Origin of the sequence: Burkholderia sp. 4M9327F10 (assembly GCF_005503145.1) — a bacterium.
Classification (GTDB): Bacteria; Pseudomonadota; Gammaproteobacteria; order Burkholderiales; family Burkholderiaceae; genus Paraburkholderia.
Window position 1 is genome coordinate 1 of sequence record NZ_SCNV01000035.1, and the last position, 57671, is coordinate 57671.

The following is a 57671-nucleotide window of genomic DNA, read 5'->3' on the forward strand; positions in this document are numbered from 1 at the left end:
AAGAAGGAGAGAAAGAAGACCCAGACACCCACCGAATAACCCGCAAAGCTGGTCCAACGGGTGGGTCAGAATTCAATGCAAATCGTGGGTCAGGATTCCGCGCAAATCAACAACGGGAATCTCAAGTTCTTCGCAAAGGTCATTCAATCGCGACCATTGGTCGTTGATAAGGGCCTTCAACGGGCTGATATAGAGCACCGACCCGGTACACGGCTCGTCGCGCAGTAGATTCGACAGAATGGGAAGGAACGCAGCTTCCGTTTTCCCGGCCGCTGTCGCTGCTGCGATGATGATGTCACGGTCTGCATTGATGAGCGCGGGCACGGCGCGCTCCTGCGCGTCGCGTAGCTCGGTCCACCCCTCCCTCCAGACCCAACGTCGAATCTTTTCGTGGAGCAGGTCGAAGCTTCGGGAGTCAGCCGAGGCGGAAGCTGGCGAGTTCATCGTCCCCCTCGGTCGCAACGTCAGCCACGCCTCCCGTATCCTTCTCGACTTCGAGCGTCCCAATCAACTGCCGCCAGTCCGCCGACGGATTTTGTTCCATAACCGCTAACAGGTTAATGAACGCCGTTATCGTCGTGCGCGGTGTTCTGAAATAGGTGTCACCGAGCCGCATGGCGCAATGCGCCATGAAGGCCGGAATCGCCGCCTGCGGCAAAATCGCCTTGGTCGCGTCGCCGAACGCGTGGACGATGCGAATCTTATCCAGGAGGACATAAAAGTCCTCAGGCGTGAGGCTGGCCAGCCGCATCACCGGACCGGTGTAGTCGACAAATCCATTCGTGGCGAACGTGTTTTCGGCAAGCCGCGACTGAAGGGCGGTGTAGCTATAGAGCCCCCGCTTCGTATCGAGCAGAAACTCGGGGGTACCCCCAAGAACGAACCCCAATCCTTCTGCAGACCCCTGGAGTGAATCGTTGAGAATCCGCAGAATCTGCTCGTAATTGGAATTTCGCGCCTGGACATTCGCGAGCTTGTACAGGTTAACCAACTCGTCGAGGCACACCATCATGCCGCCGTACCCGGCGAGTTTGACAAACCGAGCCATGAGCTTGAGTTGGTCGTACACCGATGCGTCATCGATGATGGTGCGAACTCCCAGTGCGGTCCGGGCATCGGTCTTGGTGGAGAACTCGCCGCGCAGCCATCGAATGGCATCGCCCTTGAGCTGCTCGTTTCCCTCCTCGAAACCGCGGCAGTATGCCGCAATAACGTCGGCGAAGTCGTATCCATTGACCATCTCGGTCAACTGATTGAGCTGCGAGCGAATCACCTCCTCGCTCGTTCGCCCGGAGGCCTTGGCTTCGGTTTTGGCCTGCCCAATGAACTTCTCTACGATACCCGCGAGCGCACCACCGTCAGGCTTCGTACGAGTCGACATGTTCTTCGCCAGTTCGGCGTACAGTGAACGTGCCTGACCACCGGAGGCATGCAATCTTCGATCAGGGTTCAGGTCCGCATGGACCGTGACCAGCTTCTTCTCGAGTGCGATGGCTCTAACGAGATTCAGGAAGAAGGTCTTCCCCGCGCCATATTCGCCGACCACCACCCGGAAGCTCGAACCACCGTCCGCGACACGACCGATATCCTGAATCAATGCTTCCAGCTCTTTTGCGCGGCCAACCTGGATTAGATGTTGCCCGATGCGGGGAACGACGCCGGCGCGAAGGGACTGAAGAACCGCATCGCGGTCCTTCGGGCGAATTGTTGTCATGAGGCTAGCCTTTGTGCAAATTCCTGATTGATTTCGACTGGGTCATCGCCGTCAGTCAGCGGTTCGTCCCAGTGGTCGAGCGAGGCTTCGTTTACCTGTTCAATTGCGCCGTCGAGCATCAGTTCCAGGTCCAATGCCGCGTCAGAGAGCTCCGAGCGAGTCCATGACGGACGTGACAGCAAAAGACGCAAGAATGTCGAGTGCGCCTCGTCCAGTCCTAGCAGGCCTGCAGAACCCGTCTCCCGCTCCGCGGTTTCCTGGACCGGTTCTGCAACCGGGACTTCTTCTGCAAACACGTCAGCCAGTAAGGCGGAGACTTTAGCCGTCTCCTTCTGCAGCGCCTCGATTCTCGTGGTATCAAGCACAAAGACCGGTTTTGCTGAGCTGTTCGGCGTCTTCTCGGCTCCGGTTGAAACCCGCGTCGGGTTGGGAGAGCCAACAACAGCATTGCCATGCAGGTCGCCGTAGAGCTGCTGAGGGTCGAGACCAAGCATTTGATAGAGTCTCTCCAGCATTTTTACTTCGGCCGGCGACACAAAGCCATCTGCATTCGCTGTCTGCACGAGCAGCGTCGCGACGGAAACCTTCACCTCCGCAGAAAGCGGTTCAAGCCGCTTCTTCAGGCTCGCGGGGGTGGGCGGCTGTGCAATCTGCACGGCGGCGCGAGCTTTGAGCCTGTCCTGCTGTCGGGGGGTTAATTGCCGCCACGACTCAATCTGGCGATGAATCAACGCAACTTCCTGCTCAGACGCGTTGCCGTCAGCCATCGCAATCGATGCCGCCACGTCCACCATTAGCGCGAACGTTAAGTAACTGTCGTCAACGAAATTGGTTGAGGTGCTTGGAGGCGTCGCATACAACCCGACATACTCGTCGCTCTTCGGCGTCCGCCCCGAAATTCGCGCATCCGGTTCGATAGCTACGCCGGCCTCTCCCAGAACGCGCACGAAAGCGGTTAGCTTGTCGCGCGTGATGTTCCCAGACGCCTTGAATTTTTCGAACAAGCTTCCAAAAGTCATCACGACGGTCCCGCCGGCGACAGTTGAAGCAAGTGACTCAAGCTCCAGACGAGCACTCTCTGGCCACAATTCGACCGGCAACGTGAGCGCACTTTCCAGCGAGCCTTTCGCATCCGGATTCCGGCCCAGAAATCTGCTATATGCATTGAGCGAGTCGGAGCACTCGTTGACCAGTTGCTGGAGCTTGTTCCTCGGTCCCGTCACGGCAGCAATATCAGGCAGCGACGTAATGTAATCGGGGTACTCGATGCCCTGCAGTGCAGGGAAAGCGGTTTGCGCGGACACCTTCAGCTTTGTCTTGTTCGCTGTCAGCTTCATGCCATCGCGGAATTGCTCTCGATATTTCCGACGGAACAATTGGCGAAATTCGTCCTCGCAGCGAGTCACGGGGGTTCGCTTATATACGCCACCGTCGCCAAGCGCCCAGGCAAGCGCCCAATCTGAAGGCACCGGCTTCTTATCGACCGCAGCCTGACCAAACGCCACGCGTATGCTCAGTGGTACCTCGAACGCGCTGCTGATTGTCCCCGGCACCTGGTCGTACTGGCGTTGAGGGTGGGTTAGATGGACGAAAATGAACTCAAGCAGGCCATCGATGTGAACGGTCCGCAAAACGTTCGAATAAATCGACTTCAGACGCTTCAGTTCACTTGCGATGGCTTCAAATTCGCCTTTTTGCACCTTTCCTTGAATCCCATCGAAAAGGACGCGCCTCTCGAGACCGTAAAGGTAAAAAAGGGCAAAGCTTCGATGCAATCGCAGGTCAGAGCGGTCGGAAGCCAGCCACTGAAGGTATGCGCCACGTTGCTCGGCCGAAAAGGACTGATAGCTTAGCCAGTAGTCCTCCGACCCGGCGGAGAGGTCGCTAGCTGTCGTAGCGACATTTGCCTTCGGATTCACGACGCACGCATCCAAGCTGGTCGCCTCCACGCGCTTGGGTACACCCAGGTAGAACATACCCCCTGTAATCGCTACGCCGCTAATCTCCACCTTTTCGCCGGGGCCCACCCATCGAACGCCGACTGCGGTGTCAAGCGCGGGCCGCGCAATTCGATAGGACGAAGAGGGTGAATCTGCTGACAGGGTGACTGTCAGGAATTCGTCGTCGGACTGGGCGCGACGGCCAATATTGGTGGGCGGCATCGAGGAGCTTGAGCTAGGGCCGTGTGGTGCAGCAGGAGGCGGATGGTTGCTGCTGGTAGCAGGTCCTTGTTCCTTCTTCTTGCCGAAGATAGCCACAAGCACACAGCCGAGCACAAAGACGAGGAACACGGTCCACCCGCCCTTCGGGGCAAATATGATGGCCATGACGATGGCCACAACCAGCGTGCCCGCGCCGGAACCCGATTTTTTCGCCTTCCGGCCCATGGTCTCAATCTCTCGCGTCTTTTGATTATGCGGGTTGACTCATTCCGTCATTGCCGCCATTTTCGGGAAGTATATTACGACCGAAAGAAAGTGACCTCGGAACGGAGCCGGTTCAGATTACCGCTTTCCTCGCTCTTCCGTGACTAAGCCGATACCGCGCAGATACCCAAAATCGCTTCCGAACACCCAACCTGCAGTTGCTCCCATGAACACAAGTCTGCGCGTAGTGGACGAAGTCTGATTTGGTGAAGCGAGGGGCGTTCGGCCGGCAGTTCGTTGGATTGGGAAACCGGACGCCGACTCGCCCATTGGTACTTCCCCACAAATGGCATCGCTATAGTGGCAACGGAAACATCAACTGCCACCGACAACGGATTCAGCCGCAAGTTTGCGCTCACTCACATCACGCGACTATGCGCCAACCTTCTCGACTTCATCCTTGCCGACGCGGCAGCATTATTCGACCGTATCGCCGCGCGGCCCATCCACATCATCCCAGTGGCACACTACTGTCGGGTCCAGCCAGTCTGCCGCACGACGAATCCAGTCCGCGTCAATCACACCGTTGCTCGAAGACAGTTTTTCGGTTTGGAACTTGTCGGCAAGGTTCCTCAACCGATTTGCCCGCTCAAGTTTAGCCGCCCACTCTTCGACTTGCTTGAGACGCCCCAGCGCCAGCGTTCGTAATTCGGTCTGGAGCCGCTCCTCCGCGGCCTTGGCTTCAGCAATGACTTGGCGCTTCGCGTCAATTTCGGCTTTCACGCGCCGGCGTATTGAGAGCTCACGAAGTCGGCCGACAAATGCCACGATTTTGGTTTCAACGGACGCGCTCCGACTGTCGCCAATTTTCGCCAACTCATAGCTGCTATTTGGCTCGGTCACCGCAATATCGAACTCACCCGTTGAATGATATTCGTACTGCTGGGTGTGGAAGTTGAATCCAACTTCTTCGTTCTTCTGTCGTTGTTCGCGCGTCAGAGGCATTGGCTCCCGCTGGCTGCGCTCGCGGACATTGAACGACAGGTTGAGGTCAAGTATGGAGACGAATACGGGGCCGTCGGCCTTAGCGCTGGCGGAAAGAGCGTAGCCGGCAGCCAACAGCGATTCGAGCACGAGATTGAGAAGCAGCACCGCACGGAAGCTGTTCGCCTGTGACGCGGCAACACACACGAGCCCAGGTCCGTCGCAGAGCTGCCAGCCCCTTGCATCGCTGACCTTGCCCTCGAGCCTCTTCGCGACTCGCTTGGCTAGCGGCAAACAGTCCTCCAGGGATGTCCGCAGGCGTAGGTTTGGTATCGCAGGGCGATGCGGCAAGTCCTCCTCAAGACTTTCCCGATATCGGGCATCAAACTCGTCGTCTAACGGCGTAACGTACCTAGAACGGCGATAAGTCGTTGGTCCCTTCGTCACGCCAAGGGGCGGCCTCTTCGCGGCCCGGCCTGCCGCCAATTTCGCCCAATAGCCCACCGGGGGAAGCGGCACTTCGAGGTCCAGGCATATTTTCCGAAGTCCGACGTCGGAAATCGCATAGCGTTTCGCCACCTTGGTAACCGGCTCGGTCCACACTTGCTCGTAAAGCTCCTCGCGATGAAAGTCAGTGTATTCCCAACCCATCTTCGTACCCCCGAAGAAAGAAGTCGAACCAAAGCAATCGTCTACGCGAGCGAAGAAATGCAGCGCAGACGGGGCATACCTGTTACATCAGAGTGGCAAAACCAGACTGGCACGGCCGTCGCTTGCAGTCTGGGGATAGCGAGCGCCGAGACCGTGCCGTTTCAGTTTCCGGACAGAACGTACGGTAGCCGGCGCCAAACTTCCAGACGGGGTTGCCGCCATCGGTATCGGTGACCTGTTGGCGACGCGCCGGCCGGCAATGCTGAAGAACCAACGAGCCACTCGCGAGTTAGTTTTTCCAGAACGGCATATCGACCGTAAATGTGAAAATGTCAGGCCAGACGGCGTAGCGTTTGTCGCGACAGCCGTGCGGCAATGATGCCGCCTATTGCACCGCCGAGATGGCTCTGCCACGACACTCCCGGGTAAATTGGCAGCAGGCCGTGGCGGCGCTGAATTGAGAGCGCTCGGGCACTGCGGTGCGTTTTTGTTGCGCGCGCGGCCGCCAAGTGGGAGGTGGCGCGGGGGACCGGACCGGTGCCCGGGCACGGAGCTGACCGGGGTGAAGAGAGGCGGAGCCGGCGGGAGAGCCCGGGGCCGAAGCCCCGGTACGCCCGCTCGATAGATTCATTCCGTGACAGTTTTTTCGGAATTTCCCGTCGAAATCGGGCGATTTTGGGTCACAGGATTAGAAGCGTTTACGCTGCAAAATCAAACGCTTGCAGACGAATAACAGCTTCTTCTGGGGAGGTTGCGCTGTTGTGTAACGACTTCTAATCCATATTGCCACACACCGAGCGCCGATCGCCCTATGCGGCTCCACCGTCAACGACTTCGCCAGTTTTCGACAGTTCTCCACGTTGTTCCGTCCCTTTCTTATATGTCAGGCAGAGCTGCACGTGACTGACTTCATTCTCTCGGACCAGCCCCTGTAGAAAGAGAAGCTGACTTACAGACTGTCAGATCCTCCCGACCGTCTATATTTTTCTTCGACCGACTATATTTCTTCCGATCACCTGATAACGTCCCTTACTTCCACCTCCTCACAATTTACTTGACACCTAAAATATCGAGGACTAAATTACATTCCAGAATCTCACTGGAGCACCAGCATGCGCATCGTCTGTATTGGAGGAGGCCCGGCCGGCCTGTACTTTGGGCTGTTGATGAAGGGTCGCAACCCGGCGCATGAGGTCACGGTGATCGAACGCAACCGCCCATACGACACATTCGGCTGGGGCGTCGTGTTCTCGGACCAGACGCTCGGCAACCTGCGCGCAGCCGACGCGCCCAGCGCGGACGCGATTCTCGACGCCTTCAACCACTGGGACGACATCGAGATCAATTTCCGCGGCGAGCGGGTCCGCTCGTCGGGCCACGGCTTCTGCGGCATCGGGCGCAAGCGTCTCCTGAACATCCTGCAGGCGCGCTGCGAAGAACTCGGCGTCAAACTGGTCTTCGAAACCCAGGTGACGGACGACACCGCCTACGAAGCCGACCTGATCATTGCCTGTGACGGCGCCAACAGCGCGATTCGGCAGAAGTACGCGGCGACCTACCAGCCAGATATCGACATGCGCGATTGCCGCTTCGTCTGGCTCGGTACGAAAAAACTCTTCGAAGCCTTCACGTTCGCGTTCGAAGAAACCGAATGGGGCTGGTTCCAGGCCCACGCGTACCGCTTCGACGATCAGACTTCCACCTTCATCGTCGAAACCCCGGAGCGTGTCTGGCGCGCCGCCGGCCTTGACGAAATGAGCAAGGAAGACAGCATCGCCTTCTGCGAAAAACTGTTCGCCAAATATCTTGACGGCAACCCGTTGCTCTCGAACGCCGCCCATCTGCGCGGCTCGTCGCAGTGGATTCGCTTCCCGCGCGTAGTCAACCGCGAGTGGGTGCACTGGCGCTCCAACACCAACGGTGCAGCGCCCACGCCGGTCGTGCTGATGGGCGACGCCGCCCACACCGCGCACTTCTCGATCGGCTCCGGCACCAAGCTTGCGTTGGAAGATTCGATTGAACTCGCCAACAGCATCGGCGCTCACCCGGGAGATCTGCCCGCCGCGCTCAAGCACTACACCGAAGTGCGTAGTGTCGACGTGCTGCGCATCCAGAACGCAGCCCGCAACTCGACGGAGTGGTTCGAGCACGTCGACCGTTACACCTCGTTCGAGCCGGAACAGTTCGCCTACTCGCTGCTGACGCGTTCGCAGCGTATCTCACACGAGAACCTGCGTGAGCGCGATGCTCAGTACCTGTCCGCGTTCGAGGACTGGCTCGCAGCGCGTTCCGGTATTGAGCGCACACCGGCGAAGCATTCCGTCCCGCCAATGTTCACGCCGTTCAAGCTGCGTGGCGTCACGCTCAAGAACCGCGTGGTCGTATCGCCAATGGCGCAGTACTCGGCCGTCGACGGCGTCGCGGGTGACTACCACCTCATGCATCTCGGCGCTCGCGCCATGGGCGGAGCCGCGCTGGTGATGACCGAGATGACCTGTGTGTCGCCGCAGGCCCGTATCACCCCTGCTTGCCCCGGCATGTACGCACCGGAGCATCTCGTCGCATGGAAGCGCATCGTCGATTTCGTGCACACGCAATCGGACGCGAAGATCGGCATGCAGCTCGGCCACGCAGGCGCGAAAGCGTCCACGCGCGTGAGCTGGGATGGCATCGACCAGCCGCTGCCCGAAGGTAACTGGCCGCTCGTCTCGGCTTCACCGCAGCAGTATCTGCGCGGTGTCAGCCAATGGTCGCGCGAAGCCAGCCACGATGAGCTGCGTGAAATTGAAGCGCAATTCGTCCGCTCAACTGAGATGGCCGCGCAGGCGGGCTTCGACTGGCTCGAACTGCACTGTGCACACGGCTATTTTCTGTCGAGCTTCCTCTCGCCGTTGACGAATCTGCGCAGCGACGAATACGGCGGCTCATTGCAAAACCGCCTGCGCTATCCACTGCAAATCTTCGCCGCTATCCGCAAGGTATGGCCCGTAGACAAACCGATTTCCGTGCGCATTTCAGCACATGACTGGGTAGACGGCGGCACCACGCCTGACGACGCGGTGGAAATCGCCCGCGCCTTCAAAGCAGCGGGAGCCGACATGATCGACGTTTCGTCGGGTCAAGTCAGCAAGGACGAGAAGCCGGTTTACGGCCGCATGTTCCAGACGCCATTCGCCGATCGAATCCGCAATGAGGCTGGTATCGCAACCATTGCAGTCGGTGCGATTTCAGAAGCCGATCACGTCAACAGCATCATCGCCGCCGGGCGCGCCGATCTTTGCGCAGTGGCACGGCCGCATCTGGCCAATCCTTCGTGGACGCTCAACGAGGCAGCCAAGATCGGTTACTTCGACATGATGTGGCCCAAGCAATATACCGCGGCGAAATCCCAACTCGAGCGCAATCTCGAACGCGAGCGTGCGCAGGCCGCCGCGAATGCAGGACTCTCGCCGCAAGAACGCGCACAACGCGCAGAAGGAACGGTGTGAATACAACGAACTCCGAGCTAAGCGGCAAACACGCAGTCGTCACGGGTGGCGGCAGCGGCATTGGTGCGGCCACTGCGGCGGCGCTGGTACGCGCCGGCGCCCGTGTCACGCTGATGGGCCGCGATGCCGGCCGTCTCGCTGCACAGCGCGACGCGTTAAGCGCGCTCAACACGGCGGGCGAGCTCGCCTGCATTGCCGTGGACGTCGCGCAGGAGAATGCTGTCATCGCGGCCTTTGAGCAAGCCGGTCCTGTCGATATCCTGATCAACAATGCGGGCCAGGCGCAGGCCGCACCGTTCACGCAGACCGGCACAGCGCTCTGGCAGCGCATGCTCGACGTCAACCTGACTGGCGTATTCCTCTGCACACGCGCCGTACTGCCGGGGATGCTCGAGCGCGGCTATGGCCGCATCGTCAACGTCGCCAGCACTGCAGGACAGATCGGTTACGCCTACGTCGCCGCGTATTGCGCCGCCAAGCATGGCGTGATCGGCCTCACCCGTTCCCTCGCGCTTGAAGTAGCCACCAAAGGCATCACCGTCAACGCAGTCTGTCCCGGGTATACGGAAACCGAACTGCTGCGGGCCTCGCTAGACCAGATCACCAGCAAGACCTCGCGCAGCGAGCAGGAAGCACGCAGCATCCTGCTGCGTCATAACCCGCAACAGCGCTTTGTCGCACCCGAAGAAGTTGCCAATGCGGCCCTCTGGCTGTGTATGCCGGGTTCCGCCGCGATTACCGGCCAATCCATTTCAGTCTCTGGGGGAGAAGTCACATGACCCGAGCTAGCAGCGTTAAAAAGCCGTCCGCCGCCGAAGCGAAACCGCCGCGCAAAGGCGTGGCGAAGCCTGCCGAGAACGTGGTCGATCTGGAAATGAGCACCGGTGCAGATAGTCATATGGGTCTGCGTCTATGGCTACGCATGCTGACCACGACCAACCTCGTGCAAGCCGAATTGCGCAAGCGCCTGCGCAACGAGTTCGACACCACGCTGCCGCGCTTCGACCTGATGGCGCAGCTCGAACGTCATCCCGAAGGACTGAAGATGACCGAACTCTCGCGCCGTCTGATGGTGACGGGCGGCAACGTCACCGGCATTACCGATCAGCTTGAAAAAGAAGGCCTGGTTGTGCGCGATGCCGATCCCAACGATCGCCGCTCGATCAGCGTTCGCCTGACACCCGAAGGCCGCGCGCTGTTCGACCGCATGGCGGTGGCACATGAACAATGGGTCGTCGAAATGTTCGGCGGCCTTAGCCTTGACGAAAAGTCGCGCACGCACCAGCGTCTGGGCAAACTGAAGAAACACCTGCTCGACAATCTCAAGGTCTGGGCAAACTGAAGAAACACCTGCTCGACAATCTCAAGGATTGAGCGGCACCGAACTGGAGGAGACATTCATGACATCATCCCACGTCGACGCCCTGCTGGCCGGCAATCGCGTCACGCTGGCGGGTTACGAGGCCAGACACTTCGGCTGGTCGGTTAGCGCCAAAGTGGCGACGATCACACTGAACCGCCCTGAACGCAAGAACCCGCTCACCTTCGAATCGTATGCTGAGCTACGTGACCTGTTTCGCCAGCTTGCATACGCCACCGACGTCAAGGCGGTGGTAATCCACGGTGCCGGCGGCAACTTCTGTTCGGGCGGCGACGTGCATGACATCATCGCACCGCTGATCGATTTGCCCATGCCCGAGCTATTGCTGTTCACGCGCATGACCGGCGATCTCGTCAAGGCGATGCGGCATTGCCCGCAACCGGTGATCGCCGCCGTCGACGGTGTCTGCGCAGGCGCTGGCGCAATTCTCGCAATGGCCTCGGACTTGCGTCTCGGCACCGCGCGCAGCAAGCTCGCGTTCCTGTTCTCGCGCGTCGGCCTCGCGGGCTGCGATATGGGCGCGTGCTCGATCCTGCCGCGCATCATCGGTCAGGGACGCGCGTCGGAGCTGCTGTTCACGGGCCGCTCGGCAAGCGGCGACGAAGGTTACGCCTGGGGTTTCTACAACCGCCTGTGCGAACCGGACGCGTTGCTCGACGAGGCTACCAAGCTTGCTGCCGAACTCGTCACCGGTCCGACTTTCGCGCACGGCATCACCAAGAAGATGCTGCACCAGGAGTGGAGCATGAGCATCGACGAAGCGATCGAATCCGAAGCGCAAGCGCAGGCCATCTGCATGAACACGCATGATTTCGAGCGGGCCTATCGCGCGTTTGCTGCGAAGACGCGTCCGGTTTTCGAAGGAGACTGACTTGAGCGCTTCCGGCAATCTGGATCTTCACAGCGCGCTAGCGTGGCCGTTCTTCGAAGACCGGCATCGCGAGCTCGCGGCTGGCGTTGAAGCATGGTGTCGCGCTCATCTCGCTGACGCGGAGCACGGCGGCGACGTCGATGCGGCCTGTCGCCACCTGGTGCGCGAACTCGGTGCAGCGGGATGGTTGAAGTATGGCGTGGGCGGTACCGCCTATGGTGGTCACGGCGACACCATCGATACACGTGCGGTCTGTCTGCTGCGCGAAACACTCGCGAAGCATTCAGGCCTCGCCGACTTCGCGCTGGCGATGCAGGGGCTTGGCTCAGGCGCAATTTCGCTCGGCGGAACGCACGAACAGAAGCAACGCTACTTGCCGCGAGTTGCAAACGGCACCGCCATTGCAGCGTTCGCGCTCTCCGAACCGGACGCAGGCTCGGACGTCGCCGCCATGGCGCTGTCGGCACGCCTCGACGGCGACGACTATGTACTCGACGGCGACAAGACGTGGATTTCCAACGGCGGCATCGCGGATTTCTACGTGGTGTTCGCTCGAACCGGCGAAGCGCCGGGCGCACGCGGTATCAGCGCCTTTATTGTCGACGCCGATACGCCGGGCCTGGAGATCGCGGAGCGCATCGACGTGATCGCGCCGCATCCGCTCGCCCGCCTGCACTTCGCGGGTGCCCGCGTGCCGCGCAGCCAGATGCTGGGAGAACCGGGCGAAGGTTTCAAGCTGGCCATGCGCACGCTCGACATCTTCCGCACCTCGGTGGCCGCCGCCTCGCTCGGCTTTGCGCGCCATGCCATGGCCGAAGGCCTGGCACGCGCCGCCTCGCGCAAGATGTTCGGTCAGACGCTCGGCGACTTTCAGCTCACGCAAGCCAAGCTCGCGCAAATGGCGCTCACCATCGATAGCAGTGCCCTGCTCGTCTACCGCGCGGCCTGGTTGCGCGATCAAGGCGAAAACGTCACGCGTGAAGCGGCCATGGCGAAATGGCACGCGAGCGAAGGCGCGCAGCAAGTAATCGATGCGGCCGTGCAACTATGGGGCGGAATGGGAGTGCAAAGCGGCACTGCCGTCGAAATGCTATATCGCGAGATTCGTGCGTTGCGCATCTACGAAGGCGCCACCGAAGTGCAGCAACTGATCGTGGGCCGTGATGTGTTGAAGGCCCACGCCGTCGTCCACCCGGATAGCAAGAGCACGCCATGAGCACCACGTTCGAGATGCCAGTGCGCATTCGCTTTGCGCATTGCGATCCGGCGGGCATCGTGTTTTTTCCGCAATACCTGGTGCTGACCAATGCTTTGGTAGAAGACTGGTTCACCGAGTGTCTGGGTATCGACTATGCCCATATGATCGGCCAGCGCCGCATCGGCTTGCCGATCGTCAAGCTGGATTGCGAGTTTTCGCGGCCGAGCCGGATGGGCGAGACCGTCACGCTCACGCTGAGCGTCAACTCGATCGGCCGGCGCTCGATCCGCATCGGCATTGTCGGCCATTGCCATGACGAGGTGCGCTTCAAGGCGCATCAGGTGCTGGTGACGACTTCGCTCGAAACCGGTCAGTCCATCGATATTCCCGACGACATCGCGAGCGCCCTCGCGAGATTTGTCCCACCCGTACTCACCGACGAGCCACGCCCATGAAAAAACCTCTTCTCCCTGCCGGCTGGGTCAAACCGCGCGGCTATGCAAACGGTGTTGCAGCCGTCGGCACTCAGGTGTTCATTGCCGGCCAGATCGGCTGGGACGCCGAGGCGCGCTTTCAGTCGAACGAATTCGCCGCTCAGGCGATTCAGGCCTTGCGCAACGTGGTCGCCGTGCTCAATGAAGCCGGCGGCAAGCCGGAGCATCTGGTGCGCATGACCTGGTATGTCACCGACAAGCGGGAATACCTCATGGCGCTCAAAGACATCGGGCGCGCATTTCGTGAGCTGATCGGCGACTACGACATCGCGATGAGCGCGGTGCAGGTCGTCGCACTGATCGAAGATGAAGCCAAAGTCGAAATCGAAGCCACCGCAGTGATCCCCCACGAAGCCCGCTAAACGTTCGGCTTTGCATGAGATCGGAGAAACGTCATGGAACCGTCAGCTCACGTCGACACCTTCGCTCGCGACCATCTGCCGCCGCAAGATCAGTGGCCGGTGTTTTTGCTCGATAATCCCGACGTCGCCTATCCCGCACGCTTTAACTGCGCGACCGAACTGCTGGACCGAACCATCGAGGCCGGACACGGTGAGCGGCCGGCAATCTGGTCCGATGTGAACGGCACAGCCCAGGCGACCACGTACCATGAACTGCTGGCGCTGGTAAATCGCAGCGCGCATGTGCTGGTCGACGAGATGGGTCTGCAACCCGGCAATCGCGTACTGCTACGCGGGCCGAATACCTTGCAGATGGCCGTCGCAGCACTCGCCGCGCTAAAGGCGGGTCTCGTGCTGGTGCCTACTATGCCGCTCCTGCGCGCCAAAGAACTCAAGCAGATTATCGACAAGGCGCATATCAGCGCTGCCCTGTGCGATACGCGCCTGACTGAGGAACTTGAGCGCTGCCGCGATCCGCAAGGCGAATTCTTCTGTCCGGGCCTGGAACAGATCCGCCTGTTTCATGATGATGCTGCGGACTCCCTCGAAACACTCGCAGCAAGCAAACCGGATCAGTTCACCGCCTGCGATACCGCAAGCGACGACGTATGCCTGATCGCCTTCACCAGCGGCACGACCGGTTTGCCCAAGGGATGCATGCATTTTCATCGCGACGTGCTGATGATGTGCGACCTGTTTCCGCGTCATGTACTCAAGCCCACCGCGAGCGACATTTTCTGCGGTACGCCACCGCTTGCCTTCACGTTCGGACTGGGCGGCCTGCTGTGCTTCCCGTTGCGGGCCGGCGCCTCTACTGTGTTGATGGAACGGCTCACGCCTGAAACGCTGCTACAGATCGTCGAGCGCTTCCACGCTACCGTCATGTTCACCGCACCAACCTTCTATCGCCAGATGGCGCCGCTCGTGCCGCGCTTCGACATCTCCAGCCTGAAGAAAACCGTTTCCGCCGGCGAGGCGCTGCCCGATTCGACGCGGCATCTGTGGCGCGAGGCGAGCGGCATCGAGATGACCGACGGCATCGGCGGGACCGAGTTGATCCATATTTTCATCTCGGCGGCGGGCGATCAGATCCGGCCGCACGCTATCGGCCGCGCCGTTCCTGGCTATACCGTGCGGGCCGTGGACGATGCCATGCAACCGGTGGCGCCAGGCGTGATCGGCAAGCTTGCCGTGCGCGGTCCGACAGGTTGCCGCTATCTGGCCGACGAGCGGCAGACGAAATTCGTGCGCGACGGCTGGAACCTGCCCGGCGACTCCGTGTATCTGGACGAGGACGGTTACGTGTTCTATCAGGCGCGCGCCGACGACATGATCGTCTCCGCGGGTTACAACATCTCCGGGCCAGAAGTAGAAAGCGTGCTGCTACAGCATGATGCAGTGGCGGAGTGTGGCGTGATCGGCGTACCCGACGAGACCCGTGGCCAGATCGTCAAGGCGTTTGTGGTTCTCAACCCCGGCTTCAAGCCCGATGACACGATGGTCGCGCAACTGCAGGACTACGTGAAAAACAATGTTGCGCCGTATAAGTATCCGCGGCTGATCGCTTTCGTCGACGCACTGCCGCGGACTGAGACAGGCAAGTTAAAGCGGTTTGCGTTGCGGACGCTTTAGAGCGATAGCCATACGCGTCATTGATCCGCCCTTAAACCGGGCGTCTCTGCGGGACTGCGCATTTCATTGGCGAGCAGTTCCAGTTTGAGCGGTGCATCGGCGGAAAGCTTTTTCTTCGCAATCACGCGACGCCAGGCCCCGTTCGAATCCGGTTCACGGTAAAACGCGACGACAGCCACATACTCGGTGTCGGGTTGCATCGGCTGCGACACACTTGCCGAAGCGCCAGGGTTCACGACGGTTGCAATGCTCGCCTGCAGATCCTGTGCGAGAACGGTTTTGTCGTTCTTCAGCAGATCGTCATACGACGCGCCGTCGAAAAGCTTGCGATCCTTGAGTTGGTAGATACGCACCGCAACCGATGTCGACCGCTGCGCCTCGTCGGGATTGACGGACGCGCGAGCAGTCAGGTCGACGTTGAGCACCTTGACCTGCTTAAAGAACACCGCGTGATACGCACTCGAAGTTGAGTCCGAGACAGTCTGCCAGGCGCCGCACGCGCAAAGCAGCAAACTCGATGCAAGGAAAGTCGTGGTTAGACGGATTGGCATAGAAATAAGACTCCAGAATCAGGCAGACGGCGCGAGGAACGGGTTCGGTCCCGGCGCGGGGAAAACTTCGTACGAGCCTAGCGGAATCGTAATGAGGCGCTCGTCGTCCGAGGGCAGCACCGTAGTCCACGCCAGCCGTGGCGCCGGCCCGGCCGCCGCCGGCAACGTCGAGCCGATCCTTGGTGCAGGCACCAGCTTCGACGACACTTCCATGCGCAGAAACACGTCCGCCTTCGTACCGACATACAAACGGATAAACGCCATCAGCTCCCGGTGCAACCATGCGCCTGGCAACAGGTCGTTAGCCTGTCCGGCATTCGCCGGCCGCAGCGTTACGCGCGCTGCGCGACTGCGATACTCGAGGCGATCGCCTAGCACATAGCCCCCACCGAGTCCGCGGTGCGTGCCCTCGCCTGGCGCACGGCGCGCGCTACCGGCCGAAGTCAGCGGTCGCGGTTTGCCCGCGCGCTTTAGCGTCGGGTAGAACTCATCGACCCGCACCTCGACACCCGGCACAGCCAGCGCAACCACACCCGCAAGACCTTCAGGCGTACGCGTGCGCTGGATCAGCAAACCCAGCAGAGCCAGTACGCGAGAATCCGGCAACCCCGCCCGCGCCGGTTTATCACCCCAGCCGAAACCCGCGAGGCTAAGCAGCTTGCGGGAATGCGAGTCCGTACCGCCCGGCCGGAAACCGATCGGATAGCGATACTTCTTCCATATGCGGTACAGCAGCGTCACGATGCGGTGATTGAACTGGTCGAGAAAAGCTTCGACCGCTTCATGCCCCTCCTCGCGCAGCACAATATCGTCGACCGTGTGGGAAGGCATCGCGGCATCTACACCGTACAGGCCCATGAACGTGGTCCGCACGGTTGGCGCAGCGTCGAGTCGGCTTTCATCAAATTCGACACCTACCACTTCACCCGCTGGAAATCCGATGCGCGGCCGCGGGCGGAATCGCACCGGCTCATGCTCGAGCGTGTCACGCTCGCCGAAGCCCGGACGATCCGGTACGCGCACTTCCAGCAACTGGCATAGCTGCATGAAGCCCATTGTCGGCGCGCGTGCAAGCAGCGAGGCGACGAGTGGTTCAAGATTCGGAAAATCGCGCGGGTTCATAGCGGGGAACGCAGCGCCTTGCTGCGTGGCCATTCGGTACGGGCTTGCGACGGCAGGCTCACGATCGCCAGCTTCGTGAACAGGTTGATTTCCGCATACAGAGCGAAGAACCGATGCAGCAGTTCACCAAACAGCATCACGTCGCCTTCACCGGCGAACGCGTGAGCGTCAATGGTCACTTCGATCAGCACACCACGCTCGACGGAGCCGCCGGACACCTCTTCAAGCAATTCCTCCGATATGTGCAGGATGCCCGCGAGGCGGCGGCGATTCAATTCGTCGTCGCTCCAGTCGTAGAGCGCCAGCGCTCCGCGCAGCACTTCAGCGTCCATCATCGACAGGAAGTTCGGCGCAAGATGCGACAGCACCCGCCACTGGAACCGGTCGCCCGTCGGCGGATAAAGCGGCAGGGTCGGCGCTACCAGATTGCGCACGCCCGCAACGTTCGGTGTGCTCTCGCCCAGCTCGTTGATGCTCGCCTCGCGTAGACCCTTTCGCGGCAGCAGACCATTGGTGCCCGTCACACGCAACGACAGGCTTTCTTCCGGCAGATCGTCCATGGTCTCCCAAGCGTGGCCGCCCAGGATGACCCACGTGTCATGCAGCCCAGTGACGCCGGGACGCACCCGGGTATGGAAATACCGTTCCGGTGCTTCGTGCCGTAGCATGCCGCCGCGGTGCCGGAAGGTGGCAAACGGCACGTACTCGTAGCGCTCCGCGCTGTCGTGATCGAACGATTCGATCGCATCCACGGAATAGGTTTCGACATGTTCGCCCTGGTGGCCCGCCGGAACGACACGGTATTCCGTCTCGTGGTGGTCGACCTGGATCGGCTCTGCGTCAAGTGTGAACAGGTTGATTACCGGTGTGCAGTAGAGCCGGACATTCTCAGCGGTGAAACGCTGGTCAGACGGATAGCTCTGCTTCAGCAGAACTTCAAGCTCGAAGCTCGTTGTACTCGCAGGCAGCTTCGCAACATCCAGCCCGCACAGATCGACGAAGAGGAATTTCTCGCGAAACGTGAAGTATTCGAGCAGCAGTTGATACCTGTACAAGGCCGTCACGAGCGGCCAGACCCTCAAGTCGATCGAGATCAAGTGGTTCAAGATCGACGATGCGGGCAAGGAAAAGGAATACTTCAACACGAAGCTCGACAACGTGAAGGTTGTGGCCGTCAATCCGAAGATGCACGACATCAAGAATCCGGACTACGAAAAGCACAACCACCTCGAAGACGTCGAACTGCGCTACGAGAAGATCACCTGGTCGTACAAGGACGGCAACATCATCCACGCCGATAGCTGGAACGAGCGTTCGTAAAAACAGGCTCTCCGAAAACCGGTGCCGACCCGACTGATCCCCGTCACGGGTTGTGTACCGGTTCTTTTCGCCAGTCGACCTTGTCGGCTGGCGCTTTTTATTGCCTCTCAGAACCGGGTACTCACATGACGATGCGCGACTCCACACACCTGCTTCGCAAGCTCAATCCGCATTGCGCGAGTGCGCTTGAAGCCGCAGCGAATCTGTGTCAGGCGCGCCTCGCCGGCGAAATCACCGTCGAACACTGGTTGCTGAAGCTCATCGAAGCAGGCGACGGCGACATTCCCGCGATCCTGCGGCGCTACGAGATCGATATCGACGGTGTATGGGATGCGTTGCTCGCTGCGATCGACCGCTCGCCCCGCGATCTGCGCGGCAAGCCATCTCTTTCCCGGTCGCTGGCAAGCGTGCTGGAAAGCGCCTGGATGTATGCGTCGGTGGGCGAAGCGCCGCAACCGATCCGCTCGGCCAACCTGCTGCAGGCGATTGTCGATGCGCCGCATACCTTGCGTGCGACGGATGCCTGGCCACTGCTGTCGTTCGGCACGACGCAGATCCAGCGGCTGATGCCCGAACTCGACCGGCATTCGGCAGAAGGCATCCCAAAGGCAGAGACACCCGCTACGAATGATGCGCAGGCGGCAACCGGCGGCTCCGAATCAACGCTAGCGCCGCCCGCCGCGGATAGCGCTAACTCCCGGCGCCCGGCGCCACCGCAGGCGGTCAGCCGCCCGACGTACGGTGAAGCGCTCGCTCGCTTTGCCATCGACCTGACCGCGAAAGCAAAACGCGGCGAGATCGACCCGGTGTTCGGCCGCGATCGCGAGATCCAGCAAACCATCGACGTCCTTGCACGGCGCCGCAAGAACAACCCGATCCTCGTCGGCGAACCCGGCGTCGGCAAGACCGCGCTCGTCGAAGGGCTCGCACTGCGCGTCGCAGAAGGCAGCGTACCGAATGTGATCCGCGACGTGCGCATCCTCACGCTCGACCTCGGCCTGCTGCAGGCCGGGGCCGGCGTGAAAGGGGAATTCGAACAACGTCTGAAGAGCGTCATTGACGAGGTGCAGGCTTCGCCCGTGCCAATCCTGCTGTTTATCGATGAAGCGCACACGCTGATTGGCGCGGGCAACGCGGCCGGCGGCGCCGACGCTGCGAATCTGCTGAAGCCCGCTCTGGCACGCGGCGAGCTGCGCACCATTGCCGCGACAACCTGGTCCGAGTACAAGGAATACTTCGAGCGTGACGCAGCGCTCGAGCGGCGCTTTCAGCTCATCAAGGTGGACGAGCCGGATGATGCCGCTGCATGCCTGATGCTGCGAGGTCTGGCAAGCCGCTATGCGAAATACCACAACGTGCACATTCGCGACGCCGCGATCATCGCGGCCGTCAAACTCTCACGCCGTTACATCCCGGCACGGCAACTGCCCGACAAGGCAGTCGATCTGATCGACACCGCCGCGGCGCGCGTGCGCATGGGACTCGAATCGCCACCGTCCGAACTGCAACGCGCGCAGGCGAGTGTCGCCGCGCTCGAGCTGGAACTGGCTACGCTCGATGCAGACCGGAAGGCCGGCATAGCGGATCCGGCATCACGTCACGAAGCCTTGAGCAGCGCGCTGTCCGACGCGTGCGCCGAACTCGACAGTTTGCGGCTGAAGTACGATCGTGAGCTCGAACTCGTCAATACGTTGCTGGCACAACGCGAAACGTGCAGGGACGAGCGGCGCGAGCAGGATGAGCGCGCCGGCGCCGCGCTCGATGCTGCCCAGCGAGCGCTCGCAGACGCACAAGGCAAGACGCCACTGATCTTCGCTGACGTCGATGCACAGGCAATCGCGCGCGTGGTTGCGGAATGGACTGGCGTGCCGGTCGGCAATCTGATCGACGACGAACTCAAGAGCCTGCTCGCGATCGAGCAGAACCTCGGTACCCGTGTTGTCGCTCAGGACGACGCGCTCGCCGCACTCGCCGAAAGCTTGCGTACCGCGAAAGCCGGACTCAAGAACGAACATGCGCCGCTCGGGGTGTTCCTGCTTGCCGGTCCGTCAGGCGTCGGCAAGACCGAAACCGCACTGGCACTCGCCGATTTGCTGTTCGGTGGCGAAGCCGCACTGACCACCATCAATATGTCCGAGTACCAGGAATCGCACACGCTCTCGCAGCTCAAGGGATCGCCGCCGGGCTACGTCGGTTACGGCCGCGGCGGGGTGCTGACAGAGGCGGTTCGCCAACGGCCGTATAGCGTCGTGCTGCTCGATGAAGTGGAGAAAGCGCACCGCGACGTGCTCGACATCTTCTATCAGGTATTCGACCGCGGCACGATGCGCGATGGCGAAGGTCGCGAGATCGATTTCCGCAACTGTGTGATCCTGATGACGTCCAATCTCGGCAGTACGCAGATCGACGAAGCCACGAGTGAGAACCCGTCCATCTCACAAGGCGAACTGCTTGAGGCGATTCATCCCCAACTCGTCGCACACTTCCAGCCAGCCCTTCTTGCGCGTTTTCAGACGCTCGTGTACCGGCCGCTCGATGCTGACGCGCTAGCGTCGATCGTACGGCTGAAGGTCGCGAAGATCGCCGAACGTTTGCATCGCCAGTACGATATTGCGCTCACCTGTGACGATGCATTGACCGGTTCGCTGGCGCAACTTTGCCTCGCTCGCGAATCCGGTGCACGCAACGTGGATGCGTTTCTCAACCAGAATATCCTGCCGGCCGTGTCACGCGAACTTCTTGCACGTATGGCAGATGGTTCGCTTCCTGCTGAGGTCCGCTTGTCGACGTCCGATAACGCTAGTCTGGTGATTGACTTTGTCGATCGCCGCGACGCATCTTCTTCGGGCGGTGCTTCCACTGACGTTCCAGTTGCCGCCGATCTGAGCGCCTGAGAGAGTAAGCCATGCCACCTGGTCCCTCCCTGTACGATATGCTGCTGGGCCACATTGGCGGCGAGCCGCTCGACGCCTACGACGACAAGACGCTCGAGATGATGAGCGTCCAGCAGAACATCCGTCGCATCCTCAATACGCGAGCCGGTGCCCTCAAGCACCTGCCCGACTACGGATTGCCAGACCTCACGAACATTTACAAGGCACTGCCGGCTTCAGCGCATCTGCTCAAGCAGCAGATGGAAACCACGTTGCTGGCGTATGAGCCGCGTATCCGGGCAATCGATGTCGACTACATCGACAACGCCGACCCCGGGGTGCTGGTGAGCTACGAAATGACCTGTCACCTGAAGAAGGCGGGACTCGTGCGGTTCGGAACGTACTTTGAGCCGCCGGGCCGCATGCGTGTGGAGCGTCGAGTTCAGGGAGAGCGGGAATCGGGTCGGCAATAAAGTCCGGCATTTGCCTGTCCATGTCGCGCGGCCGGCGCCCCGATCCCCTACTCGATCAAACTCACCTCAAGCATCCGCTGATCGATCCGGCCGTGATCGTCGATCGCCCGCACCGTATAACTCCCCGCGGTACGTGGTTGCCAGTACAACGCCGCACCAGGATCGCTGCGGCCCACATAGGCGTCGTTGACGAACCAGTACAGCGCGTGCGCGTCGGCATCGGTGTTCGCGTTAAAGGCAATCCGCTCCTGGCCGAGCTGCTTCAGGCGCATCGTATAGACGCTGCCGCGCACCGGTGACGTGATCTGCGGCGGGTCGCCATTGGGCGCACCGGCATCGCGGCACGCCGGGTTCTGCGGCGGCTTGCGGCGCGGAATACCCGCTTGCGCGAACACCTGCTGCAGATCGGAAGGCCAGAACTCGTACACCTCCTCATGCGTGTTCTTGCCCGCATAGGGCGGACAGGCCAGCAGGCCCGTCGCATCGTCGATCACCACGGGCCGGTGCACATTGCTCACGCGAATCGGCGATTTGCCTGGGATGAACCAGGTCCAGCCACGTTGCGGGCACCACTGGTTAGGCAAGTCGCCGCTAGCCAGACAGATCTGCACACGCTTGAGATTCGCCGGTTTGGGCCGGTACGGTTCGGCCAGTTGCGCACGTTCGGCTTCCAGCCCATCGACGATCTGAAAGAACAGTGGCGCCGCGGCATCCACACCGACGAATGCCGGATTACCGGTGCTGTCGAAATTGCCCACCCAGACCACCAGCACGTAAGGGCCGAACACGCCCGCGGTCCACGCATCGCGAAACGCCCATGACGTACCCGTCTTCCAGTACACCGGCAGATGCGACGGCTGTGCGCCGGTGGTCTCGTCCGGCCGCAGATGCTGGCGCAACATGTCCATCACCATGAAGCTGGCCTCGTCGCTAAGCATGCGCGTGCCAGCTACCTGAGGATCGCTCGCGCGCAGGCGCAGCGGTCTCAGTTCGCCGCGATTGGCGAGCATTGCGTAGAGGCCGGCCAGTTCCTGCATGGTGACTTCGCCGCCGCCGAGCACCAGCGCAAGTCCGTAGTGCTGTTCACTCGCCATGTGCCCGATGCCCGCTTGCTGCAGGAACTGATACAGATCGGGTTCATGCAGTTGCGAGGCTACCCACACCGCCGGAATATTGCGGCTGCGGTTCAGCGCATCGGTGGCAGTGATCGGCCCGAGGAAGTGGCCGTCGAAATTCTCCGGCGTGTAGGGGCCGAACGAGGTGGGCACGTCGCGCAGCACGGTCTGTGGATGCAGCACGCCCTGATCGAATCCCAGCGCGTAGATGAACGGTTTGAGTGCCGAGCCCGGAGAGCGCCGTGCCAACGTTCCGTTAACCTGACCTTGTATCGAGCGGTTGAAATAGTCCGCCGAGCCGACCAGTGCCTTGATGCCCATATCGCGCGTATCGACCAGCATGGCCGACGCGTTGCGAATCCCGATCGCATTGTTACGCGCAACATAGCGGGCAATCTGCCGCTCGAGAATATGCTGCAGGTCCAGATCGAGTGTGGTCCGTATGCGCGATTCGCGGTCGTCGCTGTCCATTCGCCGCGCCGCCAGAACCTGCTCCACCGCATGCGGCGCTTCGAACGGCAGGCGCGACAACGGCCGGATATTCAGGGGCAGCGCAAACAACGGCTTGAGTGCGGCATCCTGGGGATGAGTCGTCAGCCAGCGTGCGTAAAGACGATTGCGTGAAGTCGCGAGCTGCCGGTTGATCACCGTATCGGCGCCGGCGGCCCCCTGTGTGGGCACGCTCGGCAAACGGCGCGCCGGATCCTGCGGAATCACCGCGAGCGTCAACGCCTCCGGCAAGCTCAGCTCACCCACCGACTTGTTGAAATACGCAATACTGGCCGCACCGGCTCCTTCGACGTTGCGGCCGTACGGCGCGTCGTTCAGATAGGCCTCGAGAATCTGCTCTTTCGAGTAAAACAGCTCAAGCTGAATCGCGCGGCCCACCTGCTTGAGCTTGCCCCACGGCGTGCGCGTATTGAGCTGCCACAGCGAGCGCGCCAACTGCATGGTGATAGTCGAGCCGCCCTGGCGGTTACCGTGCCGCACATAGGTGACCCACGCACCACGCGCCAGACCGTAGGGATTGAAGCCGGGATGCCAGCGATACCAACGGTCCTCGTGCAGCAACACGGCGTCCACCAGTTGCGGCGACATGTCCTTGAGCGGCACCCACAAGCGGAAACGGTCGTCGCTCGCGAGCGTCAGACGCAGCAGCCGGCCGCGATCGTCATAGACCGCCGTGGAGGAAGGCTTCCAGCTTTGCAGCGACGGATGCGGCCACAGGCGGCAACCCACCAGCACGCCCACGACGAGCAGCGCGCCAACCAGCCAGTTCTGCCAGCGCTGAAGCCAGCCGCCGCACGCTTGCAGCAAGGAACGAAATAAAGACACGATGGGGAAATTCGCAGAAAACAGGAACGGAGCCGCCTGCCGGGCCACACGTCATGCGCTTTCGCGCTGGACGTGTGGCCGCGAGATTCAGGGCGTGCGCACCACCGTGAGCATGGCGCCGCCCGGCGAGCGAGCCTGAATCCGGCGATCGTACATCGACTCGCCGAACGCCGGCGGGACGAGGAACTTGCCGGCATTGCTGGCCTTGATGCGATACACGAACTCCTTGACGTCCTTCGTCGCAGTTCCGTAGATCACGACGCGATCTTCGCGGATATCGGCGTACTCGGGCTGCCAGGTCGAACTCGCGAGGCCGATCGGCGAGTGCCACGGTGCGGGTTGCGCATCGCTTGCGTCGCTATCGCCGCTCTGGTTGGCCTGGTCGCCTTGATCCCCCTGGCCGCTCTGGCCATTATTGCTATCGTCGGACTGGCTCGGAGCCGGCGGCGGTTCGATCACCGGCTCGAAGCCGCCTGGCAGCAGATCGACAATTGCTACGTTGTCCACGCCATCGTCGCTGGTGGCGCGAATTTTCACGTGGACCTCGATCTCCTCGCCGAGCGTGATCTTGTCGAGCGGTTTGCCGTCGGTGTCGGTGTAGTCGCGCACGATCTCGAGACCATTCTTGATCGCCTTGTCCGGCACGCCGCGGTCGTAACCCGTCTGGCTGGTCACGCGCCACGCCGGCAGGCTGCTGCCGTTGACGAAGCGCAGCCGCGTCGCCGCCGCACTCCAGCTACCCGACTGCAACAGGTTGCCCTGCAGCGTCGAAATCACCTTGGTGCTGCCGTCCGCGTGCACTTCGTCGATTGCCAGCTTGTCCACGCCAACCGAGTTCGTGGTCGCGTAAGCGTCGAGCGCGAGCACGGTCATGGCCGACGACAACGTGTTGAACTCGTTACGCGCCAGCGGTCCCGCAATGTTCTCCATCACCTGTGGCGACAGCGCCTTGGCCCGCTCGGGGAAGTACTTCGACAACAGGTAGAGCACGCTCGCATCGCGGGTCAGCGGATCGGTGTAGTAGCCGTAATCGAAGCTCGCGGCGTCCTGCTTGCCTTCAAGTTCGCGCTGCGGCCCGGCGATCAGCGCGTTGGCCTCCTTGTCCTGCTTGAGCAGTTCATAGGAAGCGGCCAGCCATGCCGCCGCGAGGTCGTTCTTCCAGTCGTTCGGGAACGCCTCCTGCAAACGCTTTTGCACCGCGGCGAGATCGTTGGTCGTCACATTTCCCTGGCGCGTCAGCAAATACACCGCATAGGCGCGCTGACGCAGCAGATCGAGCGTATCGATGCTGTCGTCGCTTGCGAGCTGGTGCAGATACTGGTTGCCTGCGTCGAGCATGTCGTTCGGCACCGCTACGCCCCGGTCGCGCGCTTCCAGCAGGAAATGCATCGCGTATGCCGAGACGAACGGCTCCGCATCCGGCGTCGCGGACCACAGACCAAAGCCACCCTGGCTGTTCTGCCGCGAGCGCAGCACGTCGAGCATTTGCGCCAACGCCTGGTCATTGGTCTGCTGCGGATCGCCATTGGCGGGCTGCAGGACATGCGTGAGCGCCGGCACCGACGGCCACTTCGAGGCCACAAGGCGTGGCATGGCCGAACTGACGATCTGCTCGCTGCAGTAGTTCTGCACGTTGACAAGCCAGGACGTCAAGCCCTGCGACAGCACCACCGGCACCGTCGAAATGCTCGCATCGCGAGAAGCGTACGCGTCGTACATCTTGCGCAAGCCCGACAGATCCGTGTTGCTGTTCGCACCGACGCGGGCGATGTCAACCTGGGCGCGATACGCCGACGCGGGTCGCACGGAGAGGTCGAGGCTCTGCGTCGCCGACTTGCCGCCATAGCGGGCACTGAAGCTCAGATTGCCCGAGCCTAGCGTTTCGGTTGCCTTGACGCGGAAGATCGCCACGCCCTCGTGCATCGGCGCGAGATTCAGACTCTGCGATGCATTGCCGAGCACCTGAAGCTGCGGACCGGTCTTCAGCGCCACCGTCACCGGCACGGGCTTGTCGCCGAGACCCGTGAGGTTGTTGGCAACGCCCACGCTAACCTCGGCCTCGTCGCCGGGGGCAAGCGTGGTGGGCACGTTCGGCGACAACACGAAGTCGCCGCGCACCGTGGTAGCCGCTTCGACGGTACCCACCAGATCCGGCGACACCGAAACCGCCATCACCCGCAGCTTGCCGTTGAAGTAGTCGGGCACGGTATAGCTCACGTCCTTCTCGCCATCCACGTCGACAATGCCGGACCAGTACACCACCGGCTTGTCGCGTTTGCGCTTGAACGGATTGAGCTGGCTGCCGATCGCGTCATCCGCATCGCCGCCGGGCGCCGCCATGGCCATCAGCTTCTCGAAGTCCGGCAGGATCAGATCGAGAATCTGCGAGGTGCCCACTTCGAGCATGCGCTTACGGAAGAAGAACTTCAGCGGATCGCCCAGCTTGTAGCGGCCAACCTGCAGGATGCCTTCGTCCACGGCGAACACCACGGCCTTGGTCGGGTGCCCCGCATGCAGTTTGAACGTGACCGTCTGCCCCGGCTTGACGAGCGCCGGTGCGTCGAGCGTCAACGGATTGCGGCGCGCGTCCATGTTCACCGAGAACGGCACGACGCCGTAGCTCAGCGGGCTCATGAAAATCTCGTCCGACGACGGATCGCGGATGTACTGCACGTTGATATAGCCGTTGCCCTCAAAGCCCGGCGGCACGGTGATGTGCTGCACGGAACTGGTGGTGTCGGCATGGAACCAGGCATGTGCGTAGACCTTGTCGCGCTCGATCGTGATCAGGCCGCTGCCCGCATAAGGCGCGCGAATCGCGATCTCCACCGGCTCGCCCTGGGCGTAATCGTGCTTGCTCAGGTTGATCTGCAACTCCGCATTGCGGTCCAGCGAGCGCGACACATTGGCGTCTCCCGCCACCGAATACTCGACCCGGTTCACTTCGGTTCGATCGGCACTCCGAATGATGAGCGCGTAGTTACCCGGCTTGTCGGTCGGCAGCGTGTAGTCCAGACCGGCCGCCGGGATGGTCAGCGGATTCTCGCTGACCGGCACTTCCTTCAGGCGCGAGTCGTACTTGTAGACACCCGAATCCTGCTTGGTCAGCACCGAGACATAGCGCCGCTCCACCAGTTGCGCCTTCAGGTCCTTCAGATCGATCGACTTGGCCTGCGGATTGATGGCAACGAGGCGCACGGTCCGCGGACTGCCGCGCTTCACGTAGTCCAGATCGTCCACCGACTTGTAGCCCACCAGCCAGTCGTCACTAGAAACCAGCGTCTGCGCATTCGCCGCCACGCTGCGGCCGCCCTCGGCCTCATACGCCTTGGTCAGGAAATAGAGCTGATAGGTCGCATCGGCGTATTTCTTGAGGTCGAGGTCGAACTCGGCATGCCCCTTGTCGTCGGTCTTGCCGTCCTGCAGATTGGTCGTGTAACCCTCCTTCGCGCGCCGCACGTCGAAGAAGTGATAGTCCTGCCAACTGCGGAATTCCGGCCATACCGGGCGCAGCGTCAAGGATGCCTCCACGCGCCGGTCGGCCGCGGGCGTGCCGAACAGATTCTGCGCGTCGACCAGGCCCTTCAGTTGATCGGGCTTGACCCAACCCTCGGCCACCTGCTGCGAAAGCCTGGCCTCCACCTTCATGCGGTCCGGCAAGAACTCCTTCACCTGCACGGTGGTCGAGCCGATCGGCGCATCCGTCTTGCCGTTCTTGACGATATAGAGGTTCACCGTCCACGTGCCGGTAGGCGCCGTTTCCGAAGGCGTGTACGAGAGCTCGCTAAAGCCGGAGTCGTCGACGGCAATCGGCATGCGTTTGGCCGTCATGCCGCGCGGATCGACGATTTCCGCCTGCAGCGGCACGCCGGAGGGGCTATGCGCCCAGCTCGCCGCCCGCACGATCAGGCCGATATGGAACAGATCGCCCGGCCGGTAGATGCCGCGATCCGAGAACAGATACGCGGACAACTGGCCTTCACGGGTCGGGTTGCGCTCGCCGCCCACGTCGAAGCGCGAGAAGTCGAGCTGGCGATCCTGGCCGCCCACCGGCAGGAACGAAAGATCCTCGTCCTTCTTCACGACGTACAGCATCGGCTTCTTCTCGTGGTCCAGTCCCTTGAAGGTCGGGAAGTGCACCACGCCGTCGGCCGTCGTATCCTGGGTGTAAAGCGTCTGCCCGTTCAACGCCAGCACCGACACGGTTGCGCCGCCAACCGGCTGGCCGGTATGGATCGACTGCACGAACACGTCCTGGCTGCCATCGAGCGCACGCTTGACCAGCATGCCCAGGTCCGTGACCACGATCATGCGCGTGTCGGTCGGCGACTGGTCGTCGCTGCTGCTGTCGCTGTTGTCACCACTGTTGTCATCGCCGTTGCTGTCGCCCGAGTTGTCGCTAGCGCGGGCGTCGCCGCCCGACCCCTGATCCTTCGCCTGCGCGGCCTTATCGGCCTTTTTCTTCTCCGCGACCGGATCGTAGGCCGACAGATGCAACAGGAACACGCCGCGCTTGCCGTCCTTCAGATATTGACCGAGATCCACGCCCTCGTAATGCGCCTGGCCGGGCCCCGCCTTCGGAAACACGCGCTTCTGCTCGAAGCGCTCAACGATGTGATCTTCGCTGAAGTTATAACCGAGCTCAGGCTGCGTATAGCTGCCCTGATTGAAGCTCACCAGATGCTGCAACTGGTCCGGCAACACGCGCCCGATTTCCAGTTGCATGCCGGGCAGGTTGCGCGACACGACCGAGATCCGCTTGCTGCCGCTCAACGACAGCAGCGAGCCGTCCGCCATGAAGTGCAGCAGCTTCGGATAGTCGGGTACGGTGAAAGTCTGAACCGAGGGCTTGCCGAGCATGTAGCCGCCAAACGACTTCAATCCAGGGGCAATCCGCACATAGACGCGTTGGCCCGGCTCCGCATGGAATTTGAAGCTTTGCAGTTCGGCGAATTCGTTTTCGGTAGGCACCAGTTCGAGCGCGAGCGGTTGCGATTTCTTCAGCACACCCTCGCTCACGTCGGCACTGTCCCACTCATACGGCGGATCATCGTCTTTCTGATCGACGCCTTCCTTGCGCTTGGGCAGCACCCAGGCCTTGATCAGGCCGTTCAGGTCGCTGCCGCGCACCGCGCCGCTGATTTCGGTGACGAGCACCTGTTCGGGTTCATAGCGGTCGTTATCGACCAGCGTCGGACTCACGCTCTTCACTTCGAGGCTATACAGACCCGGCACCCGCACCACCGATGTCAACGGGTCCTTGGTGCCCGCGCCGCCGCGCGAGCTGCGCACGCCGCTATCGAGCGTCAGTTGCACGGCCCCGTCGTCGCGCGGCAAATCGAGCGGCTGCGAGTGGACCCACGCGTTCAGCTTGGGGGCGTCGTAGGTGACCGTGAATTTGAGCGGTGTATTGAACTTGCCGTCGCTGCCTGCCAGCGCCAGCGAGATGCGTTTTTCGAATTGCGCCGTATCGACCGGGTAGTTGAAGCTCACCGGCATGATGGTTTTCTTCGCCGTCGCGTTCTGCGGGTCCTGATAGAACTCGGCATTGCCGGCCTTGGCGGTAAACGGCGCGAGGTCGAAGGCCAGATGATCGTCTGCCATCAGCACGTGCGGGGCGAAGGTTTGCTTGATATCGAAGTCCACCTCGACATGCGCGCCCACCGGCCAGTCGGCGGCGGGCACGAAGCGCAGCGTGTGATCGTCCGCCCAGCTCCACTCGCCTTTGAGCGCCGGCTTCATGGTGATGCCTTTGGTGACCGTCTTGCCGACCAGCTCGATGGGCGCGGCCGAGCGCGAGAAGTCCACTTCCAGCGGATGAATCGTGATCTTCGGACTGCCGTCCGCCTGCACATAGTCCGTGACGGCGGGCACCTTGGCCTGGAAGGTGATGCGTTCCGGCTCAACGGGCTTCGGGCGATTTACATACCAGTGCCAGCCGCCCCACGCTGCCGCGGCCAGCACGGCGGCGCCGAGCACACCGCCGGCAAAGTGCCGGGGGCGGCGGCGGATCGCCGCGCCCAACGCCGGCGCCCATGCCGGGGCCGACCATGAGACGCTGCCGAAGACCGGCCGCAAGACCATCACGATGAGGCGCAACAGGCCGCGCAGCAAACGCAGCGGCAGGACGAATAGAAATCGCAGAATATCCATGCTTCCCCTTCCCAGGATAAGCATGCGAGCTCTTATCCCCGTTTCTTTTTTGCTCTTGCTATTACGGTTGAATTTCTACTCGTGTGGCCGGTGCGCGGCGCGGCGACACCCCGCACCGCTCAAACCGCTTATTCGCCCAGTTTCTCGTCCACGCAACCGGTGCTCGTGCATTCGCGTTCACGCTCGCGCAGGAAAGCAATGCGCTGCTGCGTCAGGTCCGTTGCGCACTGGAGATTAACGAAATAACCCTCGTCTTTTTCAAGGCTGCACTTGGCGTCGCGCTGGCTAAGCCACGCCAGTTGCCCATGCTTGAGCGTGGCCTGCTCCGCCGGTTGCAGCGCCTGCTTGACGCGATCGTATTGCTGGTTCAGATCGCGGTCGGCCTGAGCGAACTGGGTGCTCGAGCAATAGACCTGGTCAAATGCATTGCGGGGCTTGCCGCAGCCGGCCGCATAAGCCGTCATTGAAAAAGCAGCCAGCAGTAAAGGTAGGGCGATTTTTTTCATGCTCAATGCATCCTTTTAATTGAGGAGAAACTTTTTACTGTTACTTGGCCAGTTCCACGGGCAGCGGATAATCCACGCCCGACGCAAGTTCAAACCCGCTCAGCCGAGCGCACTCGATCACTGACGAGTGCGAGTCAGGCATACCGGGTTGTGTCAATTCAGGAGCGTCCGCCGAGCGCTTGTCTCGCGCCGATAACGGTAGTCATCGCGCTGTGCTGCGGCAGCCATGCGCGCATGTGAATGCATGCGCGAGCACGAAAGGTAAACGCTTTTCCGCTTTCTGTGAACCCACCACGAGTAGTTAACGAGTGAGTAATGGATTTATGCAACCGTTTTACAATTTATGGCAAATTTCAAAACATCTTATTTGCTGAAGCGCGGCACGTATGATAGAACCATTGTCGCTAATGATTGTGACGATTGCCGAGTCCGGCCTGACCGAATGCGCCCGCACTACCTCCCGTCCAGCACTTCGCCGTTTTCATCCGAACTGCGCCGCGAAGTTGCCGCTTACCTCGCAAGCGAACTGGATCATCGCTTCGGCAACGCGCTGACCTGGCTCAAGGCGGGCAGCCTGCTGGCACTCGCCTGTGTGTTGTTCGTGACGTGCTTGCGTGCCGGCAACGCCGCCGCGTTTCTCGCCTCTTACATCGGCATGTTCCTGGCGGCCGTGATGCTTTCGGTCAATTCAATGCATGATGCATCGCATGGCGCGCTATCACGCTTCAGATGGCTGAACACACTGGTCATGCGAGCGGTCACGCTGCCGCTCGGCATCGAGCCGGCTTACTGGCAAGCGCGCCATGTGTTCTATCACCACGCTTATCCGAACATCGAGCATCACGATCTCGACACCGAGGCCAATATCTTTCTGCGGCAAACGCCGTTTCAGGCGTGGTATCCGCATTTCCGCTTCCAGCATTATTATTGGCCGGCCATTGCCGCCCTCTCGCTGCCCTATATCAACTGGATCTACGACTGGTCGGATCGCCTCGGCAAAACACCGCTCGCGCAAGACCGGCTGCTACCCGGCTTGCGCGGCTGGGTCGTGTTCATCGCCTCGAAGCTGATTCACTTCGGCGTGTTCCTGTTGCTGCCGCTCGCACTACAGGGTCACACCGTCGGCTACGGTACGGTGTTCGCCGCCTATGTGGCGGGCCAAACCCTTGCTTCATGCATCCTCTTGATGCTGATCCTCGGCACGCATTGGGCAGAGACGCAGTTCTACCTGCTGCCCGGCAGCGGCCGCCTGCCGCACACCCGCGACGAGCACGCTTTCCTGACCTGCTGCGACTGGGTCACACGGCCGGCTTTTATCGGCGCGTGGCTCGGCGGCCTCAATCACCACCTGACTCATCATCTGTTCCCTGGCTACGGCCACCGGCACTATGCTGCCATTGCGCGCATCGTGGAAAGACTTGCGCAGCAACATGGGTTGCCTTATCGGGCCATCGGATACGCTGAACTGCTTGCGAGCCAGCAGCGCTTCCTCAGACAGATGGGACAGCCGCCCGGAAATCCTTGAATGAGTTCAACATGACCACCCTCGTCACGGGTGCAACCAGCGGACTAGGCCGCAACGCGGCCGCCTTTCTGGCACAGCGAGGTGACTCGGTGCGCGCCACCGGCCGCAATCGTGCGGAAGGCGAGGCGTTGCGCGCGCAAGGCATGGAGTTTGCCCCGCTCGATCTCGCCAGCGCCCGCGTCGCTGCCCTCCAGCCCCTGCTGCAAGACGTCGACACGGTCTGGCACTGCGCGGCGCTCTCGTCGCCATGGGGCGCGTGGCGCGATTTTCATGCGGCCAATGTGCAGGCCACTTCGCACCTCGTGCAGGCGGCGGTTGCCAACGGCGTGCGCCGCTTCGTGCATATCTCGACACCTTCGCTCTATTTCGACTTCACGCACCGCCTCGATATCGACGAAAGCTTTCGCCCGGCGCGCTACGTCAACCACTATGCGAGCACCAAGGCCCAGGCCGAGGACGTGATTCGCGAAGCCGCCGGTACACATCCGAACACCACCTTCGTCATGCTGCGGCCACGTGCCATTTTCGGTCCACACGACCGCGTGCTGCTGCCGCGCATGCTGCGGCTGTTGCGCGAGCGCGGCGGCCAATTGCCGCTGCCGCGTGGCGGCGCCGCGAAGCTCGACCTGACCTATGCAGGCAACGTGGTGCACGCCATGCATCTGGCCACCACCTCCGCACAGGTCCGCTCAGGCGACGTCTTCAACATCACCAACGGCCAGCCGACTTCCCTGCGCGAGGTGCTCGACGCCTTGCTGGCGCGGCTCGGCATCGCCTACCGCATCAAGAACGTGCCCTATCCGGTCCTGGACCTCGCCGCCCGCGCAATGCAGGGCTGGGCCTCGGTCAGTGGACGCGAACCGCTCCTGACGCGCTACAGCGTTGGCGCATTGAACTACGACATGACGCTCAGCACGCGCGCAGCGCAAGCGACGCTCGGCTACCAGCCGCTCTGGACGCTCGAGCAAAGCATCGAACAGACGGCCAACTGGATCAAGGCACATGGCGACAATTACGGTTTTTGAAGCCGGCTATTGCACGCACATGGCGTGCATGGCGCTAAAAGGCGCGGGCTTCGCAACCTGCCAGTTTCCTTCACGCGCGTATCTGATCGAAACGGCGCGCGGACGGTGGCTATGGGATACCGGTTACGCGCAGCACTTCTATGACCACACGAAAAGCGGCCTGTTTTCGCTGTACCGGCGCGTCACACCCGTTTATTTCGAGTCGAAAGAAGCGGTGGCCAGTCAGTTGAAAGCGCACGGCATGCAGCCGCGCGACCTGACCGCGGTGATTCTGTCGCACTTCCACGGCGACCATGTTGCGGGTTTGCGCGATCTGCAAGGCGTGCCGACCTACCTGTCAGGCGCCGGCTGGAGCGCGACCCGCGTGTTGCGTGGCATCGGAGCACTGCGCAAGGGCTTCGTGCCGGGGCTGATTCCGCCCGACTTCGAGTCATCCACCGTGTTTATCGAAAGCTTCGAGCGGGTTTCGCTGCCGGCTGAGCTTGCCCCGTTTCGCGAGGGCTTCGGGCTGCCGGGCGCGAATTCGGAAGTAATCCTGATTGAGCTGCCCGGGCACGCCGCCGGCCACCTCGGCGCCTTCGTCAATACGGCCGAGGGCTGGGTACTGCTCGCGTCGGATGCGGCATGGTCGCCGAAGAGCTATCAGCAGCTGGTTGGGCCTTCGGTAATCGCTCACGCCATCATGGACAGTCCCGCTGAGTATCATCAAACCCTGCGAGACCTGAATGCGCTGCACAAAGGCGGCCGCGCGAAGATCTGCCTTACGCACGAAGGAGCATTGTAATGCGGCTGCCGGAAACGCTCTGGTCGTATTGGCAAACGCGACGCCTGCGCTTCGCAAGCCGCACGGCGCTCGAACAGTATCAACAGCGCCGCCTGAGCCATTTCATCGAGCAGCACCTGGTGCGCAGCCCGTGGTTCTCGCAGTATCTCCCGCAGCCGCTGCAAGCATGGCCGCTGATGAACAAGGCGGTGATGATGGAGCACTTCGACCGCATCAACACCGCTGGGCTAAAACTCGACGACGTGCTCGCCTGCGCGATGCAGGCGGAACAGTCGCGCGATTTCAAGGCTACCGTGAACGGCTATAGCGTGGGCTTGTCGACTGGCACCTCGGGATCGCGCGGCGTGTTCGTCGTGAGTCCGCAAGAGCAGGCCAAGTGGGCCGGCGTATTGCTCGCCAAGCTTCTGCCGCGCGGACTCTTTCATGGCGAACGGGTAGCGCTGTTTCTGCGCGCCAATAACAATCTGTATGCATCGGTGCGCAATCCGTGGCTTTCGTTTGAATTCTTCGATCTGTTCGAACCGTTCGAGTCGCATTTCGAACGGTTGAACCGCTATGACCCGACCATTGTGGTCGGGCCGGCCCAGGTGTTGCGAAGTCTCGCGCTTGCCACAGCCGCACGACACCTGACGATCAAGCCCAACAAGGTCATCTCAGGCGCCGAAGTGCTCGATCCGCTCGACAAGGCGCTGATCGGCGCCTCACTCGGAACCGTCGGTGAGGTCTATCAGGCTACCGAAGGCTTTCTGGCGGCCACGTGTGCCCATGGCACACTGCATCTGAACGAAGCGCATATTCACGTCGAGCCGCAATGGCTCGACGACACGCGCTTTGTCCCGGTGATTACGGACTTCACGCGCGTCACGCAGCCGATTGTGCGTTACCGGCTGGACGACATTCTGGTGCGGCGCTCGACGCCCTGCCCGTGCAACAGCCGTGAGATGGCGCTGGAGCGCATCGAAGGACGCTGCGACGACCTGCTGCGCCTGCCGGGTGCAGGCGGTACGGAAGTGGAAGTATTCGCTGATGGCCTGTCGCGCGCGCTTGCGCAAACCCTGCCGCGCTCCGCCGATTACCGGCTGGTACAAACCGGCCCCGCGTCGCTCGCGCTCTACGTCGATGCAGCGGGTGCGCCGCTCACGCAGTACCAGGCTGACCTGAACGTCTATCTGGAGCGCGTGGGCGTCGCGGCAGCTCGTCTGCAGTGGGAATTGCACGCGTGCCTGCCCGCAACCGATTACAGCGCCAAACGCCGGCGCATTACCCGACGCTACGAGACACGCCGATGACCTTGCTTGCTCGCCTGCGGTTCATGGTGCTGGGCTGGGGCTCGGTCGGCGTGGCCTACACGACTGGCCGCCTGGTCTCCGGCGCCCCGAGCATACTTCCCGAGACCGCGCTCGACCGCCTGATTCCGTTCGACCCGGCAGGAATCTGGCTGTACCTGTCGTTCTTCCTGCTCGTTCCGCTCGCCTTTCTGACCACCGAGCCGAAGCGCGTGCGCAATCTGGCCCGTTCGATGCAACTGTGCGCACTGGTATCCGCAATCGTCTTCGTGCTGTGGCCGACCACGCTGGTCTATCCGCGGATTCCGGCCGGCGCAGCAGGCGCGTCTGTGCTGAATGGCCTGATTGCTTCGGACTCTGCGCAAAACTGTTTTCCCTCATTGCATGGCGCGCTGACCTTGTTGTGTGTCGCGGCACTTTGCAGTCGCCGCAAACCCATGCGCAGTGTGCTTGCCGTTCTGTGGGGGCTGGGCATCGGCTGGTCGGTAATCCAGACACGCCGTCACCTCGCGATCGATCTCGGCGCCGGAGTCTTGCTCGGTTGCGCGAGCGGCTGCCTCGTTGCGTATGTACGTCGGCGGCGCGGATCGTCCATGGCTGTCACGTCTACCCACGCCAACGCCAACGCCGCGTTCGAGAGCCCCCTGGAAAGCGAATCATGAATGCAATGGCCGTTCCGTTCCTCATCACGCTGGCCTGCGTGCTGGTGGAGTTGTGGTACTCGCATGCAAAGCGCGGTGTGGCCATTCCGTGGCGCGACGTGATCCTGAATCTGAACTCCGGGCATATCCTGATGTGGTTCTTCAGGGGCGTCGAAGTCGCCGTGTTTGCGTGGATTCTCACGCACTTCAGCCTGCACTGGCTCGATCGCTGGCATCCCGCTGCCGTGTGGCTCTTTGCGATCCTCGCGTGGGACCTTGGGTTCTACTGGATGCATCGGCTGCATCACTCGTTCGCGGTGCTGTGGGCTGTTCACGTCGTGCATCATGAAGGCGAGCACTTCAATCTCTCGCTAGGCATCCGTAACTCGTGGTACTCGTCGCTCACCACGTTGCCGTTTACTTCGATTCCGCTGGCGCTGATAGGCGTGCCGCTCGAGATCTTCATCGCCGTGTCGACGCTGCACTACACGGTGCAGTTCTATAACCACAACGGCATCGTGGGCCGCTCCGGATGGCTGGACCGGTTCCTGGTGACGCCCGCCAATCATCGCGTGCATCACGGGCACAACCGCGAGTATCGCGACCGCAATTTCGGCGGCACCTTCCTGATCTGGGACAAGCTGTTCGGCACGTTTCAGCGTGAACTGCCAGGTGTGCCGATCGAGTACGGCGTCGCCACGCCCACTGCTTCGACCAATCCGTTCTGGGCGAACACGGTGCCGGTGCTGCGCTACGCCGGCCTGCGCCTGCCGCGCCTCACCGGTGGGCGGCGCCTGGCCGTGTCCGACGCCGTCATCGCGACCGGCGGCCTGTTGCTCTTCGGTATCGTCACCTACTATGTGCATCGCAACGGTACGTGGCCCGGATTCGGGCAACCAGTGTTCTTCGCGCTGATCTTCGCCGGCACGCTCGCGCTGGGCGGCATGTCGGATGGGCGCCGCTGGGGTGTCGTGGGCTGGCTCGCAATCGCGGCGCTGTCGTTGGGTGTCATGCCGCTGTGCTTCGGTCTGCGCGATCCGCTCGGCTTGAGCTTGCTCGCGGCCTTCCTCGTCCATAGTGTCGTGGTCGCAATCGTCACGCTGCGTCTTCAGGAGAAAGCAACTCCGTATGTCCAAACCTGAGATCCGCCGCCGCGACCTCGATTTCCCGATGAGCGACGATATCCCCGTCCACTGGCTGGACGGCGAATGCCATATCACGCGCTACTACGACTCCCTGTCGATCATGTTTCCGGAAGGGGAGCGCGCCTTCATCGAAAGCGTCTGCCTGTTTCGCGACGGCATCGCACCCGGCACGCCGTTAGCTCGGGAAGTGGCCGGGTTCATCGGCCAGGAGGCGATCCACCGGCGTGAGCATCAACGCTATAACGCTCGCCTTGCAGCGCAGGGCGCGCCGATCGACGCGCTCGAGCACAAGGTTGCCCGCCAGCAGGAAATTGCGCGCCGCTATCTTCCGGGTCGCGTACGGCTGGCCATCACGATCTGTCTTGAACACTTCACCGCGATGCTGGCAGACCAGATGCTGCGACACCCGGCCACCCTGAAGGGCGCAGATCCGCGCATGAGCCGCATCTGGCTCTGGCACGCCGTGGAAGAAACCGAGCACAAGGGTGTCGCCTTCGATGTTTTCACATCGGCGATCCGCAATCCGGTTGCGCGCTACGCGTTGCGCTGCGCGGCTATGCTGTGGGTCACCGCCATCTTTACGATGCTCGCATGGAGTCTGACGATAAGCCTCGTCAAACACGACCGGCGTCTCACCGACTGGCGCGGCTGGGGGAGACTGCTGCGTTATCACTTCGGCTCGCCTGGGCCGCTCAGGCGCATCGCGCCGCACTGGCTCGCGTGGTTCGCGCCTGGCTTTCACCCCTGGCAACACGATAATCGCGAACTCGTGCGCGCGGCTTACCGGAATGAAGACGTACCGTGGAGCAACAGCCGCGAGGGAGTGTAGAGGCGCGAGGCGGCGGGTGTGGGAGCCTTCTCGGCGCTTCAGTCGAACTTCGTCAATCCGCCGATCAAGCCGCGCCTCGACGCTCGTCGAGAAACACGTCAATCTGCCTCGCATCCGGAGCCGTCGCCGGACCGTGGCGCGTTACGGCCAACGCCGCTGCTGCGTTGGCACGCGTAGCCGCTGTACGTGCGTCTGCGCCGCTCGCCAGCAAGGCGAGAAATACACCGGTATGAGCATCGCCGGCGCCATTGGTGTCGACTGCATCCACCGCGAAACCGGGCACATGATCGCGCTGTCTCGATGCGCGTATCTCGCAGCCGTGTGCGCCGTCGCGCACCACCGTCAAGGCATCGTCCGGCAAGCGGGCCGCGATGGCTTCAAACGCTGCGTCGAGGTCGTCTGTCGTGGCAAAACGCAATGCCTCCAGCCGGTTGCTCGTCCAGATCGACACGCGGACCAACACACGCTCCAGCAGCGCGCCGTCAATCGCATCGACGAGCGGGCCGGGATCGAATGCGACCCTCGTCCCGGCGGGCAACTGTTCCAGCCACGCAACCAGCACTTCAGCCTTGTCCGCGAGCATCAGGCTATACCCGCTTACATAGACGATATCGTGTTGTGTCACCTGCAAGCCATCCAGCACGCTGCGTTCAAGCACACCTTCCGCACCGATATGCGAGACGAAGGTGCGCTCAGCACGTGCGTCGACAAGCGCCACACATAAGCCCGTGTCCTCGCCCGCCACTTGCGGAGCGGCGATCTCCACGCCCTCTTTCACCAGCGCCTCGCGGGCCATCGTGCCGAAACGCCCGCTTCCATGACCGCCGGCATACACCACGCGCATATGGCTGCGACGCGCCGCTGCCATCACATTGAAGCCGCCGCCGACTTCGAAACATGCATTGGCCGCGAGCACGTCGCCCCCCGGCGCAGGCAGTGCGTCGATCTGCATGACGAGATCGACGATCACCTGGCCGGTATGAATCAATCGGCATACCTTCGCGGGAGCTGCCTGAATCATGCTGTCTTCCAGTTTTTTGCCGAATGGCGTGCGCCGCCCAGGCTTGCATAGACGCCTGCTGCGATCACGAAAGTGACAATCCAGCCAAGGCCATTGCGGCCGAGCCACGAGTTGGCGAATACGCCATGAATGGCGCCGGTCGACAGGAAGCAGAACCCGAGCACGATGGCGAGCGCCCATGCACTCAAGGCACGCCACTCGACGCCGCCTTTGTACCAGTATGCGCTACGCGGCGAGACATCCAGCAGATCAGTTGCCAGGTATTCCTGACGATGGATCAGGTCGACCACAAAAATCCCGACCCACGCCGTAATCGGCACAGCCAGCAACGAGATAAAGCCGATAAACGGACCATAAAAGCTGCCGGCGATCAGCATAAAGTAGATCGAGCCGCTGAAGATCACCACCACGTCCACCACCACCGCCTGAACCCGTTTGACTTTGAGGCCGAGCGTCAGCGTCGTGAGGCCCGCCGAATAGACTGAGAGGTAGTTGGAAAGCAGCAAGCCGCCGAACGCCGTGATCAGATAAGGGATCGCCATCCAGGTCGGCAACATGTCGCGGATCGCGGCAATCGGATCGGAGGTCGATGCGAGCTGATCGTTGCCGACCGCCAGCAACGCGCCAAGCGTGACCAGCAGAATCAGCGGAATGCCTGCGCCGAATGCGGCCGAGGCCACCAGAGCCGGACCCTTGACCGACGGCGCCTGATAGCGCGACATGTCCGCGCCCGCATTTGCCCAGCCAATCCCGGTGCCGGCCGCAATCGTGCCGATGCCGATGATGACCGCGCTGAGCGGCGCCGGTGCGACATGGAATACGCTGTGCCAATCGATGCGCGTGGCGAGAAAACCGGCCACCACCAAGTTGAGCACCCCGAACACATAGGTGGACCACTTCTGGATCACCAGCAGCGTGGCATGGCCGAAGCCCGAGACGATGAGCGTCAGCACGACGAACACGGCAATGAACACGAGTGTGAGTACCGGCGCCTGGGTGGCCTGCGCAGGCGTGCCGAACAGAATGGTTGCGAGCGAGAGGAGCACGTAGGCAGCCGTGGTGGTGTTGACCGTCTCCCAGCCGAGCCGCGACAGCAGCGAGACGATGGTCGGGCCAATGTTGCCGCGCACCCCGAAAATGGCCCGCGACAGGGTGAGACTCGGAGCGTGACCGCGCCGTCCGGCAATCGAGATCACACCGACAATCGCGAACGATCCCGCCGCGCCGATAATCGCGACCAGCGCCGCTTGCCAGATCGCCAGATGCTGGAAGGCGACGAGGGTTGCGCCGAGCGGCAGGCCGAGAATGCTGATGTTGGCCGCGAACCAGACCCAGAAGAGCTGGCGCGGATGTCCACTGCATTCACCAAGCGGTACCGGTTCGATACCGCGCGTCTCGACTTGGCGAGCGCTGTTTGACGGGCGTGACGAAGCCATCTGAGTCGAATCTCCAGATTGAAGGAAACTGCCGAAACGGACCTGCGCGTCAGTCGGTGCGGGCGCGCAGTCCAAGCAAACGGTCGGCCAGCGGATCGAGATCGAGCGCATTCACGCGCCGAATCGTCGCCACCGGCTCGGCTGGCAGCGCGTCGTAGCCCGAGCACGCGCCCAGAATCGCACCGAGCATCGCCGCGATTGTGTCGGTATCGCCGCCCAGGCTCGCGGCCGCGCCCAATGCGGCCTCGATCGAGCCGCCACGGCGCTCGGCGTCGACCGCGAGCGCAAAGGTAGCGACCACCGATTCCTGCGACGCAACCGAAGTGCCGATCACGTCGTAAATCACATCCGCGACATCCTGCTCCGCGCAGCCGCGGATCAACTCACGCGCATGGCGCAGACGCGGGGCAATCTTTCCGCCGGCCACCCAGAAGCCGCGGCTCGCCGCCTGCTCCGCCATCTCGATCCCCGCTTCGAGCGCCACCGCCAGGCTCGCGCCATTCACGCCCGCCGACACCGCCGCCGCAACCGCCGCCGCGCTGGCAATACCGAGCGTGGTGTGATGCGTGACGATGCACGACTGCACCACCGCGTCGATAAAGCGCTCGCGCTGCCTGAGATCGAACGCAATGCCGACCGGCGTCACGCGCATCGCCGCGCCGTTGGTGGTGCCGAAGCGCCCGGTACGCAACGGATCTTCTCCAGCAGCAATACGTTCGATCGCCTGTTTGGTGGACGGTCCAAGCAGGTCGAGCGAGCCACGCGCTTTCATCGACGCTTCCCACTCCATCAACGCGTGCGCGAACGCCCTGGGTTCGATCGTGCCGTTACCCTCGACCAGAAGCTCGGCCACCAGCACCGCCTGCTCGGTGTCGTCGGTAATCGAGCCGGCCGGCAAACCGGGGGCGATGGGCTGATCGGCAAACGCACTCTCCAGCTTGCCGATCCGTCCAAACTGTTCGGCAATCCGCTCGCGGCTTAGCGATTGCGTCGGCATGCCGTAGGCATCACCGAGGGCAAGGCCATAAAACGCGCCACGCGCACGGTCCGTCCACTCGGGGTGGGTCAAATGCAAAGACGAAGACATCAGAATTCCAGGTGTAGTGCAAAAAACGCCGGATCCAGCAGGCTCACGACGTACTCGATGATGCGGTCCTCGCGGTCGCGCGTGAGCCGTCGCGAACGCAGAAACGATGTGCCGGCGCGGCGCTTGAGCAGGCGCGCATCGGCCGCTTCGAGGCCAATCACTTCGGCCCACTGCTCGCCGTGATGCGGCACCATGCCGTGCTCGATCAGCGTGCGGTTCAACGAACCGCCTGCCAGCCCTTGCAGCGGCAACGCAGCAAGCTCTTCGCTGAACGGCAGACGGCTGCGCTCCAGCGAGATGCATTGCGCCTCGGCGCCGATCACGCGCATGCGGTCGATCGCCACAAAGGTCGAGCGCTTGAGCTTCAGTTGCTGTGCAAGCATCTCGTCTTCGACCAGCGCAATCTGCAGCACGCGGGTCTGGGCGCCGCCCTCCGCTTTTTCAATGGCGGTGGTCCAGCCAAGCGTGCCATCGAGCGTCTGGCCGTTGAATGTCACAAACGACCCGATGCCACCCTTGCGCGTAATCAGCCCGCCGTTGGTCAGCAGGTCGAGTCCCTTGCGCACCGTGTTGCGGCTCACCGCGAAGCGCTCGACCAGTTCGTGCTCGCTTTCAAGCTGTTGCCCGAACGGCAGGCGTCCGCTCAGAATTTCCTGCTCGATCGTGGCGGCTACCATATGCGCCTTCGAGCGCCCGACTTCCGCGCTCTTTACTGCCCGTTTCACCATCTTGCGGCTCCTGTGCCTGGGAAGACCCGGCCATCGCGGCGACCGGACCTTTACTCGAAAAGCACAAGTATGCACATGTTTTCCTTAAAAGCGCTGCACGATGCCCAGCTGAAATCCGCGCGCATCCGCGCCGGGGTAGGCGAGCGGCAGCCCGGCATTGGCCGAGCCCGCCAGCCGGTATTCCGCCTGGCCGCGGTTTTGCAGGAACGAGAGCGCGCTGTAGATGGTCGTGCGCTTGGACAATGTATAGGTGTAAAGCGCGGCTACCTGGCTCGCGTTGTTGCCCTGTCCGGTTTCGTCGTGCAGATAGGTGTAGCCGAACGCGAGGGCGCTCGACGCCGTGAACTGATACAGCGCCGATGCGCCGTACACGTTCACATCCAGATCGATATCGGCCCACTTCGAACCGCTCCATCCCGCGTAAAGCGTCGCCTTGCCGATCTGATACGAGAGCCCCGCCTCCTCGGTCCGGTCCGTCGCGCTGCCGTCCGCGCTCTTCACGGCTTGCACGGCGAACACGGCGGCGACCGGTCCGCGCGAATACGTGACATCGGCCTGGTAGCTCGAGCCCGGCGAGCGGAACCCGCCCGCATCGCCAAGACCCGCGTAGAGACTGAACTGCAGGCCGGCCAGCGTCGGCGATGTATAGGAGACCGTATTGCTCGTGCGCACCGTATAGGTCATCAGATTACTGAAGCCCGATGCCTGAGTCGAAGCGCCGAACGCGTCGAGGCCACCCTGATCGTTGAACAGCGGCGAGTTCTGGCGGCCGGCGCGCAGTTCGCCCCAGCCGCCGGATACGCCAACCCAGGCAGCGCGATTGAACAGGCTGCCCGGCGAGGCAAACGTGCCGTCGTTGGGGTTGAAACCGTTCTGCAGATCGAAGTTGATATGGTTGCCGCCGCCGATGTCCTCGGTGCCGCGCAGGCCGAAACGGCTCGCCCATTGTCCCGACGAGCCGAGCGCGCCGGTGTAGCCGCTGCCCGTGTTCACCACCTGGACGAATTCGTCCAGGATGCCGTACAGGGTGACGCCCGAATCCGCGTGCGCGGCAGGTGCGAGGCAAATCAGCATTACAGCGGCCGGCAGGCGAATGTTCATGATGGGCGATGTCGGGTGGGCAGATCGCGGGTACGACTGCCTGTTCCTTTTTGCATGCCTTAAAAAGTACATGTAGGAACATGTACGAAATCTAAGCCGCCGAATCCCGATGGTCAAGCAGGACCGAATAAGGGGAAACCCGTGCAGCGATGCGCGCGGCGCCAACGCAGCTATGATGTGTCACTCCATCGCTCCGGATCCCCTATGCTGACTGTCCATCACCTGAACAACTCTCGCTCGCAGCGCGTTCTGTGGTTGCTTGAAGAACTCGGCGTGCCCTATGAGATCAAGCGCTATGAGCGTGACGCGAAAACCATGCTCGCGCCGCCGGAGCTACGCGCCATCCATCCGCTCGGCAAAGCGCCGGTCATCACGGACGACGGCCTGACCATCGCGGAATCGGGCGCCATCATCGAATATCTGGTGGACCGCTACGGCCAGGGGCGCCTCGCGCCGGCAGCCGGGACGCCCGAGCGGCTGCGCTATACGTACTGGCTGCACTATGCGGAAGGCTCGGTCATGCCGCCGCTGCTGCTCAAGCTGGTGGCCCTGCGCATCGGCAGCGCGCCGATGCCGTTCTTCGCCAGACCGATCGCCCGCAAGATCGCTTCGACGCTCGAAGCGAGCTTCGTCGATCCGCAGATCAAGCTGCATCTCGGCTATGTCAACGACGCGTTGACGCCCACCGGCTGGTTCGTCGGCAACGAGTTCAGCGCCGCGGACGTGCAGATGAGCTTCCCGCTCGAAGCCGCCGCCGCGCGCGGTGGCGCCAACGCCAATATCGCGGCCATCCAAGGCTTTCTCGAGCGCATCCATGCAAGGCCCGCGTATCAGCGTGCGTTAGAGCGCGGCGGCAAGTATGAGCTGCTGAGCTAAGCTTGTCCGACCGCGGGCGCAGTGCTCGTTCGCTGCGCCCCAGCGCTCCCATTGCGCTCGAACGTTGAGATCGGCCCAAGCGCTGCGAGCCGCAAACGCTCAACACCGTCGGCAAGCGCGAGCACCGTCTGTTGTCCATCGCGCTCGCGAATACTGAGCGTCTGGTCGCGTTCATCGCGCGGTCCGACGGCGACGAAGACCGGCACCTGCTTTTCGCGGGCATCGAAGATTTTCTTCTCCAGCCGTTCGGGACGATCATCGAGAACGGCCCGCACGCCCGCCTCTTCAAGCGCTTGCAAGACCTGCACCGCATACGCCGCGCTGGCGTCGTTGATCGTGGCCACCACGACCTGTTCCGGTGCGAGCCACACGGGCAACCAGCCTTCGTGATGCTCCAGCAGCAGTGCAATGAAGCGCTCCAGGCTACCTAGCACCGCATGGTGAATCATCACGGGCCGTTCCCGTTCGTTGCGCTCATTGACGTACTGCGCGTCGAGCCGTTCCGGCAGAACGAAGTCGAGCTGAACCGTGCCGCATTGCCAGCTCCGCTCGCGGCTGTCGATCAGATGGAACTCCAGTTTGGGACCGTAGAATGCGCCCTCGCCTTCGCGCACCTCGAACGCGAGCCCGGCTGCAAGCGCCGCTTTGGCCAGCGCCGCTTCAGCGCGATCCCATACTTCGTCGCCGCCGGCGCGCAGCGCGGGGCGCGTCGCCAGGGCCACCGAGAATGCAGGAAATCCGAGGTCGGCGTAGACAGTGCGCAGCAGGTCGCAAAAGCGTCCGACTTCGCTTTCTATCTGCGTTTGCATGCAGAACACGTGGGCGTCGTCCTGAACGAAGGCACGCGTGCGTTTGAGTCCTTCAAGCGAGCCGGACGGCTCATCGCGATGGCAGGCGCCAAACTCGCTATAGCGCACCGGCAACTCGCGATACGAACGCACACGCTGATTGAACACCTGAACGTGGCAAGGGCAACTCATTGGCTTGAGACAAAGCGCGCGCCCTTCGGCAGCACCTTCAGCATCGCTCTCGCCCAGTCCTTCGGAGAACGAAAACATATTGGCGCCGAACTTCTCCCAATGCCCGCTGCGCTCCCATAAAGAACGAGCCAGCAGTTGCGGCGTGCGGATCTCGCGAAAGCCCGCGCGTCGCATTCGCTGGCGAATGTAGTCCTCCAGCACGCGGTACAGCTCCCAACCTCGTGGATGCCAGAAAACCATGCCGGGGCCTTCCTCCTGCTGGTGGAAGAGGTCCAGTTTGTTACCCAGTACGCGGTGATCGATGTCGTTCATAGTACGCTCTGTTTGATTTGAACCATCGACGGAGGGCTATAAACGCCAAGGGCCCCGTCCGTCTCCGGCGGGGCCCTTGGGGGTTTGCTGCAGCTTGCTTCTCTCTAGCGCGCGCAACCTCCAGACGACCCGCCCATATGGGTGGTCGTCGTGGTGGTGACAGCCGCGAAGGAGAACGAATAGAGATCCATGGATCGACAATAAACGATCTGATAGCGCTACGTCAATCGCCGACCGCGGGAACGTGCGGCGCTCCGTTCACCGCGGGCGCCACTTCGAACGCCTCGCCGGTGGCGAAGAAGGTCCCGCCTGCTACGTAATGGCAGGTCCGCAGATCCGGATCGTCGCCGAAGTGCCAGCGGTTCTTCGAATAGACGCGGCTATCGGCGTAGGCCGCCACCACCTCGCCGATGATCAGGTCGTGGCGCTGGCTGTCATCGGGAATCACCTTGCATTCGAGCCACGTGATGCAGCCGGCCAGCATGGGCACGTCGATGCGCTCACCCGGAAACGTCTCCAGACCGAACGCGGCGAACTTGTCGAGCTCGGCGCCCGGCGTCGTGCCGACCGCGAGCGTTTCGCGGGCAAAGCCGCGGCTTGGCAACTGCAGACCGAACACGCCGCTCGCCTCGATCAGTTGCCGCGTCAGCGTGCGGCTATCGACCACCACCACGACCTTGGGCGGATTGAAATCGAGCGGCATCGCCCACGACGCCGCCATGACATTCGTGCGCCCCGCATGGGCGCTGGTGATAACGGTGACCGGACCGTGATTCAGTAACTGGGTCGCCCGCGACAATTCCACTGCTTCTCTGGTGCCTTTCATACGTCCCTTCATGGTCCAAGCTGTCTGTCGATCCGCGCGGCGTGCCGGCGCCATCCGACGCGCGCCAGATGGCATTCTAGCCAGGCTGCGGCGCTCGCGTGCCCACGCAAGCGCGGACGACCGGTGACTGGTCCAGGGAGCGCGGCAGCACCGCTCGCGGACCCCACCGGGCACGCCACAACGTTTCGACACGCATCGAAACATGCGGCCCACGCGAACGCCTATGATGGCAACATCGCAGCATCCAGCTTGCATGGGATCGATCATGTGCCCTCATCCGAATATCGCGTCCACCGCCTTCCTGATCGCCGACCCGGCGCGCGCCAGCATGCTGATGGCGCTGGTCGACAGGCATGCACTGCCCGCCGGCGAGCTTGCCTACGCGGCCGGCGTCACCGCGCAGACCGCCAGCACGCATCTGGCGAAGCTGCTGGCCGGCGGCCTGGTCGAAGTCGAGGCACAGGGACGGCACCGCTATTACCGGCTAGGCGGGTCGCACGTGGCCCTGCTGCTGGAAAATCTCGCCTCGGTCACGCCGTTGAGCCGTCCACGCGTGAAGCCGTTGAGCGCGGACGCGCAGAAGCTGCGCTTCGCGAGGTGCTGTTACGACCATCTGGCGGGACAACTCGGCGTGGCGGTGACGCAGGCGCTGGAGCGCCGCGGCGTGATTGTGGCAGCGGCGGACAAGCAGTTCGAGGTCACGCCGGCTGGAATGGAATGGTTCGGCCGCATGGGGTTGAACGTGCCGGAGTTGCAGCCCACCCGGCGTGGCCTCGCACGCCAATGCCTCGACTGGTCGGAGCGCCAGCATCATCTGGCGGGGCCATTAGGTGTGCAGTGGATGAGCCTGCTGTGCACGAACGGCTGGCTGCGGCGGGTCAAAACAACGCGCGCCGTGCAGGTGACGCCGCAAGGCTGGGTGTGGCTGAAGGAGCAACTGGGCATAGAAGGCAGACTGGGAGAACTCGCCCACGACGCATGAGCCTCTTACTCATGGACGGTGGTGGCGTTGCTGCACGCCTCGCGAGCGCGCGCCCTCATTGCAGGCCGGCCCGCGTTAGCTCTTTTCGCCGTGCGCAACATCCAACGGTTTGTGCTGCTCCTCGCCCAGCCCGGGGAAAAACGCATTCCACGCCGCGCGGACCCCTTGCGCAGCGGTCGCCTCAGCGCTGAAGGTGTCGACTTCGCCTGAGCGGGACGGATCGGCGGACAGTCCTCGCCAATGCGTGAATACGAGCAGGGGCTTCTCGCTCCACTCATCGGCGCCAAACTTTGCAAACGCCGTATCGCCGCTCACTAGCTGAACCTCGTACCAGCCATCGCGGACGGGCGTATAACGGTCCAGCGGAAACCACACAGTCGGTCGAATATCCATTATGTCCTCTCCGAACCAAAGATCGTCACACGCAGACATCAGGCATTCTTCATGCCCGGTGTTGTGTGCAAGCGCGGCAAGTGGAGCGTGAAACCCGTTGAATACCAAGGCGCTGTGGCTGCGCAGCGAGGCGGCTATGCGTCATGACAGATCCGCCAATCACGGAGCACCACCGGTCCTGGCGAGCGTAAAACTTACACAGCACGCGGCGATTGATTCGTTCGCACGCTAATTCATTGGAGGAAAGTGGGCCACAAAGCAATCGGATTGCTGATGCGGCACGTGGTGAAAGCATGAGCCGGATTTAAAGCCGCGCCGGAAAGCCAAGTTTCCCACCGGCTACCTCGTCGTTTGTCCAGAGCTTCCACTCCTGACCATCAGTTGTTATTCGACATTAGCGCAAAAATCATTGACAATTGCCGAGGCCAAATACCCTCAAATTCTTTGGCTGACATCCTGCTTTAAATTTCAAGTATGTCAAATGAATGAGAACAACAACGAACATACGGGGTTTAAACATGCGTAAATTCGCAAATTACATGCTGTGCGCCGGCGCCACACTTGCCATAGCGCTGCATAGCGTCAATTCTCACGCCGACGACGCCAGCCGTGCTCAACTGATCCAACAACTTATCCAGAGCCAGCAGGGCGGCAAGACAGGATCCATCGAAGAACAGGTCGCCAAAGCGTTACTGCTGCAGGCGCAGAAGCTTAATCCCGACGTCGCACAGGATAAGTGGGCCGCGATAGAGGGCCAGGTGAATACGGCTGTCGCCAATATGCTCGCTCAAGGTGGTGGAGTAATCGAAACAACAACGCGCGCTGGCGTCGCCAACCTCTCGGACGCAGACATCACCCACCTTATTTCGATTTATCGCGATCCCGTCCTCGCCAAATACATGAGCGCGCTTTCGAACCCTGACATTCAAGCGAAAGCTCAACAGGCGACAATGGATAGCGGGCTCCGGGTCAGCGAGTTGATCAATTCGGTTTTGGAGAAGAACGGACTACAGGTCGCTCACTAGCCCAATCTCTGCCTGTGTGTCGCCTGAACGCTTCGGCGTGCGTCCTTCAGGCGCCGCACACTCAAACCCGCTTGCGCGAATCACGCAGACTGCCGGAATCGGGCCAATCCGTCTCTCATATGCCGAGCGAGTTCGCTGACCGCAGGCGAGTTCTGGTTTGGCGACAGGTGAAGATTGATCGCGAAGCCCGGGAGTAGGGGAAGACCACTTTCGGGTGGCAAGATGTCCAGCTCGGGAGGCACGGTGGATGCGAGCCACGCCGTGACGGCGAGATCGGAGCGCACTGTCGCAGCCGTTGCGTCGACGCTCCCGTTTTCGAACACGGTACGCCACGACAAGTCGCGCTTGCGAAGCGCGTTGAACACCGTTGGCCGGAACGCACAGGTTTCCGCCACCATCGATACGGGCAGCGGGCGTTTTTGATGCGCCGTTCCCCCTCTCGCACCCACCCAGACCAGACGTTCTATTGCAAGGCATTCGCCACGGGATGTCCCCGGCAATTCCTCGACCAGTGCAATATCGATCTCACCGCGCTTGAGGCTTCGTAACAGGTCCGGCGAGGCCGCGCAGAGGAGCGTGAGTTCCACCTGCGGATGAGCTTGCGCATAGGCTTTCAGAATCGGGCCAAGAAGCGGTCCGACGAGGTCCTGCGGTGCGCCGAGTCGAACCGTGCCTTCCACCGTGCCCTCTGTCATTGCTGTCCACAACGCGTCATGCACGGCCAGCAACCGCTGCGCGTCCCCGAGCAGCCGTTCCCCCGCTGACGTGAGGCGCAAGTCGCGATGATCGCGGAAAAACAAGGGGCCAGACAGCGCTTCGAGCCGGGCAATCTGTTGGCTGACTGCGCCTTGGGTCAAATGCAGCGCATGGCCGGCGGCAGTCATGCTGCCGTGTTCGGCGGTGGTGACGAATGCGCGAAGCAATGCGATGTCGAGATTGCGTGCCATTCATCCATTATGAACGCTAATGGAAACCATCAAAAAGTTTCGCTGTTTTAATGCAAGGTGCACAGGTAAAAACAGGTTTTCGCTTTTTGTTAACCGGGAGGAGATGTGCCGCTCCATGATTACCTGCCCTTGTTTCTCTTCGTCATCGTCTCCACCGTCACCCCGGGAGGCGCAACCACATTGGCAACCGCGTCGGGCGCCCATTTCGGCTATCGGCGATCCTTGCCCTACATGGCGGGTATCGCAGTCGCCCTCGCATCCATGGCCGCCGCCGCTGCTGCGGGGCTCGGCGGCATCCTGCTGGCGCTGCCGGCCCTGCAACTCGGCATGAAAGCGATCGGCTCACTGTATCTCGTGTGGCTCGCTTCACGGATAGGACGCAGCGGCCCCCCTCATCTCGGCGCACAACTCCGAAAACCGACCGGGTTCGCAAGCGGTGTCTGGATGCTCTGGCACAACCCAAAGGGATGGGCAATGACGTTGGGCGCCTCGGCGTCGTTTGTCGCGCTTGCGCCTGATCCGCTTCGACTCGGCGCGCTGCTTGGGGCGTCGTTCGGCCTGGCCGCCATCGTGTCGCTCTCAATCTGGTGCGTGGCCGGTCTCCTGTTTGCGCGTCTTTTGCGGACCGACCTGCAATGGCGACTGCTTAACGGAACGTTGGCGTTGCTTCTTGTGATATCGATCATCCCGATGTGGCTTAGCTTCGGGAAATGACGCCCCCAAGGCCCACGAACGCCGGGCCTCAGACCTGGCCGATGCCACCATCGGCCATCAGATCCGCACCCGTCACATAGGAACTCTGCTCGGAGGCCAGAAAGAGCGCGGCGCTGGCTATCTCCTCAGCCCGGGCGAGCCGGCCGAGCGGAACCATACCCTTGTACATCGCCACCAGATCCTCGCGTGTTGCCGACTGAGCGTCGAGAATCGGAGTGTCGGTTACGCCGGGGCTCAGCATGTTGACGCGAATGCCACGATCCTTGAATTCCGCGGCCCACGTGCGGGCATAGGAACGCAACGCCGCCTTGGTCGCCGCATAGGCGGTGTGGCCCGGAATGCCCATGAGGTGCATGGCCGACGAAACGAGGATGATCGATCCGCCACCTGTCATCATCGGCAACAGCTTGTGCACGAGGAAGACGGGGCCGCGCGCCATGAGGTTGAATGCCTTGTCGAAATGCTCTGGCGTGATGGTGTCGATGGACGCCTGCTCCGTAAAGCCCGCGTTCGACACAACGATATCTACAACGCCTTTTTCCCGCCTTACCACCGCAGCGACGCGGTCGAGGTCATCGAGGTTCGCCGCGTCGGCCTGGATAGCCGTGACGTTGCGTCCGATCAGTTTGGCGGCTTCGTCGAGCTGTGCCTGCCGACGGCCGAAGATAAAGACGTGAGCGCCTTCGGCGACAAAGCGCTGGGCGATTGCCAAACCGATACCGGTCGTTGCGCCGCTAATGACGGCAATCTTGCCTGCGAGAGTGGACATTTCGGATCTTCTGTCTGTTAGTGAATAACACGAAGATGGTAATTCCATCCCCATGGGATGATAATCACCGGATTTCCCATAAGATCTATTCTTCAAGAGAATCGATCACACGAGGGGCATGCGATGGACCGGTTTCACGAATTGAACGCCTTCATTGCCGTCGTTGAAGCGGGCGGCTTTTCCGCCGCGGCGCGTAGAACCGGCGAGTCGCAATCCGCCATCAGCAAGGCCATCGGCGCGCTGGAAAAGCGTCTAGGGGTGCTGCTATTTAACCGAAGCACACGCAGCGTGACCCTGACGGACCAAGGGCAGAGATACTACGATCGGACAAAACCTCTGGTTGACGAGATGGACGAAGCCGACGGCGAACTGACCAGCAGCACGCTCGATGTCTCCGGTCTGATCAGAATCGCCGCGTCCGCTACTTTTGGACGCCTGCACATCCTCCCGCTTATCCCCGAGCTGTTGTCACTCAATCCCGGCCTTCAGGTCGATCTTGTCCTTTCGGATTTCGTGCGAGATATGGTGGAGGACCGGATCGATCTGGCGATCCGCGTGGGCCCGGTCAACGACCCCGATGCGGTCGTCAAGCGCGTGGCCACCACCCCTCTCGTATGCGTGGGATCCCGTCGCTACTTCGAGCAACACGGAATACCCAAGACCCCCGCCGAGCTTGTGGATCACAACTGCCTTTTGTATGAGGGCCTGACGGAGTCGGTGAATTGGCCGTTTACAGGACCGGAAGGCCGATTCAGCGTGTCCGTCCGCGGAAATCTTTCGTCCAACAGTGTCGAAACGATCCGGACAGGTGTTCTCGCCGGCGTTGGAATTGGCCTGTTTGCAAAGGTGTCTCTTGCCCACGAACTCCGGCATCCGGACGTCATCACGGTGCTCGACGAGTTTATAAGCGACGTCAGAGACATCAGCCTCATCTGGCCCAAACGCCGGTTTGTGCCGGCGCGCGTGCGCCGTGTGACCGACTTTTTTGCCACGGCGCTTCCGCCGCGTATTTAGGCAAATGGAATCAATCGGCGTAGCGGGGGCCTCTCCCGGAGGCCGGCAGGGGCCGGTAGAGGCCCGTAGAGGCCGGTCGCGTCCGCTACGTCGGAACATCAGCTACCGGCCTTATGCGCCGCGTCTCCGCTGAAGTCACAAGGAACGGATCACGCTTACGCCGTCTCAGGACTGCGTGCAACCCGCGCTCGTACCTCGGGTGACGCCAGGCAGGTGGCGACGGCCTCGTAACCCGGCGCACCCGGGTATGGCGCTACCCGGGTGGGGGGACTGTGATTTGCCGGACAAAGGATAATGGCCTCATCAGGCCCGACCGACGCCAGGTCCAGGATCGCTGAAGAACGCGTCAGCAGAAAGAGGGGGCGTCCCCCGCTTTTTGCGCGATGGCGAAGATGGGTAATCAGCGCCTCCTGTGCGGGCTGTTCCAGACCCTCTTCAATCATATCGACCACCAGAATCTCCGGGCCGTCGGTTTCCAGCCCAACGAGCAGCGCGATCAAAGCCTCGGATTCTGTTGCGCCCTCGTCGATGAGCCACGCCAAGGCGTGATTGACGCGCGATCTCAGTTCCGGATCGGCGTTCAGCAACTCAACTGCTGCAGCGCCTGCGTTCTGCAGCCGGTCCAAACCAAGAAATGCCGCGCCGAGCAGGGTCTCTGCCAGACGACGGGCCAGCCTGGTCTTCCCGCTGCCCAAAGAGCCGATGATGTAATTCAAGGGGCGGATATCGCGAAGCTCGAACCACTCCCCGCCCCACGGCCACGGAAGCTCGAATGCCACGCTCATAGCCGTTTCATCGAGCAGTCGCGTCAACTCTCCGTCGGGAGGCATCTGACCTCGTGCAAGATCAGATCGGACACTTCGAACCTTGTCGAGCTTACGGACGAGCTCGTGGATTTGATTGTCCAGCGCGGTTTCGTGCGCGGCCAATGCAGTTCCTAAACCATGAGCGTCACCATCCAGCACCCGTGCGACCTGCGCAAGACTGAGACCGAGTGCGCGCAGGGCTACTACCTCCGCAGCACGAAGCAGATCGTCGGGACCATATACCCGATATCCTGCGGCGCTTCGACCAGGCGTTAGCAACCCTTGCTGCTCATATAGCCGCAGGGCCTTGATCGATACTCCGAGCCGTCTGGCTGCTTCAGACGCATTCAAACAGCGGGCGGAAGAATTCATCAGTCACCTCTTTGTTGTTGACCAGAGGCAATCAGCATGAAGGTGGCCCCAAGGGCTGAGTCAACGAGATTCTGCGACGTCTATGAGGCGACTCTTTCGCCCGGCTCTCTTTGATGATCAGCGTTGCGCAAAGCGACCGGGCATTGACCACTAACTCAAAGATCCTCGCCCGTAAGCTCGATCCGCTCACCGGCAGTCAGCGTGGCCTTGCGCTCTGCCGCTGATAGAAGTCTTGGCTTTCCAAGGTGGAAAGCGAGCATTAATTGCCTAGGGGTATCGTTTGCGGCTCCGAGGAATTCGCAAACCACGTCGGAGCTTAGCTCATAGGCGCGGTATCCCCAACCGAAGCCATACGCCGAAAACCATACCGCCGATTCGTTGATCAGCAATGGCTCCGTCAACTGTACGTGTACCTGTTCCATGCGGTTCGCCCTCTGTGCGGGTAGCAGACGAATTCAATTGTCGCATATCAATCTTACCGATCTGAACACGCGCCTGCACTGTCCATTTCAGGCTTCCCGTTGCACTGATTGCCGGCGCAGGGTCTCGATGAACGTGTCCGCCTTCCACGACTCCCGGAGCGCCCGGGCGAACAACATTTGCTGGCTTTCCGGCGCAAGGCCGCCAACAGGCGGGTCATTATCGAGGTTGGTGGGAAACGGATAGCCCTCGGCGCACGATGCAATCACCGCGTCGGCCTCAGCTTCGGTCATCCTTGACGTTATCAGGTTATCCAGCAAGACCGGATACAGAACCTCGCACATCTTCGTGCGATTCAACGATTCCATTGCGCGACCATACGCCGAGGAAATCTGCAACAGATTCGCCATGCGTTGGACGCTCTCAGTCCGGTTCGCCCCTGCTGCGTGAAAAAGCGCGGGACTGAAGAAAATCACATCGCCTTTCTCCAGAGGCAGTTGAATACAGTTTGCCTCGAAGTAGTCGCGGAAGTCCTGCCGCCGCCACGCAAGATAGCCTTGAGCGTACCGCTGCGAGAACGGAAGCAGCTTGGTGGGCCCGCTTTCCACGGGCATGTCGCTGTGTGCGACGGCGCCTTGCAGTGTCAGGAAGGCAGACATTGTATGGACGTGCGCCGGATAGCGTTCGGCCTCGGCTACAGTCTGGAACCCCAGATGGTAGTCCCGGTGCGCCTGTTGTGCCGCTCCACCTGGGCGCACGACGTTCACCTGAGCAGTCACCTGAAAGCAGGGCCCCAGCCAGGCTTGTGCTGCGGCAACCAGCATCGGGTTGGCGTAGTAACGGGCAAACACGGACGGGGCGCGCAAGCAAAGCTTTTGCTGCGCACTCCATATCCGGTCATTGGCCCCCGCCCTGGCGAAATGATCGGCTGGCGCGCTGCCTGCTTCCCGCTCGTCCCGGATGATGGCGTCGAAGACTGCCGTCGCGTCGTCGATCGGCGCGGTATCGGGGAAGGCGCGCTTTAACACGAGAACACCCGCACCGCGATCCAGAACGTCCGCCCACTCGACCTGCAGTTCGGTACGCCGTGCATCGTCCGCGAGTACACGGCTTAACCGGCTGCAATCGTAGATCGGCACGTTCTCGCGCATCTCGTCTGCGTATTCGGTTCGAACCGCATCACGGCCATCATGCAATACGGCGAGAAAGTCGCGAAGCGAACAGTCCTGCTCGCGGTACAGTTTCCGGCGCCCGGCATCCGGGCGCGAACCTGGCTGATCCATGTCGTCCGCGATTCCACGCAAATGAGTTGACGATCGGTTCCCTCAACAATACTGCTCTTGCATCGGTCTGCGCCAGGATAAACACATCAAAAGCACCCCGAGGTGCCGGTCCGGCCACGGCCGATAACTTCGACAAACTATAACTGTTACGATAGCTCACTCTCTCGACGGAGAAACTGCCGATGACGAACGTAGACGTGCTTCGCGCTTTCTATGCGCGATACGTAACAACTCAAGGGGCGTGCAGCGACCCGAGAATCCAGGAGGCATTTGCGACGGTCGAAAGAGAAAAATATCTGGGCCCCGGCCCATGGAAGGTATTCACGAAGACCGGGTATATCTCAACCGGCACATCCGACCCTGCGGTTCTCTATCAGGACATTCTGATCGGGCTCAAGACGGATCAGGGCATCAATAACGGCGAACCGAGCCTCCATGCGCGCTGTCTGGACGCTGCGGCCATCTCGCCGGGCGAAACCGTCACTCATATCGGTTCTGGAAGCGGCTATTACACGGCGCTGCTCGCGCACCTTGCCGGTGACGCAGGGCATATCACCGCCTATGAACTTGACCCGGACCTCAGTGCGCAAGCGACGGTGAACCTTGCCCACCTCAAGCAAGTCCGGGTGCTCGAGGAAAGCGGGACAAACGCAGTGCTGCCGCAATCCGATGTGATCTACGTCTGCGCCGGTGCAACGCACCCCATGAATAGCTGGCTCGAAGCGCTCAACGTTGGCGGCCGTCTGATCTTCCCATTGACGCCAAATCGCGGTCTCGGTGGCATGCTGCTGGTGACACGCCTTGGCCTTGACTCATACGCGGCGAGGTTCGTCTCCCCGGCGATCTTCATTGAATGTATCGGAGCTCGCGATGACGCAACCGGCGAGTCTTTGGTGGCTGCTTTCGAAGCAAACACCACGGCTGAAGTCAAATCGCTGAGACGGAAGACACCCGCCGACCCGTCTGCGTGGTTCGTTGGCGCCGGCTGGTGGCTATCGACCTCCGAGCCGCGCGGCGTCGCCGCTTGATATCAAGGGCGAATTTTCACTTCAGGTACTTATTGTCCCAGATGATTCCACTTCACCGCGACCCAGCTTTCTATCAGCTTCTTGCCGACAGCTATGCCCGGCTACTCGGTCGCCCCCTCGTGCCGGAGGCCGTGCCCGCGGCCGAAGCTATCGAATGGCTCTACGAGTTCGCTCCGTTCGCGGTACTCGCGCATAACACGGCTCCCGACCCGATCTTTATTTACGGCAACAAGGCCGCGCAGCGCCGCTTTGGATATAGCTGGGATGAAATCACCCGACTGCCGTCCCGGCTCTCAGCCGAGGCCCCGAACCGCGAGGAGCGGCAACAATTCCTCGCGCGCGTGCAGCGGCTCGGCTACGAGGCTGGCTACAAGGGCGTGCGTGTCACCAAGTCGGGCCAGCGCTTCATGATCGAGGAAGCCACACTGTGGCAGCTTCTCGACGCGCATGGCAACCTGCATGGCCAGGCGGTTGTCATCCCACACACGCGCGACATCTGATCGCCCATATCAATCTGGGGCGATTGGTGGTTGCGGCTACGGCAGCGAAGGACCATACATATCGGCAAACGTACCGGCCGCGGCTTCAATCTGCTCTTGCTTCGTCAGATTGAAATCTTCCCGCGCGGCGAACTCTAGGAACATTTGTGTCCTGTCGTTCCCAAGGGAGTCGCTTACCCGCTCGACAGCGGCAGATACGCTCCCATCCTGCTTCACTGTCACTTTAGTGGTGATATCGATGACAAGCCGCTGGGTTATCTGATCCATTTCTTCGCCTTCCTCGCCGGTTTCCGACCGGCCTACCGGGGCGCAATCGCGCCGGATGGTCTTCTTGCTCGAAGTCAGAAGCGACGGGAACGCGCCTGTCGTGACAGATTGCCGGTCAGTCGCCGGTCTGAATGACAGGCGAAGTCAATTGCGGATCGGAATACTCCACGCGATTCCGCCCTCCACGCTTCGCCTTGTATAAAGCGGCATCCGCCAAGCCGTATGCGGTATCGAAATCGGTCCAGATGGCGTTGGCGCTGACACCGAAACTGGCCGTGATACGACGGTTCACCGGCGCGGCGAAGACGTGACTGCCGATCGCCGCTCGCATTTTCTCTGCCAGCTTCAATGCGTCGGCCAGATCATGACCTGGCAATAATACCGTGAATTCTTCGCCGCCGACGCGACCTATGACTCCCCGCTCACCAACAATCAACCGCAGGCAGTCGACGATGCCGAGTATTACCGCGTCGCCGACAGGGTGCCCGAATTCATCATTGACCTTCTTGAAGTCATCGATGTCCAGCAGGATCATCACAGCCCGATCGGTTCGCAACGCCTTGATCGTCCGTTCGATCACCGCACTGCGGTTCAATACATCGGTCAACGCATCATGCGTTGCGCGATACTGCAACTGTTGAGTCAGTGCATGCATCTCGCGCTCGGCGCGGTCGCTGCGCCCAATCAGACGGCGCGTTTCGCGCATCAGGCGTTCGAAATGCCTGATGAGCTCGGCTAACGCCACGCGGCTTTGCTGTGCGTCGGCGTCGACATTCGCATAAATCGCGCGTGCTTTCTCCAGCGCCTCGCTCTCGCTCCGGAACAGGTCCGGAGTGTCATTCGAAGGTGCGTCCGAAGATGAAGTTGAAGCCACCTTAGCCGTCCTTATGTCGCAACCGGACAATCGGTGAACTGGATTGC

49 protein-coding genes and 2 pseudogenes (1 of these 51 running past the window's edge) are annotated in these 57671 nt (G+C 61.7%); 25 read left to right on the forward strand and 26 right to left on the reverse strand.

The features are described from left to right. Window positions 1-111: 111 nt before the first annotated feature. From FFS45_RS26350 to FFS45_RS26365, 4 genes and pseudogenes are all read right to left on the reverse strand, one after another. Window positions 112-444 (reverse strand): annotated as a pseudogene (locus tag FFS45_RS26350) (DEAD/DEAH box helicase); the annotation flags it as partial. Next, window positions 416-1714 carry an ATP-binding protein gene (locus FFS45_RS26355; RefSeq protein ID WP_137957576.1) on the reverse strand — a complete coding sequence of 433 codons (1299 nt, stop codon included), beginning with the start codon at window positions 1712-1714 and terminating at the stop codon, window positions 416-418. The pseudogene FFS45_RS26350 and the gene FFS45_RS26355, both read right to left, overlap by 29 nt. Beyond that, window positions 1711-4101 (reverse strand): TerB N-terminal domain-containing protein, encoded by a 2391-nt coding sequence (locus tag FFS45_RS26360; protein WP_249362933.1) that lies wholly within the window; start codon window positions 4099-4101, stop codon window positions 1711-1713. Before FFS45_RS26360 ends, FFS45_RS26355 begins: the two co-directional genes overlap by 4 nt. Before the next feature lie 456 nt (window positions 4102-4557). Beyond that, a complete protein-coding gene (locus FFS45_RS26365) occupies window positions 4558-5715 on the reverse strand; it encodes a hypothetical protein (protein WP_137957577.1) in 1158 nt (385 codons plus the stop codon). A 1112-nt stretch (window positions 5716-6827) separates the two neighbouring features. Here FFS45_RS26365 and FFS45_RS26375 point away from each other — a divergent pair. The 8 genes from FFS45_RS26375 to FFS45_RS26410 are packed head-to-tail and all read left to right on the forward strand — an operon-like array spanning window position 6828 to window position 15180. Beyond that, window positions 6828-9203, forward strand: a complete 2376-nt coding sequence (locus FFS45_RS26375) for a bifunctional salicylyl-CoA 5-hydroxylase/oxidoreductase (RefSeq protein WP_137957578.1) — start codon at window positions 6828-6830, stop codon at window positions 9201-9203. Continuing rightward, on the forward strand, window positions 9200-9982 hold the full coding sequence (locus tag FFS45_RS26380) for an SDR family NAD(P)-dependent oxidoreductase (protein ID WP_137957579.1): 783 nt from the start codon (window positions 9200-9202) through the stop codon (window positions 9980-9982). The genes FFS45_RS26375 and FFS45_RS26380 overlap by 4 nt, the downstream gene beginning before the upstream one ends. Continuing rightward, on the forward strand, window positions 9979-10545 hold the full coding sequence (locus FFS45_RS26385; RefSeq protein WP_137957580.1) for a MarR family transcriptional regulator: 567 nt from the start codon (window positions 9979-9981) through the stop codon (window positions 10543-10545). The genes FFS45_RS26380 and FFS45_RS26385 overlap by 4 nt, the downstream gene beginning before the upstream one ends. A 58-nt stretch (window positions 10546-10603) precedes the next feature. After that, window positions 10604-11455, forward strand: a complete 852-nt coding sequence (locus FFS45_RS26390) for an enoyl-CoA hydratase family protein (protein ID WP_137957581.1) — start codon at window positions 10604-10606, stop codon at window positions 11453-11455. Between the two features lies 1 nt (window position 11456). Next, the gene (locus FFS45_RS26395; RefSeq protein WP_137957582.1) at window positions 11457-12671 is read left to right on the forward strand and encodes an acyl-CoA dehydrogenase family protein; all 1215 of its coding nucleotides are present in this window, start codon (window positions 11457-11459) and stop codon (window positions 12669-12671) included. Next, window positions 12668-13108 (forward strand): thioesterase family protein, encoded by a 441-nt coding sequence (locus FFS45_RS26400; protein ID WP_137957583.1) that lies wholly within the window; start codon window positions 12668-12670, stop codon window positions 13106-13108. The genes FFS45_RS26395 and FFS45_RS26400 overlap by 4 nt, the downstream gene beginning before the upstream one ends. Continuing rightward, window positions 13105-13509 (forward strand): RidA family protein, encoded by a 405-nt coding sequence (locus FFS45_RS26405; RefSeq protein WP_137957584.1) that lies wholly within the window; start codon window positions 13105-13107, stop codon window positions 13507-13509. Before FFS45_RS26400 ends, FFS45_RS26405 begins: the two co-directional genes overlap by 4 nt. Window positions 13510-13542: 33 nt before the next feature. Next, window positions 13543-15180 carry an AMP-binding protein gene (locus tag FFS45_RS26410; protein WP_137957585.1) on the forward strand — a complete coding sequence of 546 codons (1638 nt, stop codon included), beginning with the start codon at window positions 13543-13545 and terminating at the stop codon, window positions 15178-15180. Window positions 15181-15197: 17 nt separating this feature from the next. Here FFS45_RS26410 and tssJ read toward each other — a convergent pair whose 3' ends face one another. The 3 genes and pseudogenes from tssJ to tssF form a co-directional block, all read right to left on the reverse strand. Then, entirely contained in the window at window positions 15198-15731 is a 534-nt protein-coding gene (gene tssJ, locus FFS45_RS26415; protein WP_137957586.1) for a type VI secretion system lipoprotein TssJ, read from the reverse strand. A gap of 18 nt (window positions 15732-15749) precedes the next feature. Next, a complete protein-coding gene (tssG, locus tag FFS45_RS26420) occupies window positions 15750-16853 on the reverse strand; it encodes a type VI secretion system baseplate subunit TssG (RefSeq protein ID WP_137957587.1) in 1104 nt (367 codons plus the stop codon). Continuing rightward, window positions 16850-17899 (reverse strand): annotated as a pseudogene (gene tssF, locus FFS45_RS26425) (type VI secretion system baseplate subunit TssF); the annotation flags it as partial. The gene tssG and the pseudogene tssF, both read right to left, overlap by 4 nt. Before the next feature lie 46 nt (window positions 17900-17945). Here tssF and tssD point away from each other — a divergent pair. The 3 genes from tssD to tssE all read left to right on the forward strand — a co-directional run bounded on the left by tssD (window position 17946) and on the right by tssE (window position 21519). After that, window positions 17946-18173, forward strand: a complete 228-nt coding sequence (gene tssD, locus FFS45_RS26430; protein ID WP_349292329.1) for a type VI secretion system tube protein TssD — start codon at window positions 17946-17948, stop codon at window positions 18171-18173. Window positions 18174-18298: 125 nt separating this feature from the next. Further along, window positions 18299-21067, forward strand: a complete 2769-nt coding sequence (gene tssH / locus FFS45_RS26435; RefSeq protein WP_137957590.1) for a type VI secretion system ATPase TssH — start codon at window positions 18299-18301, stop codon at window positions 21065-21067. An 11-nt stretch (window positions 21068-21078) separates the two neighbouring features. Further along, window positions 21079-21519, forward strand: a complete 441-nt coding sequence (gene tssE / locus FFS45_RS26440) for a type VI secretion system baseplate subunit TssE (protein WP_137957591.1) — start codon at window positions 21079-21081, stop codon at window positions 21517-21519. 47 nt (window positions 21520-21566) lie between these two features. On the opposite strand, the gene pbpC is transcribed toward tssE, so the two are convergent. The 3 genes from pbpC to FFS45_RS26455 all read right to left on the reverse strand — a co-directional run bounded on the left by pbpC (window position 21567) and on the right by FFS45_RS26455 (window position 30628). After that, window positions 21567-23969, reverse strand: coding sequence for a penicillin-binding protein 1C (gene pbpC / locus FFS45_RS26445; protein WP_171029762.1), 2403 nt, complete (start codon window positions 23967-23969; stop codon window positions 21567-21569). Window positions 23970-24056: 87 nt separating this feature from the next. Continuing rightward, window positions 24057-30122 (reverse strand): MG2 domain-containing protein, encoded by a 6066-nt coding sequence (locus FFS45_RS26450; RefSeq protein WP_137957592.1) that lies wholly within the window; start codon window positions 30120-30122, stop codon window positions 24057-24059. 128 nt (window positions 30123-30250) lie between these two features. Continuing rightward, entirely contained in the window at window positions 30251-30628 is a 378-nt protein-coding gene (locus tag FFS45_RS26455) for a lysozyme inhibitor LprI family protein (RefSeq protein ID WP_137957593.1), read from the reverse strand. Between the two features lie 442 nt (window positions 30629-31070). On the opposite strand from FFS45_RS26455, the gene FFS45_RS26460 reads away from it, so the two are divergent. Genes FFS45_RS26460 through FFS45_RS26490 form a run of 7 tightly spaced genes read left to right on the forward strand, consistent with a single transcriptional unit; the run spans window position 31071 to window position 37863 of the window. Beyond that, complete coding sequence (locus FFS45_RS26460) at window positions 31071-32153, forward strand: acyl-CoA desaturase (RefSeq protein WP_137957594.1); 1083 nt, start codon at window positions 31071-31073, stop codon at window positions 32151-32153. A gap of 11 nt (window positions 32154-32164) precedes the next feature. After that, on the forward strand, window positions 32165-33178 hold the full coding sequence (locus FFS45_RS26465; RefSeq protein WP_137957595.1) for an NAD(P)-dependent oxidoreductase: 1014 nt from the start codon (window positions 32165-32167) through the stop codon (window positions 33176-33178). Further along, window positions 33156-33962: an MBL fold metallo-hydrolase gene (locus tag FFS45_RS26470; protein WP_137957596.1), complete on the forward strand. Its 807-nt coding sequence runs from the start codon at window positions 33156-33158 to the stop codon at window positions 33960-33962. Before FFS45_RS26465 ends, FFS45_RS26470 begins: the two co-directional genes overlap by 23 nt. Next, window positions 33962-35251, forward strand: a complete 1290-nt coding sequence (locus tag FFS45_RS26475; protein ID WP_137957597.1) for a F390 synthetase-related protein — start codon at window positions 33962-33964, stop codon at window positions 35249-35251. The genes FFS45_RS26470 and FFS45_RS26475 overlap by 1 nt, the downstream gene beginning before the upstream one ends. After that, a complete protein-coding gene (locus FFS45_RS26480; protein WP_137957598.1) occupies window positions 35248-35910 on the forward strand; it encodes a phosphatase PAP2 family protein in 663 nt (220 codons plus the stop codon). Before FFS45_RS26475 ends, FFS45_RS26480 begins: the two co-directional genes overlap by 4 nt. Further along, window positions 35907-37031: a sterol desaturase family protein gene (locus FFS45_RS26485; RefSeq protein WP_137957599.1), complete on the forward strand. Its 1125-nt coding sequence runs from the start codon at window positions 35907-35909 to the stop codon at window positions 37029-37031. Before FFS45_RS26480 ends, FFS45_RS26485 begins: the two co-directional genes overlap by 4 nt. Beyond that, window positions 37018-37863 carry a metal-dependent hydrolase gene (locus FFS45_RS26490; RefSeq protein WP_137957600.1) on the forward strand — a complete coding sequence of 282 codons (846 nt, stop codon included), beginning with the start codon at window positions 37018-37020 and terminating at the stop codon, window positions 37861-37863. The genes FFS45_RS26485 and FFS45_RS26490 overlap by 14 nt, the downstream gene beginning before the upstream one ends. Window positions 37864-37927: 64 nt before the next feature. On the opposite strand, the gene FFS45_RS26495 is transcribed toward FFS45_RS26490, so the two are convergent. The 5 genes from FFS45_RS26495 to FFS45_RS26515 form a co-directional block, all read right to left on the reverse strand. After that, window positions 37928-38884, reverse strand: coding sequence for a PfkB family carbohydrate kinase (locus tag FFS45_RS26495; protein WP_137957601.1), 957 nt, complete (start codon window positions 38882-38884; stop codon window positions 37928-37930). After that, a complete protein-coding gene (locus FFS45_RS26500) occupies window positions 38881-40320 on the reverse strand; it encodes a cytosine permease (protein WP_137957602.1) in 1440 nt (479 codons plus the stop codon). The genes FFS45_RS26495 and FFS45_RS26500 overlap by 4 nt, the downstream gene beginning before the upstream one ends. A 49-nt stretch (window positions 40321-40369) precedes the next feature. Beyond that, window positions 40370-41407, reverse strand: a complete 1038-nt coding sequence (locus FFS45_RS26505; protein WP_137957603.1) for an ADP-ribosylglycohydrolase family protein — start codon at window positions 41405-41407, stop codon at window positions 40370-40372. Further along, entirely contained in the window at window positions 41407-42135 is a 729-nt protein-coding gene (locus tag FFS45_RS26510) for a GntR family transcriptional regulator (protein WP_137957604.1), read from the reverse strand. Before FFS45_RS26510 ends, FFS45_RS26505 begins: the two co-directional genes overlap by 1 nt. An 84-nt stretch (window positions 42136-42219) precedes the next feature. Next, window positions 42220-43236 (reverse strand): porin, encoded by a 1017-nt coding sequence (locus tag FFS45_RS26515; RefSeq protein ID WP_137957605.1) that lies wholly within the window; start codon window positions 43234-43236, stop codon window positions 42220-42222. Window positions 43237-43440: 204 nt separating this feature from the next. Between FFS45_RS26515 and FFS45_RS26520 the strand changes: the two genes are divergently transcribed. Continuing rightward, the gene (locus FFS45_RS26520) at window positions 43441-44112 is read left to right on the forward strand and encodes a glutathione S-transferase (protein WP_137957606.1); all 672 of its coding nucleotides are present in this window, start codon (window positions 43441-43443) and stop codon (window positions 44110-44112) included. Here FFS45_RS26520 and thrS read toward each other — a convergent pair. Together thrS and FFS45_RS26530 are read right to left on the reverse strand one after the other, a co-directional pair. Next, window positions 44109-45404: a threonine--tRNA ligase gene (gene thrS / locus FFS45_RS26525; RefSeq protein WP_137957607.1), complete on the reverse strand. Its 1296-nt coding sequence runs from the start codon at window positions 45402-45404 to the stop codon at window positions 44109-44111. The two genes, FFS45_RS26520 and thrS, sit on opposite strands and share 4 nt — an antisense overlap. 223 nt (window positions 45405-45627) lie before the next feature. Then, window positions 45628-46230: a flavin reductase family protein gene (locus FFS45_RS26530; protein ID WP_137957608.1), complete on the reverse strand. Its 603-nt coding sequence runs from the start codon at window positions 46228-46230 to the stop codon at window positions 45628-45630. A 253-nt stretch (window positions 46231-46483) separates the two neighbouring features. Here FFS45_RS26530 and FFS45_RS26535 point away from each other — a divergent pair, with 253 nt between their 5' ends. Continuing rightward, window positions 46484-47212 carry a winged helix-turn-helix domain-containing protein gene (locus FFS45_RS26535; protein WP_249362934.1) on the forward strand — a complete coding sequence of 243 codons (729 nt, stop codon included), beginning with the start codon at window positions 46484-46486 and terminating at the stop codon, window positions 47210-47212. 75 nt (window positions 47213-47287) lie between these two features. On the opposite strand, the gene FFS45_RS26540 is transcribed toward FFS45_RS26535, so the two are convergent. Then, window positions 47288-47605 carry a hypothetical protein gene (locus tag FFS45_RS26540; protein WP_137957610.1) on the reverse strand — a complete coding sequence of 106 codons (318 nt, stop codon included), beginning with the start codon at window positions 47603-47605 and terminating at the stop codon, window positions 47288-47290. Between the two features lie 518 nt (window positions 47606-48123). Here FFS45_RS26540 and FFS45_RS26545 point away from each other — a divergent pair. Next, complete coding sequence (locus FFS45_RS26545; RefSeq protein WP_137957611.1) at window positions 48124-48630, forward strand: hypothetical protein; 507 nt, start codon at window positions 48124-48126, stop codon at window positions 48628-48630. A gap of 80 nt (window positions 48631-48710) precedes the next feature. Here the strand turns inward: FFS45_RS26545 and FFS45_RS26550 are convergent, their stop codons facing one another. Next, complete coding sequence (locus tag FFS45_RS26550; RefSeq protein WP_137957612.1) at window positions 48711-49577, reverse strand: LysR substrate-binding domain-containing protein; 867 nt, start codon at window positions 49575-49577, stop codon at window positions 48711-48713. A gap of 105 nt (window positions 49578-49682) precedes the next feature. Here FFS45_RS26550 and FFS45_RS26555 point away from each other — a divergent pair, with 105 nt between their 5' ends. Continuing rightward, window positions 49683-50291, forward strand: coding sequence for a LysE family transporter (locus FFS45_RS26555; RefSeq protein ID WP_137957613.1), 609 nt, complete (start codon window positions 49683-49685; stop codon window positions 50289-50291). Between the two features lie 28 nt (window positions 50292-50319). Here FFS45_RS26555 and FFS45_RS26560 read toward each other — a convergent pair whose 3' ends face one another. Then, on the reverse strand, window positions 50320-51060 hold the full coding sequence (locus FFS45_RS26560) for an SDR family oxidoreductase (RefSeq protein ID WP_137957614.1): 741 nt from the start codon (window positions 51058-51060) through the stop codon (window positions 50320-50322). 123 nt (window positions 51061-51183) lie between these two features. Between FFS45_RS26560 and FFS45_RS26565 the strand changes: the two genes are divergently transcribed. Next, complete coding sequence (locus tag FFS45_RS26565; protein ID WP_137957615.1) at window positions 51184-52074, forward strand: LysR family transcriptional regulator; 891 nt, start codon at window positions 51184-51186, stop codon at window positions 52072-52074. 155 nt (window positions 52075-52229) lie between these two features. Here the strand turns inward: FFS45_RS26565 and FFS45_RS26570 are convergent, their stop codons facing one another. The 3 genes from FFS45_RS26570 to FFS45_RS26580 form a co-directional block, all read right to left on the reverse strand. Further along, window positions 52230-53252 (reverse strand): MerR family transcriptional regulator, encoded by a 1023-nt coding sequence (locus FFS45_RS26570; protein WP_137957616.1) that lies wholly within the window; start codon window positions 53250-53252, stop codon window positions 52230-52232. A 155-nt stretch (window positions 53253-53407) separates the two neighbouring features. After that, window positions 53408-53674 carry a hypothetical protein gene (locus tag FFS45_RS26575; RefSeq protein WP_137957617.1) on the reverse strand — a complete coding sequence of 89 codons (267 nt, stop codon included), beginning with the start codon at window positions 53672-53674 and terminating at the stop codon, window positions 53408-53410. 87 nt (window positions 53675-53761) lie between these two features. Beyond that, window positions 53762-54955, reverse strand: a complete 1194-nt coding sequence (locus tag FFS45_RS26580) for a phytanoyl-CoA dioxygenase family protein (protein ID WP_137957618.1) — start codon at window positions 54953-54955, stop codon at window positions 53762-53764. Window positions 54956-55137: 182 nt separating this feature from the next. Between FFS45_RS26580 and FFS45_RS26585 the strand changes: the two genes are divergently transcribed. Both FFS45_RS26585 and FFS45_RS26590 read left to right on the forward strand, forming a co-directional pair. Continuing rightward, complete coding sequence (locus tag FFS45_RS26585) at window positions 55138-55983, forward strand: rRNA adenine N-6-methyltransferase family protein (RefSeq protein ID WP_137957619.1); 846 nt, start codon at window positions 55138-55140, stop codon at window positions 55981-55983. A 41-nt stretch (window positions 55984-56024) separates the two neighbouring features. After that, window positions 56025-56483, forward strand: coding sequence for an MEKHLA domain-containing protein (locus FFS45_RS26590; protein ID WP_137957620.1), 459 nt, complete (start codon window positions 56025-56027; stop codon window positions 56481-56483). A 36-nt stretch (window positions 56484-56519) separates the two neighbouring features. Here FFS45_RS26590 and FFS45_RS26595 read toward each other — a convergent pair whose 3' ends face one another. From FFS45_RS26595 to FFS45_RS26605, 3 genes are all read right to left on the reverse strand, one after another. After that, window positions 56520-56750: a hypothetical protein gene (locus tag FFS45_RS26595; protein WP_137957621.1), complete on the reverse strand. Its 231-nt coding sequence runs from the start codon at window positions 56748-56750 to the stop codon at window positions 56520-56522. 115 nt (window positions 56751-56865) lie between these two features. Further along, window positions 56866-57624: a GGDEF domain-containing protein gene (locus tag FFS45_RS26600; RefSeq protein ID WP_137957642.1), complete on the reverse strand. Its 759-nt coding sequence runs from the start codon at window positions 57622-57624 to the stop codon at window positions 56866-56868. A gap of 11 nt (window positions 57625-57635) precedes the next feature. Continuing rightward, window positions 57636-57671, reverse strand: partial view of a DUF1987 domain-containing protein gene (locus tag FFS45_RS26605; RefSeq protein ID WP_137957622.1) — the 3' portion only. The gene runs 351 nt beyond the window's last position; 36 of the gene's 387 nt are visible here — the last part of the coding sequence; its start codon lies off the right edge, out of view; the stop codon is at window positions 57636-57638.

Bases quoted from the DNA above. Each gene is read 5' to 3' on its own strand.
- FFS45_RS26355 (WP_137957576.1), bottom strand. From the start codon at position 1,714: ATGACAACAATTCGCCCGAAGGACCGCGATGCGGTTCTTCAGTCCCTT.
- FFS45_RS26360 (WP_249362933.1), bottom strand. From the start codon at position 4,101: ATGGGCCGGAAGGCGAAAAAATCGGGTTCCGGCGCGGGCACGCTGGTT.
- FFS45_RS26365 (WP_137957577.1), bottom strand. From the start codon at position 5,715: ATGGGTTGGGAATACACTGACTTTCATCGCGAGGAGCTTTACGAGCAA.
- FFS45_RS26375 (WP_137957578.1), top strand. From the start codon at position 6,828: ATGCGCATCGTCTGTATTGGAGGAGGCCCGGCCGGCCTGTACTTTGGG.
- FFS45_RS26385 (WP_137957580.1), top strand. From the start codon at position 9,979: ATGACCCGAGCTAGCAGCGTTAAAAAGCCGTCCGCCGCCGAAGCGAAA.
- FFS45_RS26390 (WP_137957581.1), top strand. From the start codon at position 10,604: ATGACATCATCCCACGTCGACGCCCTGCTGGCCGGCAATCGCGTCACG.
- FFS45_RS26400 (WP_137957583.1), top strand. From the start codon at position 12,668: ATGAGCACCACGTTCGAGATGCCAGTGCGCATTCGCTTTGCGCATTGC.
- FFS45_RS26405 (WP_137957584.1), top strand. From the start codon at position 13,105: ATGAAAAAACCTCTTCTCCCTGCCGGCTGGGTCAAACCGCGCGGCTAT.
- FFS45_RS26410 (WP_137957585.1), top strand. From the start codon at position 13,543: ATGGAACCGTCAGCTCACGTCGACACCTTCGCTCGCGACCATCTGCCG.
- tssJ (WP_137957586.1), bottom strand. From the start codon at position 15,731: ATGCCAATCCGTCTAACCACGACTTTCCTTGCATCGAGTTTGCTGCTT.
- tssG (WP_137957587.1), bottom strand. From the start codon at position 16,853: ATGAACCCGCGCGATTTTCCGAATCTTGAACCACTCGTCGCCTCGCTG.
- tssH (WP_137957590.1), top strand. From the start codon at position 18,299: ATGACGATGCGCGACTCCACACACCTGCTTCGCAAGCTCAATCCGCAT.
- tssE (WP_137957591.1), top strand. From the start codon at position 21,079: ATGCCACCTGGTCCCTCCCTGTACGATATGCTGCTGGGCCACATTGGC.
- FFS45_RS26450 (WP_137957592.1), bottom strand. From the start codon at position 30,122: ATGGATATTCTGCGATTTCTATTCGTCCTGCCGCTGCGTTTGCTGCGC.
- FFS45_RS26455 (WP_137957593.1), bottom strand. From the start codon at position 30,628: ATGAAAAAAATCGCCCTACCTTTACTGCTGGCTGCTTTTTCAATGACG.
- FFS45_RS26460 (WP_137957594.1), top strand. From the start codon at position 31,071: ATGCGCCCGCACTACCTCCCGTCCAGCACTTCGCCGTTTTCATCCGAA.
- FFS45_RS26465 (WP_137957595.1), top strand. From the start codon at position 32,165: ATGACCACCCTCGTCACGGGTGCAACCAGCGGACTAGGCCGCAACGCG.
- FFS45_RS26470 (WP_137957596.1), top strand. From the start codon at position 33,156: ATGGCGACAATTACGGTTTTTGAAGCCGGCTATTGCACGCACATGGCG.
- FFS45_RS26475 (WP_137957597.1), top strand. From the start codon at position 33,962: ATGCGGCTGCCGGAAACGCTCTGGTCGTATTGGCAAACGCGACGCCTG.
- FFS45_RS26480 (WP_137957598.1), top strand. From the start codon at position 35,248: ATGACCTTGCTTGCTCGCCTGCGGTTCATGGTGCTGGGCTGGGGCTCG.
- FFS45_RS26485 (WP_137957599.1), top strand. From the start codon at position 35,907: ATGAATGCAATGGCCGTTCCGTTCCTCATCACGCTGGCCTGCGTGCTG.
- FFS45_RS26490 (WP_137957600.1), top strand. From the start codon at position 37,018: ATGTCCAAACCTGAGATCCGCCGCCGCGACCTCGATTTCCCGATGAGC.
- FFS45_RS26495 (WP_137957601.1), bottom strand. From the start codon at position 38,884: ATGATTCAGGCAGCTCCCGCGAAGGTATGCCGATTGATTCATACCGGC.
- FFS45_RS26500 (WP_137957602.1), bottom strand. From the start codon at position 40,320: ATGGCTTCGTCACGCCCGTCAAACAGCGCTCGCCAAGTCGAGACGCGC.
- FFS45_RS26505 (WP_137957603.1), bottom strand. From the start codon at position 41,407: ATGTCTTCGTCTTTGCATTTGACCCACCCCGAGTGGACGGACCGTGCG.
- FFS45_RS26510 (WP_137957604.1), bottom strand. From the start codon at position 42,135: ATGGTGAAACGGGCAGTAAAGAGCGCGGAAGTCGGGCGCTCGAAGGCG.
- FFS45_RS26515 (WP_137957605.1), bottom strand. From the start codon at position 43,236: ATGAACATTCGCCTGCCGGCCGCTGTAATGCTGATTTGCCTCGCACCT.
- FFS45_RS26520 (WP_137957606.1), top strand. From the start codon at position 43,441: ATGCTGACTGTCCATCACCTGAACAACTCTCGCTCGCAGCGCGTTCTG.
- thrS (WP_137957607.1), bottom strand. From the start codon at position 45,404: ATGAACGACATCGATCACCGCGTACTGGGTAACAAACTGGACCTCTTC.
- FFS45_RS26530 (WP_137957608.1), bottom strand. From the start codon at position 46,230: ATGAAAGGCACCAGAGAAGCAGTGGAATTGTCGCGGGCGACCCAGTTA.
- FFS45_RS26535 (WP_249362934.1), top strand. From the start codon at position 46,484: ATGGGATCGATCATGTGCCCTCATCCGAATATCGCGTCCACCGCCTTC.
- FFS45_RS26540 (WP_137957610.1), bottom strand. From the start codon at position 47,605: ATGGATATTCGACCGACTGTGTGGTTTCCGCTGGACCGTTATACGCCC.
- FFS45_RS26545 (WP_137957611.1), top strand. From the start codon at position 48,124: ATGCGTAAATTCGCAAATTACATGCTGTGCGCCGGCGCCACACTTGCC.
- FFS45_RS26550 (WP_137957612.1), bottom strand. From the start codon at position 49,577: ATGGCACGCAATCTCGACATCGCATTGCTTCGCGCATTCGTCACCACC.
- FFS45_RS26560 (WP_137957614.1), bottom strand. From the start codon at position 51,060: ATGTCCACTCTCGCAGGCAAGATTGCCGTCATTAGCGGCGCAACGACC.
- FFS45_RS26565 (WP_137957615.1), top strand. From the start codon at position 51,184: ATGGACCGGTTTCACGAATTGAACGCCTTCATTGCCGTCGTTGAAGCG.
- FFS45_RS26570 (WP_137957616.1), bottom strand. From the start codon at position 53,252: ATGAATTCTTCCGCCCGCTGTTTGAATGCGTCTGAAGCAGCCAGACGG.
- FFS45_RS26575 (WP_137957617.1), bottom strand. From the start codon at position 53,674: ATGGAACAGGTACACGTACAGTTGACGGAGCCATTGCTGATCAACGAA.
- FFS45_RS26580 (WP_137957618.1), bottom strand. From the start codon at position 54,955: ATGGATCAGCCAGGTTCGCGCCCGGATGCCGGGCGCCGGAAACTGTAC.
- FFS45_RS26585 (WP_137957619.1), top strand. From the start codon at position 55,138: ATGACGAACGTAGACGTGCTTCGCGCTTTCTATGCGCGATACGTAACA.
- FFS45_RS26590 (WP_137957620.1), top strand. From the start codon at position 56,025: ATGATTCCACTTCACCGCGACCCAGCTTTCTATCAGCTTCTTGCCGAC.
- FFS45_RS26595 (WP_137957621.1), bottom strand. From the start codon at position 56,750: ATGGATCAGATAACCCAGCGGCTTGTCATCGATATCACCACTAAAGTG.